The 54747-nt window shown below is 64.6% G+C and carries 55 protein-coding genes, 1 pseudogene and 1 other annotated feature (1 of these 57 cut by a window edge); of the genes and pseudogenes, 16 read left to right on the top strand and 40 right to left on the bottom strand.

Annotation, left to right across the window (positions count from 1 at the left end):
- The 6 genes in view from trbJ to HMPREF3115_RS19340 are tightly spaced (at most 10 nt apart) and all read right to left on the bottom strand, a layout consistent with a single transcriptional unit that may run on beyond the window.
- On the bottom strand, positions 1 to 550 hold the 5' portion of the coding sequence (trbJ, locus tag HMPREF3115_RS19365; protein ID WP_008642622.1) for a P-type conjugative transfer protein TrbJ. The gene continues 188 nt to the left of window position 1, outside the view; 550 of the gene's 738 nt are visible here — the first part of the coding sequence; the start codon lies at positions 548 to 550; its stop codon lies off the left edge, out of view.
- On the bottom strand, positions 547 to 2994 hold the full coding sequence (gene trbE, locus HMPREF3115_RS19360) for a conjugal transfer protein TrbE (protein WP_008642621.1): 2448 nt from the start codon (positions 2992 to 2994) through the stop codon (positions 547 to 549). The genes trbJ and trbE overlap by 4 nt, the downstream gene beginning before the upstream one ends.
- A 10-nt stretch (positions 2995 to 3004) precedes the next feature.
- Complete coding sequence (locus HMPREF3115_RS19355; protein ID WP_008642620.1) at positions 3005 to 3289, bottom strand: VirB3 family type IV secretion system protein; 285 nt, start codon at positions 3287 to 3289, stop codon at positions 3005 to 3007.
- Positions 3286 to 3669, bottom strand: a complete 384-nt coding sequence (locus HMPREF3115_RS19350; RefSeq protein WP_008642619.1) for a TrbC/VirB2 family type IV secretion system protein — start codon at positions 3667 to 3669, stop codon at positions 3286 to 3288. The genes HMPREF3115_RS19355 and HMPREF3115_RS19350 overlap by 4 nt, the downstream gene beginning before the upstream one ends.
- On the bottom strand, positions 3666 to 4703 hold the full coding sequence (gene trbB, locus HMPREF3115_RS19345) for a P-type conjugative transfer ATPase TrbB (protein WP_008642618.1): 1038 nt from the start codon (positions 4701 to 4703) through the stop codon (positions 3666 to 3668). The genes HMPREF3115_RS19350 and trbB overlap by 4 nt, the downstream gene beginning before the upstream one ends.
- Positions 4700 to 5095, bottom strand: coding sequence for a hypothetical protein (locus HMPREF3115_RS19340; protein ID WP_052106087.1), 396 nt, complete (start codon positions 5093 to 5095; stop codon positions 4700 to 4702). The genes trbB and HMPREF3115_RS19340 overlap by 4 nt, the downstream gene beginning before the upstream one ends.
- An 89-nt stretch (positions 5096 to 5184) precedes the next feature.
- On the opposite strand from HMPREF3115_RS19340, the gene HMPREF3115_RS29700 reads away from it, so the two are divergent.
- From HMPREF3115_RS29700 to HMPREF3115_RS19330, 3 genes are read left to right on the top strand one after another with little or no spacing between them, the layout of a single operon-like run.
- A complete protein-coding gene (locus HMPREF3115_RS29700; RefSeq protein ID WP_017514071.1) occupies positions 5185 to 5649 on the top strand; it encodes an IS66-like element accessory protein TnpA in 465 nt (154 codons plus the stop codon).
- Complete coding sequence (gene tnpB, locus HMPREF3115_RS19335) at positions 5649 to 5999, top strand: IS66 family insertion sequence element accessory protein TnpB (protein WP_017514072.1); 351 nt, start codon at positions 5649 to 5651, stop codon at positions 5997 to 5999. The genes HMPREF3115_RS29700 and tnpB overlap by 1 nt, the downstream gene beginning before the upstream one ends.
- Before the next feature lie 31 nt (positions 6000 to 6030).
- Positions 6031 to 7620 carry an IS66 family transposase gene (locus tag HMPREF3115_RS19330; RefSeq protein WP_034021473.1) on the top strand — a complete coding sequence of 530 codons (1590 nt, stop codon included), beginning with the start codon at positions 6031 to 6033 and terminating at the stop codon, positions 7618 to 7620.
- Positions 7621 to 7724: 104 nt separating this feature from the next.
- On the opposite strand, the gene HMPREF3115_RS19325 is transcribed toward HMPREF3115_RS19330, so the two are convergent.
- The 9 genes from HMPREF3115_RS19325 to HMPREF3115_RS19290 form a co-directional block, all read right to left on the bottom strand.
- Entirely contained in the window at positions 7725 to 9755 is a 2031-nt protein-coding gene (locus tag HMPREF3115_RS19325) for a conjugal transfer protein TraG (RefSeq protein ID WP_008642616.1), read from the bottom strand.
- 226 nt (positions 9756 to 9981) lie between these two features.
- Positions 9982 to 10212, bottom strand: coding sequence for an EexN family lipoprotein (locus HMPREF3115_RS19320; protein ID WP_008642615.1), 231 nt, complete (start codon positions 10210 to 10212; stop codon positions 9982 to 9984).
- A 25-nt stretch (positions 10213 to 10237) separates the two neighbouring features.
- Positions 10238 to 11149: a LysR family transcriptional regulator gene (locus HMPREF3115_RS19315; protein WP_008642614.1), complete on the bottom strand. Its 912-nt coding sequence runs from the start codon at positions 11147 to 11149 to the stop codon at positions 10238 to 10240.
- Positions 11150 to 11307: 158 nt separating this feature from the next.
- The gene (locus tag HMPREF3115_RS31030) at positions 11308 to 11508 is read right to left on the bottom strand and encodes a hypothetical protein (RefSeq protein ID WP_124988613.1); all 201 of its coding nucleotides are present in this window, start codon (positions 11506 to 11508) and stop codon (positions 11308 to 11310) included.
- Positions 11509 to 11522: 14 nt separating this feature from the next.
- Positions 11523 to 12455 (bottom strand): electron transfer flavoprotein subunit alpha/FixB family protein, encoded by a 933-nt coding sequence (locus tag HMPREF3115_RS19310; protein ID WP_008642612.1) that lies wholly within the window; start codon positions 12453 to 12455, stop codon positions 11523 to 11525.
- A 34-nt stretch (positions 12456 to 12489) separates the two neighbouring features.
- Complete coding sequence (locus tag HMPREF3115_RS19305; RefSeq protein WP_008642611.1) at positions 12490 to 13239, bottom strand: electron transfer flavoprotein subunit beta/FixA family protein; 750 nt, start codon at positions 13237 to 13239, stop codon at positions 12490 to 12492.
- 21 nt (positions 13240 to 13260) lie between these two features.
- Complete coding sequence (locus HMPREF3115_RS19300) at positions 13261 to 13731, bottom strand: MaoC family dehydratase (protein WP_008642609.1); 471 nt, start codon at positions 13729 to 13731, stop codon at positions 13261 to 13263.
- A 12-nt stretch (positions 13732 to 13743) separates the two neighbouring features.
- Positions 13744 to 15528 carry an acyl-CoA dehydrogenase gene (locus HMPREF3115_RS19295; RefSeq protein WP_034201270.1) on the bottom strand — a complete coding sequence of 595 codons (1785 nt, stop codon included), beginning with the start codon at positions 15526 to 15528 and terminating at the stop codon, positions 13744 to 13746.
- A gap of 24 nt (positions 15529 to 15552) precedes the next feature.
- Complete coding sequence (locus HMPREF3115_RS19290) at positions 15553 to 16920, bottom strand: MFS transporter (RefSeq protein ID WP_017234568.1); 1368 nt, start codon at positions 16918 to 16920, stop codon at positions 15553 to 15555.
- A 300-nt stretch (positions 16921 to 17220) separates the two neighbouring features.
- Between HMPREF3115_RS19290 and HMPREF3115_RS19280 the strand changes: the two genes are divergently transcribed.
- Positions 17221 to 18467 (top strand): IS3 family transposase gene (locus HMPREF3115_RS19280; protein WP_226145690.1). Its coding sequence is split into 2 segments (ribosomal slippage): positions 17221 to 17512 and positions 17512 to 18467, totalling 1248 coding nucleotides; the frame shifts between segments, so codons are not numbered across the junction.
- Positions 17502 to 17618 (top strand) — a sequence feature (AL1L pseudoknot). (Overlaps the previous gene by 117 nt.)
- 176 nt (positions 18468 to 18643) lie before the next feature.
- Here HMPREF3115_RS19280 and HMPREF3115_RS19275 read toward each other — a convergent pair.
- On the bottom strand, positions 18644 to 19693 hold the full coding sequence (locus HMPREF3115_RS19275; protein WP_176748755.1) for an MBL fold metallo-hydrolase: 1050 nt from the start codon (positions 19691 to 19693) through the stop codon (positions 18644 to 18646).
- A gap of 305 nt (positions 19694 to 19998) precedes the next feature.
- On the bottom strand, positions 19999 to 21039 hold the full coding sequence (locus tag HMPREF3115_RS19270) for an AraC family transcriptional regulator (protein WP_034201272.1): 1041 nt from the start codon (positions 21037 to 21039) through the stop codon (positions 19999 to 20001).
- 194 nt (positions 21040 to 21233) lie between these two features.
- Between HMPREF3115_RS19270 and HMPREF3115_RS19265 the strand changes: the two genes are divergently transcribed.
- From HMPREF3115_RS19265 to HMPREF3115_RS19235, 7 genes are read left to right on the top strand one after another with little or no spacing between them, the layout of a single operon-like run.
- Positions 21234 to 22379: an acyl-CoA dehydrogenase family protein gene (locus HMPREF3115_RS19265; RefSeq protein WP_008642589.1), complete on the top strand. Its 1146-nt coding sequence runs from the start codon at positions 21234 to 21236 to the stop codon at positions 22377 to 22379.
- A 2-nt stretch (positions 22380 to 22381) separates the two neighbouring features.
- Positions 22382 to 23440, top strand: a complete 1059-nt coding sequence (locus HMPREF3115_RS19260) for a CaiB/BaiF CoA transferase family protein (protein ID WP_008642587.1) — start codon at positions 22382 to 22384, stop codon at positions 23438 to 23440.
- 11 nt (positions 23441 to 23451) lie between these two features.
- The gene (locus HMPREF3115_RS19255; protein ID WP_070555636.1) at positions 23452 to 25128 is read left to right on the top strand and encodes a long-chain-fatty-acid--CoA ligase; all 1677 of its coding nucleotides are present in this window, start codon (positions 23452 to 23454) and stop codon (positions 25126 to 25128) included.
- 27 nt (positions 25129 to 25155) lie between these two features.
- Positions 25156 to 26337 carry a thiolase family protein gene (locus HMPREF3115_RS19250; RefSeq protein ID WP_008642583.1) on the top strand — a complete coding sequence of 394 codons (1182 nt, stop codon included), beginning with the start codon at positions 25156 to 25158 and terminating at the stop codon, positions 26335 to 26337.
- Positions 26334 to 27134, top strand: coding sequence for an enoyl-CoA hydratase/isomerase family protein (locus HMPREF3115_RS19245; RefSeq protein ID WP_008642581.1), 801 nt, complete (start codon positions 26334 to 26336; stop codon positions 27132 to 27134). Before HMPREF3115_RS19250 ends, HMPREF3115_RS19245 begins: the two co-directional genes overlap by 4 nt.
- A gap of 30 nt (positions 27135 to 27164) precedes the next feature.
- The gene (locus tag HMPREF3115_RS19240) at positions 27165 to 27947 is read left to right on the top strand and encodes an SDR family oxidoreductase (protein ID WP_008642580.1); all 783 of its coding nucleotides are present in this window, start codon (positions 27165 to 27167) and stop codon (positions 27945 to 27947) included.
- Positions 27948 to 27978: 31 nt separating this feature from the next.
- Positions 27979 to 28767, top strand: coding sequence for an enoyl-CoA hydratase/isomerase family protein (locus tag HMPREF3115_RS19235; RefSeq protein ID WP_008642579.1), 789 nt, complete (start codon positions 27979 to 27981; stop codon positions 28765 to 28767).
- 46 nt (positions 28768 to 28813) lie between these two features.
- Here the strand turns inward: HMPREF3115_RS19235 and HMPREF3115_RS19230 are convergent, their stop codons facing one another.
- From HMPREF3115_RS19230 to HMPREF3115_RS19190, 9 genes are all read right to left on the bottom strand, one after another.
- Complete coding sequence (locus HMPREF3115_RS19230) at positions 28814 to 30781, bottom strand: relaxase/mobilization nuclease domain-containing protein (protein ID WP_070555634.1); 1968 nt, start codon at positions 30779 to 30781, stop codon at positions 28814 to 28816.
- A gap of 448 nt (positions 30782 to 31229) precedes the next feature.
- Entirely contained in the window at positions 31230 to 31826 is a 597-nt protein-coding gene (locus HMPREF3115_RS19225; protein ID WP_034201273.1) for a S26 family signal peptidase, read from the bottom strand.
- Complete coding sequence (locus tag HMPREF3115_RS19220) at positions 31823 to 32368, bottom strand: DUF2840 domain-containing protein (protein ID WP_034201274.1); 546 nt, start codon at positions 32366 to 32368, stop codon at positions 31823 to 31825. The genes HMPREF3115_RS19225 and HMPREF3115_RS19220 overlap by 4 nt, the downstream gene beginning before the upstream one ends.
- Positions 32365 to 32649: a hypothetical protein gene (locus HMPREF3115_RS19215; RefSeq protein ID WP_034201275.1), complete on the bottom strand. Its 285-nt coding sequence runs from the start codon at positions 32647 to 32649 to the stop codon at positions 32365 to 32367. Before HMPREF3115_RS19215 ends, HMPREF3115_RS19220 begins: the two co-directional genes overlap by 4 nt.
- On the bottom strand, positions 32646 to 33284 hold the full coding sequence (gene parA, locus HMPREF3115_RS19210) for a ParA family partition ATPase (protein WP_034201276.1): 639 nt from the start codon (positions 33282 to 33284) through the stop codon (positions 32646 to 32648). Before parA ends, HMPREF3115_RS19215 begins: the two co-directional genes overlap by 4 nt.
- Before the next feature lie 253 nt (positions 33285 to 33537).
- Complete coding sequence (locus HMPREF3115_RS19205) at positions 33538 to 34395, bottom strand: replication initiator protein A (protein WP_034201277.1); 858 nt, start codon at positions 34393 to 34395, stop codon at positions 33538 to 33540.
- A 26-nt stretch (positions 34396 to 34421) separates the two neighbouring features.
- Positions 34422 to 34703, bottom strand: coding sequence for a helix-turn-helix transcriptional regulator (locus HMPREF3115_RS19200; RefSeq protein WP_034201895.1), 282 nt, complete (start codon positions 34701 to 34703; stop codon positions 34422 to 34424).
- 83 nt (positions 34704 to 34786) lie between these two features.
- Complete coding sequence (locus HMPREF3115_RS19195; RefSeq protein ID WP_034201278.1) at positions 34787 to 35542, bottom strand: DUF2285 domain-containing protein; 756 nt, start codon at positions 35540 to 35542, stop codon at positions 34787 to 34789.
- Positions 35543 to 35867: 325 nt separating this feature from the next.
- On the bottom strand, positions 35868 to 36218 hold the full coding sequence (locus tag HMPREF3115_RS19190) for a DUF2958 domain-containing protein (RefSeq protein WP_034201279.1): 351 nt from the start codon (positions 36216 to 36218) through the stop codon (positions 35868 to 35870).
- A 233-nt stretch (positions 36219 to 36451) separates the two neighbouring features.
- Between HMPREF3115_RS19190 and HMPREF3115_RS19185 the strand changes: the two genes are divergently transcribed.
- The gene (locus tag HMPREF3115_RS19185; protein ID WP_034201896.1) at positions 36452 to 36745 is read left to right on the top strand and encodes a helix-turn-helix domain-containing protein; all 294 of its coding nucleotides are present in this window, start codon (positions 36452 to 36454) and stop codon (positions 36743 to 36745) included.
- A 366-nt stretch (positions 36746 to 37111) separates the two neighbouring features.
- On the opposite strand, the gene HMPREF3115_RS19180 is transcribed toward HMPREF3115_RS19185, so the two are convergent.
- The 4 genes from HMPREF3115_RS19180 to HMPREF3115_RS19175 form a co-directional block, all read right to left on the bottom strand.
- Positions 37112 to 37417 carry a DUF736 domain-containing protein gene (locus tag HMPREF3115_RS19180; protein WP_034201280.1) on the bottom strand — a complete coding sequence of 102 codons (306 nt, stop codon included), beginning with the start codon at positions 37415 to 37417 and terminating at the stop codon, positions 37112 to 37114.
- Positions 37418 to 38195: 778 nt separating this feature from the next.
- Positions 38196 to 38516 carry a siderophore-interacting protein gene (locus tag HMPREF3115_RS32585; protein ID WP_226145693.1) on the bottom strand — a complete coding sequence of 107 codons (321 nt, stop codon included), beginning with the start codon at positions 38514 to 38516 and terminating at the stop codon, positions 38196 to 38198.
- Complete coding sequence (locus tag HMPREF3115_RS32580) at positions 38405 to 38797, bottom strand: siderophore-interacting protein (RefSeq protein ID WP_230626791.1); 393 nt, start codon at positions 38795 to 38797, stop codon at positions 38405 to 38407. The genes HMPREF3115_RS32585 and HMPREF3115_RS32580 overlap by 112 nt, the downstream gene beginning before the upstream one ends.
- A 70-nt stretch (positions 38798 to 38867) precedes the next feature.
- Entirely contained in the window at positions 38868 to 40091 is a 1224-nt protein-coding gene (locus HMPREF3115_RS19175; protein WP_034201897.1) for an arabinose transporter, read from the bottom strand.
- Positions 40092 to 40268: 177 nt separating this feature from the next.
- Between HMPREF3115_RS19175 and HMPREF3115_RS19170 the strand changes: the two genes are divergently transcribed.
- The gene (locus tag HMPREF3115_RS19170) at positions 40269 to 40808 is read left to right on the top strand and encodes a TetR/AcrR family transcriptional regulator (protein WP_233474124.1); all 540 of its coding nucleotides are present in this window, start codon (positions 40269 to 40271) and stop codon (positions 40806 to 40808) included.
- 50 nt (positions 40809 to 40858) lie between these two features.
- Positions 40859 to 41136: pseudogene (locus tag HMPREF3115_RS32575) on the top strand (GNAT family N-acetyltransferase); the annotation flags it as partial.
- Positions 41137 to 41266: 130 nt separating this feature from the next.
- Here HMPREF3115_RS32575 and HMPREF3115_RS19165 read toward each other — a convergent pair.
- From HMPREF3115_RS19165 to radC, 5 genes are all read right to left on the bottom strand, one after another.
- Positions 41267 to 41476 carry a hypothetical protein gene (locus tag HMPREF3115_RS19165; protein ID WP_034201282.1) on the bottom strand — a complete coding sequence of 70 codons (210 nt, stop codon included), beginning with the start codon at positions 41474 to 41476 and terminating at the stop codon, positions 41267 to 41269.
- A gap of 62 nt (positions 41477 to 41538) precedes the next feature.
- Complete coding sequence (locus HMPREF3115_RS19160) at positions 41539 to 43575, bottom strand: ParB/RepB/Spo0J family partition protein (RefSeq protein WP_034201283.1); 2037 nt, start codon at positions 43573 to 43575, stop codon at positions 41539 to 41541.
- Positions 43576 to 43641: 66 nt separating this feature from the next.
- The gene (locus HMPREF3115_RS19155; RefSeq protein WP_034201284.1) at positions 43642 to 44472 is read right to left on the bottom strand and encodes a DUF932 domain-containing protein; all 831 of its coding nucleotides are present in this window, start codon (positions 44470 to 44472) and stop codon (positions 43642 to 43644) included.
- A gap of 729 nt (positions 44473 to 45201) precedes the next feature.
- On the bottom strand, positions 45202 to 45552 hold the full coding sequence (locus HMPREF3115_RS19150) for a DUF2958 domain-containing protein (RefSeq protein ID WP_034201285.1): 351 nt from the start codon (positions 45550 to 45552) through the stop codon (positions 45202 to 45204).
- Between the two features lie 276 nt (positions 45553 to 45828).
- Positions 45829 to 46335, bottom strand: coding sequence for a RadC family protein (radC, locus tag HMPREF3115_RS19145; protein ID WP_034201286.1), 507 nt, complete (start codon positions 46333 to 46335; stop codon positions 45829 to 45831).
- Positions 46336 to 46693: 358 nt separating this feature from the next.
- Here radC and HMPREF3115_RS29670 point away from each other — a divergent pair, with 358 nt between their 5' ends.
- Positions 46694 to 47620 carry an IS5 family transposase gene (locus tag HMPREF3115_RS29670; RefSeq protein ID WP_080747387.1) on the top strand — a complete coding sequence of 309 codons (927 nt, stop codon included), beginning with the start codon at positions 46694 to 46696 and terminating at the stop codon, positions 47618 to 47620.
- Positions 47621 to 47659: 39 nt separating this feature from the next.
- Here the strand turns inward: HMPREF3115_RS29670 and HMPREF3115_RS19140 are convergent, their stop codons facing one another.
- From HMPREF3115_RS19140 to HMPREF3115_RS19130, 3 genes are all read right to left on the bottom strand, one after another.
- Complete coding sequence (locus HMPREF3115_RS19140) at positions 47660 to 48703, bottom strand: PDDEXK nuclease domain-containing protein (RefSeq protein ID WP_046196821.1); 1044 nt, start codon at positions 48701 to 48703, stop codon at positions 47660 to 47662.
- Entirely contained in the window at positions 48700 to 49905 is a 1206-nt protein-coding gene (locus tag HMPREF3115_RS19135) for a tyrosine-type recombinase/integrase (RefSeq protein ID WP_034201287.1), read from the bottom strand. The genes HMPREF3115_RS19140 and HMPREF3115_RS19135 overlap by 4 nt, the downstream gene beginning before the upstream one ends.
- A 229-nt stretch (positions 49906 to 50134) precedes the next feature.
- Positions 50135 to 50653, bottom strand: coding sequence for a hypothetical protein (locus tag HMPREF3115_RS19130; RefSeq protein WP_070555632.1), 519 nt, complete (start codon positions 50651 to 50653; stop codon positions 50135 to 50137).
- A gap of 340 nt (positions 50654 to 50993) precedes the next feature.
- On the opposite strand from HMPREF3115_RS19130, the gene HMPREF3115_RS19125 reads away from it, so the two are divergent.
- On the top strand, positions 50994 to 52241 hold the full coding sequence (locus tag HMPREF3115_RS19125; protein ID WP_006410346.1) for a multidrug effflux MFS transporter: 1248 nt from the start codon (positions 50994 to 50996) through the stop codon (positions 52239 to 52241).
- Positions 52242 to 52254: 13 nt separating this feature from the next.
- On the opposite strand, the gene HMPREF3115_RS19120 is transcribed toward HMPREF3115_RS19125, so the two are convergent.
- The gene (locus HMPREF3115_RS19120; protein WP_070555630.1) at positions 52255 to 52944 is read right to left on the bottom strand and encodes a hypothetical protein; all 690 of its coding nucleotides are present in this window, start codon (positions 52942 to 52944) and stop codon (positions 52255 to 52257) included.
- Between the two features lie 313 nt (positions 52945 to 53257).
- On the bottom strand, positions 53258 to 54747 hold a 1490-nt coding region (locus HMPREF3115_RS19115), incomplete at its 5' end, for a penicillin-binding transpeptidase domain-containing protein (RefSeq protein WP_256276275.1).

Below are 54747 nucleotides of genomic sequence, written 5' to 3'. Positions count from 1 at the left end.
GGTTCATGGCCTGCATCGCTTGCAGCGCGCCCACGGCCGATTGGCTCTTACCCACGAGGTCAGCCAGCACGGCCTCGTCATCCTTGAGGTTCTGCGAGGCCTGGGCCTGCATCTGCATCGCGGTCTGCAGGCTGGTGAGCGTGTTCTTCCAGCGTTCCTGCGTGTCCCGGTACATCTGGTCGCCGCTCACGGTGGCAGCGTACTGCTCGGGATACAGGCGCTTGAACTCCTTGTCCATGTTCGTCACGTCGTAGGCCAGGCCCTTGGCCTGGTCGATCAGCCGCTGGGTCAACGCCAGGTTGGCGCGCAACTGACCGACCACGCTGGATGGCAAGCTCGCCAGGTTGCGCGCCTGGTTCTCCAACATCTTGGCCTCGTTCTGCAACTGCTTGATCTGGTTGTAGAGCTGCTGCAGCGTCTGGATGGCCGTCAGCATGTTCTGCACGAAGTTGGACGGATCGAACACGATGAGGGCCGCCGCGGGCTGGGCGAACATCAGGGAGCCGGTCAGGACGGCGGCGATTGCGGCGGGAAGGATGCGGGTTTTCATGGTGAGTTCTCCTGCGGGTGGGAAGGAAACGAGGACAGCAGTTCGGCGGCCCAATGCAGGCCGCGATGGCGCAGCCAGGTGGCCGCGAACGGGGTGGAAGCGGAAGATGTGGAGGTGGTGGCGGCAGCGAGCACCGCGTCGATGTCGCGCTGGTCTTGCGGCGTGGACGCACCCGCGAAGGCCAAGGTCGCGGCGCCCAGGTCGAGGTCGAACAGGCGATTGCCGAGACGCGACTGGTAGTAGTAGTCCCGCTTGGGCTGTGCAGTCGCCACGATCTCGATCTGGCGGCTGTTGAGCCCGAAGCCTTCGTAGATCGTGCGAATCTGCGGCTCGGTCGCCTGCGGGTTGGGCAGGAAGATGCGGCTCGCGCAGCTCTCGATGATGGCCGGCGCGATGCTCGAATCCTTGATGTCCGCCAGGCTCTGCGTGGCAAAGATGACGCTGACGTTCTTCTTCCTGAGCGTCTTGAGCCACTGGCGGATGTGCGCCGCAAACACCGGGTCATCGAGAAACAGCCACGCTTCGTCGAGGATCAGCAGCGTCGGCGCACCGTCAAAGCGTTCATCGAAGCGCGCAAAGAGGTAATGCAGCACGGCCATGACAGCGGCCTTGCTGTGCATCAGTTCCTCCATCTCGAAGCACTGCACGGAACCAGCGCCCAGGCGATCCGAATCCGCATCCAGCAACTTGCCGTGTGCGCCACCTAGCACATAGGGCGCCAGCGCTTGCCGCAGTGCGTTCGATTGCAGCAAGACGGAAAGCCCGGTCATCGTGCGCTGCTCCAGCGGAGCACCGGCGAGACTGCCGAGTGCCGACCAGATGGCCACCTTCTCGTCGGGGCCGACCGCGACACCCTCATGCCGCAAGCGGCCTTCGAGCCATTCGGCCGCCCAGGTGCGATAGCCCTCGCGGTCGATGCGGGCGAGCGGCTGGAAGGCAATTTCTCCATCCGTGCCCAGGTCGTAGTGCTCGCCGCCCAGGCCCAGGATGGTGGCGCGCATCGAGCGCCCCATGTCGAAGGCGAAGATGCGCGAGCCGCGATAACGACGGAACTGCATCGCCAAGGTGGCGAGCAAGACCGACTTGCCCATGCCCGTGGGGCCGGCCACCAAGGTATGGCCCACGTCGCCAATGTGCGTCACCAGCCGGAACGGCGTTGCCCCCTCGGTGCGCGTGACGATCAGCGGCGGGCCGTCGAGGTGGTCGTTCTTCTCCGGCCCGGCCCATACGGCGGACACCGGCATCAGATGTGCCAGATTCAGCGTCGAGATGATGGGCTGGCGCACGTTCGCGTAGGCGTGCCCCGGAATCGACGATAGCCAGGCATCCACGGCATTGAGCGTTTCGGGGATCGTCACAAAGCCGCGCCCCTGGATGACGCGTTCCACCATGCGCAGCTTCTCATCGGCCTTCGCCGGGTCGGCATCGAGCACCGTCACCGTGGTGGTGACATAGCCGAAGGCCACTTGGTCGCTGCCCAGCTCCTGCAACGCCGCATCGGCATCCGCCGATTTTTTGCTCGCGTCGGTATCGACCAGCGGGGTTTCCTGCTGGAAGATGGTTTCGCGCAGCAATGCGATGACGTTCTTGCGCTTGGCGAACCATTGGCGGCGCAGGCGGGAAAGCTCCTTTTCCGCATCGGCTTTGTCGAGGCACAGGAACCGGGTTGACCAGCGATACGCAAAGCCGAGGCGGTTGAGGTCATCCAGAATCCCCGGCCAGGTCGAGGTCGGGAAGCCGCGCACCGTCGCCACGCGCAGGTGCTGATCGCCCAGCATGGGCGCCAGCCCGCCAATGAGCGCGGAATCGGCCAGCAGCGCATCGAGATGGAATGGCACTTCCGGCACACCGACGCGATAGCACCGCGTGGAGATGGTCGAGTGCAGGTAGGTCAGCGTCTGGCTGTCATCGAGCCACGCGATCTCCGGCATCACGCCATCGAGCAGGTCAAAGATGCGATCCGTTTCCGCGACGAAGGCCGTCAGGCGCTCGCGCCAGTCCACGCCTTCGGTCGGACGGTTCTCGTAGAGCAGGCCCGCCGCGCGGGCGCGTGCCTCCTCGGGCGGCAGATACATCAGCGTCAGGTGGTAGCCGCTCTCGAAGTGGTTGCCCGAGTCCTGGAAGGCGGCGCGGCGTTCCTCGTCTACCAGCCACGACAGCGGCTCGGGAAACTCCGAGTGCGGGTAGTTGGCGGCGGGCCGGCGCTCGGCTTCGATGAACAAGGCCCAGCCCGAACCCAGCCTGCGCAACGCGTTGTTCAATCGTGCTGACGTAGAGATCAGCTCGCCCTGCGTGGCACTGTCGAGGTCGGGGCCACGAAAGCGCGCCGTGCGCTGGAACGAGCCATCCTTGTTCAGCACGACGCCCGGCGCAACCAGCCCGGCCCAGGGCAGCCAGTCGGCCAGCAATGCGGGCCGCTGGCGGTATTCGGCAAGGTTCAGCATGGCATTCCCCTCACACGTCCAGCAGCGGCCGGTGCTTGATGTGGCGGGCGAAGACCTGCATGAACTGCGGATCGACGCGCGCGCCCCAAACCGCCAGCGCATGACCGACGATCCAGAGCACCACGCCGGGAATCCACATCTGCAAGCCCAGGCCCACGGCAGCGGCCAAGGTGCCGTTGGTGATGGCCACGGTGCGCGGAGCGCCGCCCATCAAAATCGGCTCGGTCAGCGAGCGATGCAGCGGCACCTCAAAGCCGGGAGCGAAGCCCTGCACGCCATCGTGGGCCGCGTTCATACGACGGCCCCGCCCGAGAAGCTGAAGAACGACAGGAAGAACGAGGACGCGGCAAACGCGATCGACAGACCGAAGACGATCTGGATCAGCTTGCGGAACCCGCCCGAGGTATCGCCGAAGGCCAGCGCCAGGCCCGTGGCGATGATGATGATGACCGCGATGATCCGGGCCACCGGCCCCTGGATGGATTCGAGGATGGATTGCAGCGGCCCTTCCCAGGGCATCGAGGAACCCGCGGCCTGGGCGGTGCCCGCAAGCAGCAGCATCAGCGCCGCGAGCATCAAGCCTTGCATGGCCGGGCGAGCCAGGTTATCCAGCCGCGCGGGCCGGCGAAGAGGATTTGCGGAAGTACGGAAAGCAGGAACGATCATCTGCGTCATGGCAGTTCTCCAGAGTGGTCAGGGGACGGGGAGGAAAGGTCGGACTGCGGCAGCAGCTCCGGGAATGGAGCCTCCAGTGCATCCGCCAGTTGGTAGCCCACGCCATCGAAGCCGACGACGCGGGCGATGCTCTCGATGCGGCGCTTGCGCCCGCGCCCGGCGATGTGGATGACCACATTGACCGCTTCCGCGATCAGCGCACGGGGCGGGTTCACCGCCACTTCGAGAATCAGTTGCTCCAGGCGCAGCAATGCGCCCAGCGCGGAGCCGGCGTGGATGGTGGCGACGCCGCCTGGATGGCCGGTGCCCCAGACCTTGATGAGATCCAGCGCCTCGGCGCCGCGCACCTCGCCGACGACGACACGATCCGGGCGCAGGCGCATCGAAGACCGCACCAGCTCGGTCATGGACACCACGCCCTGGCGTGTGCGCAGCGGTACGTGGTCGCGGGCTGCGCATTGCAGCTCCACCGTGTCTTCGAGCACCAGCACGCGGTCGCCGGTGGCGGCGATCTCGGCCAGCAACGCATTGGCCAGGGTGGTCTTGCCGGTACTCGTCCCACCGGCGATCAGGATGTTCTGGCGCTCGCGCACAGCGCGCACCAGCAGGCCCGCCTGTGCGGCGGTCATCATCCCGTCCTCGATGTAGCGCGACAACGGGATCACGCCGAAGGCGCGCTTGCGCAGCGCGAAGGCTGGCCCCGGTGCAGCGGGCGGCAGGATGCCCTCGAAGCGTTCGCCGGTTTCCGGCAGCTCGGCTGTCAGCAGTGGCTGACCCCGATGCACTTCGGCGCCGACGTGGGCAGCCACGAGGCGGATGATGCGTTCGCCATCGGCCTCGGACAGCTCCACGCCCATCGGCGCGCGGCCCGTGGACAGGCGATCCACCCAGAGCGTCCGGTCGGGATTGAGCATGATTTCCACCACGTCCGGGTCTTCGAGCGCGGCAGCGATCAGCGGCCCCATTGCCGTGCGCAGCATCTGGATGCGGCGATCCAGCGATGTGGCCGTGAAGGAGGAAGGAACGGCGCTCATGAGGCTCGCTCCTGTGCTTCGGCCGTGTCCGCCATCCGCATCGGATCGGGATTCAGTTCGTCCACCACGTCGCGCACCAGACTGCGCCCACGCAGCAGGTGGCGGCCAAGCTGTTCGACAAACTGCTCGAAGCGGGCCTTACCCTGGGCGCGGGCGGCGTCCTGATGGGCCTCGGGAACAGGTGTGCTGACGGTCAGGAAGTAGCGGATGAACAGCGCCAGCGTTTCGATGGCAATGTTCTGGTCGCGCTCCAGGCGCTCGGCGTGGCGCGACAGGCGATCCAGTCGCTTGGCGATGGCGGCTTCGCGCTGGTCGCCAGCGTCGGGCGACAGCCACGATGCAAGCGCTGCCGCGACGATGCTGGACTTGGACACGCCCTTGGCGGCGGCCAGTTCGTCGGTAAGCGCTCAATTGACGACGTCTGGTATTGAAGGCTGAACGTTGGCAGGCTTGCGTCCGCAAAGACTTTGCGGACGCAAACATGATCCAAGACGAGATTGACCTATTTCCGCTGCAGGCGGTGCGAGTCCGCTCCAATGGGAAGCGCGACTACGAGCCAGCGGCCAAGCGGCGTCTGATTGAGTTCTGCCTTCAATCGGGAGCATCGGTTTCGGGCACGGCTCTCAAGGCTGGCATCAACGCTAATCAGTTGCGCAAATGGATTCGGGAGTACCGAGATTCAGCGCAGGCGCGAGGTGCATTGCCGGCATTCGTGCCGGTTGTCCAGGAGGTTCTGGATTCGCGGCCGATCGAGACACCTGCAAAGGTCGTGGTGCCTCGCCGCGAAGCGGCCTCAGCGACTGCCGATTCGCCACCGCAGCGAGCGCTACCGCTGGCACTCTTGAGCGCGAAGCTACCCAACGGGGTATCACTCGAGCTCGAATGCGACGAGCGACACGTGGCGCTCGTAAGGGCAATGATCGAAGCCCTGAATGGAGGCCATTGATGTTCCGCCTCGACGCTGGGCTGCGGGTGTACCTGCATCGCGACGCTGTGGACTTCCGTAAGAACATCAACGGCCTGGCACTGCTGGTCGAGCAGGCGCTCGGGCTGGATCCGTTTGCATCTGCTGTATTTGTGTTCCGCAACCAGCGGGCCGATCGCATCAAGATTCTCGGCTGGGATCGCAACGGCTTCTGGCTACTGTTGAAGCGATTGGAGGCGGACCGGTTTGCTTGGCCACGCGAGGCGTCGGTGGCCACGCTGACGGTCGAACAGTTGCACTGGCTGCTCGAGGGAATCGACATCGAGGCGATGCGCCGGCACCCGCACCGAGAATACCATCGCGCTGCGTGAACGCTGCTTGGCGGCAGCGGTCTAACCCGCCATGCCATCCACGCCCGTCACCGTTACCGCCGCCGAGCTGCAACTGTTGCGAGACGCCGAGCGCGAGCTCAAGGCAATACTCGCGGAACGCGAGGCAATCAAGGGCGAGCTGCGTGTGATGACGGTCCAGCGAGACCTGCTCTTGGAACAGCTCAAGGCGTTCCAGCGTAAGCTGTTCGCCGCCAAGAGCGAGGCGCGAGGCTCGGAGCAGAAGGACTTGTTCCTCAATGAGGCCGAAGCCATGGCGGCAGCGGCCGCGCAGCCGGCGCAGGAAGAAGAAGGTACGCCCGAGACCGAAGTGGCCGGGCACACACGCAAGAAGCGTGGCCGTAAGCCGCTCGACCCGGCGCTGCCCCGTGTCGAGGTTCGTCACGAACTACCCGAATCGGAACGCGTCTGCCCCCTCGATGGCCAGACTCTGGTCGAGATTGCCGTTGAGGTCAGCGAACAGCTCGACATCGTGCCGCAACAGGTCCGCGTGATCCAGCACCAGCGGGTCAAGTACGCCTGCCCATGCTGCGACGGCGGCATCAAGACGACGCCGGCACCGGCACGCATTATTCCCAAGGGACTCCTTACCGAATCGGCGCTGGCCTGGTGCATCACCTCGAAGTATCAGGATGGCCTGCCGCTGTACCGCCAGGCAGCGCTGCTGCATCGCTTCGGCGGGGACCTCTCTCGCGGCACCCTGGCCGCAAGCATAGTGCGAGTAGGCCAAGCGGTGCAGCCAATCATCAACCTGCTGCGTGACCATCTGCTGGAAGCAGACGTCGTGTACGGTGATGAGACAACGGTACAGGTGCTCAAGGAGTCCGGCAGGCCTGCCCAGAGAAAGAGCTTCCTATGGGCGCAGATGAATGGCACGGGCCCGCCGGTACGGTTGTTTGCCTATAGCCCCACACGCGAGACAAAGCAGGCTACGGCTCTCTATGCCGGCATCAAGCCTGGGTCGGTGTTGATGACCGACGGCTATGCACCATACGACGACGTCGCAAACACCTATCAGTTGGTGCACCTCGGATGCTGGGCGCACGCGCGGCGCTACCTGGTCGAGGCGGAGCAAGCCTTGCCCAAGGACAAGCGCGCCGACCACACGGTCACCGGATTCCTGCAGCGCATCGGCAAGCTGTTTGCCATCGAACGCCACACGCTCGAGATGAGGCCGGAACAACGGCAGCAAGTTCGCGCCGAACAAAGCCAGCCGCTGCTGGCCGAGATCGAAACGATGCTGCTGCAACACCTGCATACCGTACTGCCGCAAAGCCTGTTCGGCAAGGCGCTGCACTACCTGCATGGGCAGTGGCCAAAGCTCGTGCGCTACATCGAGAACGGAACTTGGCCGATCTCGAACAATCCCTGCGAGAACGCGATTAGGCCATTCGTGATCGGACGGAGAAACTTCCTCTTCTGCGACACCGTGGCCGGTGCCAACGCCAGCGCAAGTCTTTACTCACTGGTGGAAACCTGCAAGGCCAACGACGTCGATCCGTATCAGTATCTCGTTGCCTTGTTCAAGGCGTTGCCACACGCACAGACCGCCGACGACTACGAGGCTCTGCTGCCCTGGACGCTCAAGTCCTCAGACGCCTAGCGGATACCGCCGGCGGCCGCAAGGGACGCCCTCAAAAGACCGCTTACGTTCGTCGAGCCGCCTGGCGTGCTCGGGCTGGATGAAGAGATTCAAGCGGTGCTGACTCATAGCGCGATTCCGTCGTCAGGGTCGAGGGATGCCAGCCGGGCCGTGCGCTGCAGGGCCGGGTCGAGCTGGCGCGGGAGGGAGACCGAAAGAGGCAAAGGCATGTCGTCGTCATCGAGCAGCCCGAGGTCGGCTGCGGGCGCAACCAGGTCGGGGTCGTAGGCGACGGTCTCGGAGAGTTCGGGCTGACGGCGCGGGCCGCCGTCATCGGTCGAACCCAGGTGCTCCAGGCCATCGGCCGATGCCGCGGCCGGTGCGACGGGCACGGCGGGAATCGCCAGCCCACTCCAGTCATCCGCACGGGCCGGCGGCACGTCGGCATAGCGCCCCGCGGCGAGCACCGGCGGCGGCAGCACCCGTCGCTTGAAGTTGGCGTCCGCGTAGTAGCGCAGCTTCCTGGCCTTGATCGGCGCCACGCTGGAGACCATCACCACCGCCTCGTCGGGCGGTAGCTGCATGACTTCGCCGGCCGTCAGCAGCGGGCGGGCTGTCTCCTGCCGTGACACCATGAGGTGCCCCAGCCAGGGCGCGAGCCGATGGCCGGCATAGTTGCGCTGCGCGCGCAGTTCGGTGGCGGTTCCCAGTGTCTCGGATATCCGCTTGGCGGTGCGCTCATCGTTGGTGGCGAAGGTCACGCGCACATGGCAGTTGTCCAGGATCGAATGGTTCTGGCCGTAGGCCTTATCGATCTGGTTCAGGCTCTGCGCGATCAGGAAGCTGCGGATGCCGTAGCCCGCCATGAAGGCCAGCGCCGTCTCGAAGAAATCCAGCCGCCCGAGCGCGGGGAATTCATCGAGCATCAGCAGCAGCTTGTGGCGGCGCTCGATGCCATCGGAGCCGTCAAGCGATTCGGTGAGGCGTCGCCCGATCTGGTTGAGGATCAGGCGGATCAGCGGCTTCGTCCGCGAAATGTCCGAAGGCGGCACCACCAAGTACAGCGACACCGGATGCTCGGCCGCGATCAGGTCAGCGATGCGCCAGTCGCAGCGCGACGTGACTTCGGCCACCGTAGGGTCGCGGTAGAGGCCCAAGAACGACATGGCCGTGGACAGCACGCCCGAGCGCTCGTTGTCGCTCTTGTTGAGCACTTCGCGCGCCGCTGAAGCCACCACCGGATGCGGGCCACCACCCTCCTCATTCACGAGGTGGGGCGTGGTCATCATGCGGTGCAAGGTCAGATCGAATGGGCAGGCAGGATCGGAAAGGAAGTTCGCCACGCCGCGCAGCGTCTTGTCTTCGCCCGCGTAGAGCACATGCAGGATGGCTCCAACCAGCAGCGCATGCGAAGTCTTCTCCCAGTGGTTGCGCCGCTCCAGTGCGCCTTCTGGATCGACCAGGATGTCCGCGATGTTCTGCACGTCGCGCACCTCATGCCCGCCGCGCCGCACTTCGAGCAGCGGGTTGTAGGCCGCCGACTGGCTATCCGTCGGGTTGAACAGCAGGCAGTGCGAGAAGCGCGAACGCCAACCTGCGGTAATGCTCCAGTTCTCGCCCTTGATGTCGTGGATGACGGCGGATGCGGGCCACGACAGCAGGGTCGGCACCACTAGGCCCACACCCTTGCCCGAGCGGGTGGGCGCGAAGGTCAGGACGTGTTCCGGGCCTTCATGGCGCAGGTACTGCTGGCGATGCAGGCCGAGGAACACGCCCGCGGACTGGTCAAGGCCCGCTTTGTGAATGTCCTCCGCGTTGGCCCAGCGCGCAGAGCCATAGGTCGTGACCAGCTTGGACTGGCGCGAGCGCCAGATCGACATGCCGATGGCGACCAGCACCGCGAACAGGCCACTGCCCGCTGCAATGACCCCGCCCACGTCGAAGACATGCGGCGCGTAGGCATCGAAGAAGAACCACCACTCGAACAGGCGCCACGGGTGATAGACCGGCGTGCCGAGGAAATCGAACCACGGCGATCCCAGGCGTAGCTGGTACCCCAGAGCCGCTGCCGTCCATTGCGTGGCGCTCCACACTCCGGCGATCACGATGCCGAATACGACGGCAATCTGACCGAACAGCACGTTCGTCCCTTGCATGATCCTGCCTCCGAGAACGGCACAACAACGTGCCGCCCCTATCAGGATCAATGCCATAGGGAGTACCGGTCAAAGACTGAAATCGCCGGGATTAAGGCTTAAAAAGCCATAGTTCTTGCTGTGGCGAAGACAATAAAAATGCCGCAGGCACAAAGGCGCTGCGGCGTATCGAGGTAACAGTGCGCAAGCTGTCGCAGAAGCGCGACGCCGGTGCGCCTTGCGTGGGCTACGGGGCTTTCTTCTGCTCCGGCCTGTCGCCGAAGAAGCGCCGTTCGGCGGCTGCGGCTGCGCGCATGCAAAGTTCATCGCCGATCTTCGCGCGATCTTCCTTGCATTGGCGCTGGATTTCCTTGATGCGTGCGGGGTTCGCCACCAGCTCATCCACTGTCTCTGTAGGATTGGCAGGACCACAGGCCGTCATCACAACGGCAATCACGGACATCACGATTTTGTTCATGGCGAGCGTCCTTTGGATTTCGGATTCACGAATCGGTCACGTTATCGGCACCAGCCGAATCCATGGTGACGACACGTTGAATGAACCGGGTCAGCATCGGTGACGGTTCAGTATCTCGACGCAGCAGATAAGTTGTCAGCATGGGTGGCGTTCCCGCCAACTGACGGGCCTTGACTCCAGGCTCTTTACTGGATGCGATATGCGCTGCACCTGCCAGACCAACCGCCAGTCCTGCGGATACCAGGGCCATCATCACGTCGAAGGTGGCAACGCGCTGGAGGATCTGCAACTCCTCGTCCCGCTTCTGCAGGATGCGGTCTATCTGGCGAGTATGCCCCTGGCATGCGGCCGGGTCGCCGAGCACCAACCGTTGCTGCAACACCATCTCCAGCGGAATGCGCCGGTGCTCCAGCAAGGGGTGGCGCAAAGACAGCGCCACCATCAATTCGTCATCCCACGCGGGAGTCGTCACGATGCCGTCGCCTACCTCGTCCGCCATAGACAAGCCCGCGTCGTACAGGTCTTCTTGCAAGCCTCTGATCTGCTGATCCAGTGGTACCTCGAACAGGCGGATTTCTACTTCGGGCTCTTCCTCGCGGCTACGGGCCAGCAAGGCAGGCAGCCGCGATGGCGTGATACCGTCGGACAGGGCAATGCGCAACTGGCCATGAAACCCACTGGCGGCCGATTTCGCACCATCGCGCGCTTGTTCCAGTGCCTCAAAGATACGTGGAACCCGCTCCAGAAATACTTTGCCGGCATGAGTCAGTCGAATGTTGCGTGTGGTACGGGTGAATAGCTTTGCTCCTAGTTCGTCTTCCAGATCTTTGATGGCACGGGATAGAGGTGACTGATCCATATGCAGTTTTTCTGCAGCCCGAGCAAAGTGAAGCTCCTCGGCGACCGTGAGAAAGTAGCGTAAATGTCTAAGCTCCATTGGAAAATTTTCCATTCCTGCGACACGCAAGCCCCCCCCGGATTCTTGGGACTTTGAAGGCGGAGAATACCGGTCGTAATGCCGATGTACCAATATATCGAGCCTGTAAGTCGTTGTCGGCGAGTTAGCGACTGAGTGCGATTACTACAAGACCCGCTTCATTGAACTAGTGGTACCTTGTTGACAATCGAAGATGGTCTGAATAGCACATTTGATTCCGCCATGGTTGATGGATCGATAGCAGCAATTTCGGTAAAACAGGGATTCAATATACTCGGCACTTCTTGGCTATCGCAACTTGCCGCGCCTGCCTCAAGGGCCGCTCGCAGTTCGAACAAATACTGGCGCAGCAAGGCCATAGTCATGCTCCTATTTAGATAATTGCTGTCATCTCCGGCACGGCGGCAAACAGGTCCGCCTCCAGCCCGTAGTCGGCCACCGAGAAGATCGGTGCCTCCGGGTCCTTGTTGATCGCCACGATCACCTTGGAGTCCTTCATGCCCGCCAGGTGCTGGATGGCGCCCGAGATGCCGCAGGCGATGTACAGCTGCGGCGCCACGATCTTGCCGGTCTGGCCGACCTGCAGGTCGTTGGGGGCGTAGCCCGCGTCCACCGCGGCGCGGCTGGCACCGATGGCGGCGCCCAGCTTGTCGGCCAGCGGGGTGATGACTTCCTTGAACTTCTCTTCGCTGCCCAGCGCCCGGCCACCCGAGACGATGATCTTGGCGGCCGTCAGCTCGGGACGGTCGCTCTTGACGATCTCGGAACCCACGAAACTGCTCTTGCCGGAGTCGGCGACGGCGGCGACGGTCTCGACCGCTGCTGCGCCACCGGTGGCGGACGCGGCGTCGAAGCCAGTGCCGCGCACGGTGATGACCTTGGTGGCGTCGCCCGATTGCACGGTGGCGATGGCGTTGCCGGCGTAGATGGGGCGCTCGAAGGTGTCGGGGCCGTCGACCTTGGTGATGTCGCTGATCTGCGCCACGTCGAGCTTGGCGGCCACGCGGGGGGCCACGTTCTTGCCGCCGGCGGTGGCTGGGAACAGGATGTGGCTGTAGTTGCCCGCGATGGCCAGCACCTGGGCGGCGATGTTCTCGGCCAGGCCGTGCTTCAGGCTCGCGCCGTCGGCGTGGATGACCTTGGCGACGCCAGCGATCTGGGCGGCGGCGGCAGCGGCGGCGGCGGCGTTCTCGCCGGCGACGAGCACGTGCACGTCACCGACGCAGGCCTTGGCGGCCGTGACGGTGTTGAGGGTGGCGCTCTTGATGCTTGCGTTGTCGTGATCTGCAATAACGAGTGCGGTCATGGCTGGTGTCCTTTCGATGTTGTTGTGATGAGCCTTAGATGACCTTGGCTTCGTTCTTGAGCTTGTCAATGAGGGTGGCCGCGTCGGGCACCTTGACTCCGGCGCCGCGCTTGGGCGGCTCGCTGACCTTCAGCGTCTTGATGCGGGGTGCCACGTCCACGCCCAGTTCCTCGGGCTTGAAGGTGTCCAGCTGTTTCTTCTTGGCCTTCATGATGTTGGGCAGCGTCACGTAGCGCGGCTCGTTCAGGCGCAGGTCGGTGGTGATGACCGCAGGTATGTTCAGCGCCAGGGTTTCGAGGCCGCCGTCCACTTCGCGGGTCACGTTCACCTTGTCGCCAGCGATCTCGACCTTGGAGGCGAAGGTGGCTTGCGGCAGGTCGGCCAGCGCCGCCAGCATCTGACCCGTCTGGTTGCAGTCGTCGTCGATGGCCTGCTTGCCCAGGATCACGAGGCCGGGCTGTTCCTTTTCGATCAGAGCCTTGAGCAGCTTGGCCACGGCCAGCGGCTGCAGTTCTTCATTGGTCTCGACCAGGATGCCGCGGTCGGCGCCGATGGCCATGGCAGTGCGCAGCGTTTCCTGGCACTGGGCCACGCCGCAGGAGACGGCGATCACTTCGGTGACCACGCCTTTTTCTTTCAGGCGCACGGCTTCCTCAACAGCAATCTCGTCGAAGGGGTTCATGCTCATCTTGACGTTGGCGATGTCCACGCCGCTGCCGTCGGACTTCACACGCACCTTGACGTTGTAGTCCACCACGCGTTTTACGGATACGAGAATTTTCATGAGAGGATTTCCTATTGAGGTTCAGGCCACCGAGGGCATGGCCTGGAGCTCGCTTGCTGCGCGCTGCGCACGCGAAGTGATCATCACCGTTGCCTCGCCCTCGATGACTACGGTGTCCTTGACTCGGCAGACCGTGGACAGCACTGCCCGTGCCTTGGCCACCTCCACCGACAGTACGGTGACCGCGGCATGAACGGTGTCGCCCGGTTTGACAGGCACCTTGAAGCGCAATTGCTGCCCCAGATAGACCGTACCTGGCCCCGGCAGCCGGTTTGCGACCGCTGCAGAAATCACGCTGGCCGTCAGAAAGCCGTGCGCGATGCGTGCGCCAAATCGCGTCGTGGCCGCGAACTCTTCGTTGAGATGTACCGCATTGGTATCGCCGGAGACGCCAGCAAACATCACGATGTCCGCTTCGGTAATGGTCTTCGAGAAGCAGGCGTTCATGCCCGGCTGCAGATCCTCGACGTCGTAGCCATTCAGGTCGTTCATCGTCTATATCTCTCAGAGCTGGTCGTCCGACAATGCCAACGTGCTGGCCGCGCCATGGACCACGATGTCGCGCAGCGCGGAGGCCTCCACCAGGATGTGCGTCGCATAGTGGCTGGCCGTGATGCGCTTGGCCCGCAGAAAGCCCGCATCGCTGGAATCCGCCGCCAACTGCGCCGTGGCGGCTTCGGCCATGCGCGCCGACAGCCAGCCACCGATCACGGTGCCCGCCAATCGCAGGAAAGGCACCGCCCCCGCGGCGCAGTCCTGCGGCTGCGCGTCACTGTGGGCCAGCTGCCAGTCAGCCCCGTCCTCCAGAGCCCGAACTGCTCTCATCAACGCGTCGCCGATGGACGAGAGCTCCGGGTCGCGCGCATCCATCAACTGGCGCGCATCGCTGTCGATACGTGTCAACAAGCCCTTCAGCGTGCGTCCCCCCTCGCGTGCCAGCTTGCGGCCGATCAGGTCGTTGGCCTGGATGCCGGTGGTACCTTCATAGATCGTCGTGATGCGGGCATCGCGGAAGTACTGCGCGGCCCCGGTTTCCTCGATATAGCCCATGCCGCCATGAATCTGCAGGCCATCGGAGGTGATGCCCTGTGCGCTGTCGGTGCACCAGCCTTTGACCACAGGCGTCAGCAGGCCAACCAGGGCCTGTGCCTGCGCGCGCTCCTGCGCATCGGGGTGTCCGGCGACGCGGTCCATCTGGCCGGCACAGAAATAGGCCAGCGCGCGCATGGCCTCGGTGCGCGCCTTCATGTCCATCAGCATGCGCCGCACGTCGGGGTGGCCAGCGATGGTGCTGCTGCCGGCCAGCGCCGGCTTGCCCTGCACGCGCTCGAGCGCATAGGCCCGGGCATGCTGGTAGGCACGCTCGGAAACGCCCACGCCCTCCAGCCCGACGTTCAGCCGTGCGTGGTTCATCATGGTGAACATGCACGCCAGCCCCTGGTGCGGCTCGCCGACGAGATAACCGATCGCGCCCCCGTTGTCGCCGAAAGTCATAGAGGCCGTGGGGCTGCCGTGGATGCCCAGCTTGTGCTCGATCGAGGTGCAGGCCAGGTCGTTGCGTTCGCCCAGGGAGCCGTCGTCATTGACCAGGAACTTCGGGCACAGAAACAGCGAGATGCCTTTCACGCCCGGCGGCGCATCGGGCAGCCGGGCAAGCACCAAGTGCACGATGTTCTCGGTCATGTCGTGCTCGCCCCAGGTGATGAAGATCTTGTTGCCGCTGATGCGGTAGTGATCCCCCTCGGGCACGGCGCGGCTGCGCAGCGCGGCCAGATCGGATCCGGCCTGCGGCTCGGTGAGATTCATGGTGCCGGTCCAGCGGCCGGCGACCATGGGCTCCAGAAAGCGCTGCTTGAGCGCCTCGCTGCCGTGGTGGGCAATCGCCTCCACGGCACCGAGCGTGAGCATCTGGCACAGGCTGAAGGCCAGGTTGGACGATTTCCACATCTCCAGCACGGCGGTGGACACCAGCGTGGGCAGTCCTTGACCGCCCCACTCTGTGGAGGCCGGCATTCCAATCCAGCCGTTCTCGCAGAAGCTGGACCAGGCCTCGCGAAAGCCATCGGCGGGCGTGACCTCGCCATCGTGCCAGCGCGCGCCCTGCACATCGCCCGTACGGTTGAGTGAATCCAGCACGCCGGCGGCATAGTGGGCTGCCTCCTGCAGGATGGCCTCGACCAGGTCGGGTGTGGTCTCTTCATGGCCGGGCTGGGCGCAGATCGCTTCCAGGCCTCCGACTTCCTTCATCGTGAACAGCATGTCGCGCAAGGGCGCGGTATAGACAGACATGGCGGACTCCTTTGATGGTAGCGATCAAGCGTTTTGCGGTGTCGGCTGCAACGGGCGCAGTTCTGGCACGGCCTCTTGCGGAGTCGCCGACGTCGGGCCGCCGTACTTGATAAACGCCAGGGCGATTGCGCCGAGGACTCCGAAACCGCCGATCACCAGGAAGTTCTGTTCCAGCGGTAGTTCCAGTGCGACGATCTGGCCGATCAGCAGAGGCGCCGCAATAGCACCCAGGCGCCCTACGCCGGAGGCCATGCCGATACCGGTCGAGCGGATGGACATCGGGTAGAACTGCCCGCAGAAGGCATAGGCCACCAGTTGCGCACCAGTGGTGCAGGCGCCGACCGCGCCAATGATCAGATAGCGCACCTCGGTCAAGGTCTGGAACGTCATCAGGTACAGCAGCACGCCGCCCAGCGCATACATCGCCACCAGCACCCACTTGATGTTGAACTTGTCGGCGAGCCACCCGCCGCACACGGCACCGATGATCGCGCCAACATTCAGCGCGATCACGAAGCTGAGGGCAGACCCCAGGCTGTAGCCAGCCATCGCCATCAGCTTGGTCAGCCAGCTACTGAGCGCATAGACCATGAACAGACCCGAGAAGAAGGCGACCCAGAACAGCGCCGTGCTCAGGCCCCGCCCGTCCTGGAAAAGGCGGGTAACCGGTGCACCTGCCATGCGGTCAGCTGCCGGCACGAAGAACTGGGCGTCCGCCGGGTGCTTGCCGCCCGGCTGGAGATGGCGTGCCACTTCGGCTAGCTCACCATTGCGACGCTGAGCGATCAGGTAGGTCATGGACTCCGGCACCAACTTCAGGATGAACGGAACTAGCAGCACGGGCACCCCCGCCGCGATGAACACGGCCTGCCAGCCATACTCGCCGATCAGTTGCTTGCCCAGCACCGCAGCCAGGATGCCGCCCAGTGCGTAGCCCGAAGTCATCAGTGCCGTCATCAGGCTGCGGATCTTCTTGGGCGAATACTCGACCATCTGTGCCACGATGACCGGGAGCACGCCACCAATCCCCAAGCCAGCAATGAAGCGCACCACGCTGAAGCTGATGGGGTCCTTGGTGAATCCGGCGGCCGCAGTGAACACACTGAACAGCATGACACCAATGGAGAGGGCCCAGCGACGACCAATCCGGTCGGACAGCGTGCCCAGAACCATAGCACCGAACATCATGCCAAACAGCGCCGAACTGGCCATGAAACCGGCAGTCGATGCGTTCACGCCCATCTGCTGCATGATGGACGGCAGGGCGATGCCCACCACGGCGATGTCATAGCCGTCAATGATGAGAATCAACAGGCACCATAGAAGCACCTTGGCATGAAAGCGGTTGAAGCGAGCGTCGTCGGCGAGCTTCTGCATGTCGATTTGGCACACGTGTTTGTCTCCTTTGAACTTGGCTCCGGATCGTGGGGACGGCGGTCATCGCCGCACCGCTACATATCGTCCAGCGCACGCAAGGAATCGTAGGTGCCGGTGCAGCAATCCGCGATGACGAAGCGCCCCGATCGAATGACAAACGGCCCCTTTCTGAGGGCCCCGTCAAGTGCGCCAAGAGGTCAAGCGTCAAGCAAAATTGAGATGAACCCTGTCGAGCATCTGTGAAAGGTGCCACTTCAAGACCAGTTTGAATCACACCGGCTTCCGTGGAGGCTCAACTCCTGAGAGGATTGAGTCATGAACACTAAAGCTGCTCGTTTTAGCCCTGAGGTACGTGAACGTGCCGTACGTTTGGTGCAGGAATGCCAAGCGGATTACGCATCGCTGTGGGGCGCATGTGAATCGATAGCCCCCAAGATTGGCTGCTCTGTCAGCACCTTGCATGGATGGGTGCAGCGCAAAGAAATAGATGCAGGCCAACGCCCAGGATTGACCACGGATGAACGTGAGCGGCTCAAGCAACTGGAGCGAGAGAACAAGGAACTGCGCCGAGCCAATGACATCCTCAAGGCTGCGAGCGCTTTTTTTGCGCAGGCGGAGCTGGACCGTCGCATCAAGAGTTAATTGACTTTGTAGACCAGTATCGTGATGCCTATGGGGTCGAGCCAATTTGCAGGTTGCTGCAAATTGCCCCATCGGGCTACAGGCGCAGAGTTCAACAAAGAAACTGCTATTGGCTGCGCTGCAAGCGCAGCCAATCAGATGAAGAACGTTGCAGTCATATTCAACGGGTGTGGCACGCCAATTGGCAGGTGTATGGTGCCGTCAAAGTTTGGAAGCAGATGCACCGAGAGGGCTTGACCATTGCCCGCTGCACAGTGCAACGCCTGATGCGCAAGCTGGGCCTTGAAGGCGCTAGACGAGGCAAGAAGGTGCGTACGACACGCCCAGATGTGGCACGGCCAAGCCCGCTAGACCTGGTCAACCGCCAGTTCACAGCTCAGCGCCCTGACCAGCTTTGGGTTGCAGACTTCACCTATGTATCTACATGGCAAGGGCAGATGTTTGTGGCCTTTGTGATTGATGTGTATGCACGCCGCATAGTGGGCTGGCGGGTCAGCAGCCATATGCGTACGGACTTTGTGGTGGATGCTTTGGAGCAGGCTCTGTATGCACGGCAGCCGTCCAGCGACACCAAACTGATTCACCACTCCGACAGGGGGAGTCAGTATGTGTCCATTCGCTACACCGAACGCTTGGAAGAAGCTGGACTGATGCCTTCAGTGGGCAGCACTGGCGACTCCTACGACAACGCCTTGGCCGAAACCATCAACGGTTTGTACAAAACGGAAGTTATCTACAAACGAGGGCCGTGGAAAACAAAGGAATCACTGGAGCTGGCAACGCTGCAATGGGTGCACTGGTTCAACCATGACAGGCTGCTGGAATCTATAGGACATATACCGCCAGCGGAAGCTGAGGCAAACTACTGGAGGCAAGTTGCCAATACCGTGCAGGCTAACGCCTGCACTTCAACAAACTAGCCTCCACCAAACCCGGTGCGATTCAGTTCGCAAACAAGGTGTTCAAAGGACCGAAGGCCATACACGGCGCGCTGGTGCAAATACCCATTGCTCTCGAAACACCCCCCCACAAAGAACCCAGTCAATGACTGGGCTTGATTGGGTTGCTTCTACATCCTTGAGGGCAAATTAGCGCATCAGGCGAGCCGATAGCGCATGGCGCCGTCTTCATCCTCTGCAGACACGATTTCCCCACGCTGGTCGAGATAGTTCAGGTGGGCGAGTGTCTCTCCGGTCGCGAGGTTGAGGTGCATTTGCTCCGCAACAGTGGACGAACGGTACAAGACGCGAACTAGGTCGATGACCCTTAAAGGCTGCGCAAGTTGTTGCCTGACACGGTCTGTGCCTTTCACGGCGCTCGCACGTAGTTGCTCCAACCGTAGGTGCAGGCCATAGAAAGGTTCGTTGTGGGCAGGCAGAACCAAGACGCTCCCAGGTACGCGTTGCAGCAATCGGTCGATGGAGTCGAGCCAGCCCTGCAAAGGATTAGCATGCGGCTCGGTGGCGTACACGGAGGTATTGGAACTGATCCTGGGAAGAACCTGATCTCCCGATATCAGCAAATCCAGTTCGCGCGAGTAAAAGCACGCGTGCTCGGGAGAATGTCCTGTGCCAACAATGACCTCCCATTCCTGATTCCCGATCCGCAACATCTGACCATCCGTGAGCCGTACAAAGCTGTCAGGCAAAGGATGAATCATTTTGCCGAAGTCACCAAACCGAGTGCGATACTCATCGACCTCGGTGTCGCTCCATCCGGCTCTCCGGTAGAAGCGAACACCATCGACTGGCGCTTCCCGCCCTGAATCGGCAAGCATCACCCGACAGCTTAAATACTCGTCTCGTGTCATCCACAGCGCGCATTCGAAGCGACGTGCCAACCATCCCGCCATGCCCACGTGATCCGGGTGCATGTGCGTCGCCATTACACGGGAGACAGGACGGCCTGCTAGCGGCCCCTGAGGAGCGAACAAGGCGAACCATGCGTTCATTACGTCCACGCTACGAATTCCGGTGTCCACGACCGCCCAACCAGAACCATCGCTCAATACCCAGAGGTTGATGTGATCCAGGGAAAACGGCAGCGGCATGCGTAGCCACAGCACACCTGGCTTGATTTCAATGGCTTGACCAGGCAGCGGGAGATGAGAGAACGGATACGAGAGTGCCGGGGCTGCGTCGGTCATGATGCTTGGTTTACATTCTGGCAATGCCGCTTCAATGGTGCACAGCCATCACTCTTATGCTGTGCGAGTTCATTTTTAGCTTAAGGTCAGCACTGACAAGTGACAATGACGAATGACCTCGATAGGCTGACGGAAAACGTCTGCGTCCTGGCGCAGCCAGTCACTGCGCTGCCGTCGGTGCAACCCCCAACGGCGGTCAACAGTCTCTTGAGCGCACAAGAGCCTCGCCCGAAGCAGGCCACGGCCCCGGTAGCCATGAAGGCGCCGATCTCCTCGGCGGCCAAGCTGAAATTGGTCGGATACCTCTATGTAAGGTACTGCTTGGTGCGCGAGCGGGCACGGTAGGCTCCCGGCGCGCTGCCGGTCCAGACCTTGAAGGCGCGTTGGAAGGCGGTGCTGTCGGTGAAGCCCAGGTCAGCGGCGATGGCGGCGAGCGAGGCTTCGCTGCTGGTCAGGCGTACGATCGCCATGTCGCGCCGCAGTTGGTCCTTTAGCGCCTGGAAAGAAGTGCCCTCGGAGGCCAAGTGCCTCTGCAACGCACTCACCGACATGTGCAGGCGCTGCGCAGTGATGGCCAGATCAGGCCATTCGGGACTGGCCCGCTGCAGCACCATGCGGACCCGCGCGCTGGCGCTGCGCTCGTTCAGGTACGGCCCCACCACGTTGCCTGGCGTGGCGCGCAGGAAGGACTGCAGCGCGTCCCGATCGCGCCGCACCGGCTGTTTGAAGGCATCGGCGTCGAACCAGGCGGCCGTGCGCGGCTGCCCAAAGCACAACGTGCCGGAAAAGATGCGTTGGTAGTTCTGCGCGTGAGGTGGCGGCGCAAAGTTGAAGTCGAAGCGCTGCGGCACCAGTCGGCCGCCGTGCAGCCATACCAGCAGTCGCCAGAACACGCGCAGCAGATGTGCGTGCAGGAAGTCGGCATGCGCGCCCGGGCCGCCACGCATATCGAGCGCGACACCCGTCAGCCTGCCCTCAGTCACGGGGACTAGCGCCACATCGTCCTGCAGCAAAGCAAAGGATTCACCCAGGCGGCGCAGGGCGAACGACAATGAGTGGGCAGTGAACGCACTGCGCACCATCAGTGCGAAGCTGCCCGGGCGCATCGGCCGCCCATGCAGGTAGCCCAGGCACTCGTCGTTCAGGCTGTCCTTGACGGCGATGAACAGCGCGTTGAACTGCTCCACGGTCACGCGCGACTCCTCCAACTCCAGCAGCGATTCACTGATGCCCGCGCGCCCCAGCACACCTACCAGCCATTCTGGCGTGGCCAGCCCCTTGCCGCGCGCACCGTCCAGCAGGCCATGCACGGCAAAGATGGGAGCGGTTAAGACGGGTTCCAGCATGGCGTGTGATTCTAAGGGGCCAACGCCGGTCGCATAGGCCGAAAGAAGTTAATTGTCAGTTGATTGAGGTAATCCGCCATCGCCCTTGCAGGGGCCAATTACTACGATTGTGTCATCCCCAAAACATTTCGGCAGTGGCACTGCGCGGAACGTCCGATGCGGGGACAGAAGCCAACATATAAGGAGACGCTCTCATGTTGCCACAGCTTTATCGCCACGCCTGGATGGACGGCGAGATCGACGCATTTCGCGAGCAGGTGCGCCGCTACGTTGCCGCCGAATTCACGCCCCGGCTCGATGAATGGCGCCGTCAGGGCTACATCCCGCGCGAGGTCTGGCGTCCATTCGGCGAGATGAGCTTTCTGCTGCCCGAGATGCCCGAGACCTATGGAGGCGCCGGCGCCAGCCTTGCCTACCAGTTGGTGGTGCAGGACGAGCTAGCCAAGGCCGAGATGCCAGTCAATATCGCGGTGCACACCATCGCTTCGCACTACATCCTGGACTTCGGCACGGAAGCGCAAAAGCAGCGCTGGCTGCCCAAGGTGACGAACGGCGAGATGCTGGCCGCCATCGCGATGACCGAGCCGGGTTGCGGCTCGGATCTAAAGGCCATTTCCACCCGGGCCCGCCGTGACGGAGACCACTACGTGATCGACGGCGCCAAAACCTTCATCACCAACGGCTTCACTGGCAACCTGCTGATCGTCGCGGCGCGCACCAGCGGCGCGGGCAGCAAGGGGGTGTCGCTGTTTGTGCTGGAAACCGAGAATCTGCCCGGCTTTCGCGTTGGCCGACTACTGGAGAAGATCGGCATGCAGGCATCGGACACGGCGGAGTTGTTCTTCGACGGCGTGCGCGTGCCAGCCGACCAACTGCTGGGCGAGGTCGAAGGCAAGGGCTTCGGGCAGTTGATGGGCGCGTTGCCCTACGAGCGCATGCTCATTGCCGTGCCGGCGGCCGCCACTATCGAGCAGGCACTGGCCGTCACGGTGGAGTACACGAAGCAGCGCAAGGCCTTCGGTGCGCCCCTCTTCGATATGCAGCTCACGCGCCAGAAACTGGCTGAGGTGGCCACTACCGCGCATGTGGTGCGCAGCTTCGTCAACGACTGCACCCAGCGCCTGTTGGACGGCACGCTGGATAACGAGGCCGCCTATATGGCCAAGTGGTGGTGCACCGAGCAGCAGTGCCGCGTGGTGGACGAATGCCTCCAATTGTTCGGCGGCTACGGCTACATGGCCGAGTACCCGATCGCGCGGATGTATGCCGCTTCGCGAGTGCAGAAGATCTATGGCGGCGCCAACGAGGTCCTGAAAGACCTGGTTTCGAGGAAGCTGTGAACATGTCGCACACGTTGCATACGCTGCAGATGCCGCTGCACGGCGTCCGCGTGGTGGAGTTCGAGGGCATAGGGCCAGGCCCGCTGGCCGCCAGGATGCTAGCTGACATGGGCGCCGAGGTGATTACGCTGACACGCGCCGAGCAGGCCGCTGCGGCGCGGCGGCTGGGCGGGGCGGTGGAGAACCCGCTGCGCCGCGGCAAGACGGTCGAGGTCATCGACCTGAAGTCGCCCGAAGGCAAGGCGCGTGCCCTGGACCTGATCGCTCAGGCAGACGCCTTGATCGAAGGCTTTCGCCCCGGTGTGATGGAACGGTTGGGCTTCGGCCCCGCCGAGTGTGCGGCGCGCAACCCCAGGCTGGTCTACGGCCGCATGACGGGCTGGGGCCAGGACGGCCCGCTCGCCCAGGCCGCCGGACACGACATGAACTACGTCGCGCTGACCGGCCTGCTGTCGCTGTCGGCACACAAAGGGCAAGCGCCCATCGTTCCGCCCACGGTACTCGGGGACGCGGCCGGGGCGCTGGGCATGGCTTTCGGCGTCGCCTGCGCGCTGGTCGATGCGCGCGCCACCGGCCGCGGCCGGGTCGTGGACGCCGCCATCGTTGACATCGTGGCAATGCTGGGCACCCTGGTGCACTGGATTCGCGCCAATGGGCAGATCGATGGCGCGCAGCCGAGTCCGTTTCACGATTCGCCGTTTTATGACGTGTACGCCTGCGCCGACGGCGGCTTCATCAGCCTCGGCGCGATCGAGCCGCCTTTCTACGCCTTGCTGCTGTCGAAGCTGGGCCTGGCGGACGTGGAGCCTGCCGACCAGTACGACACGGCAACGTGGCCGGCGCTGAAAGAGCGCATCGCAGCCCTCATCCGCAGCCAGCCCCGAGCGCACTGGTGCGCGCTGCTCGAAGGCAGCGACGCTTGCTTTGCACCCGTGCTCAGCCTCGCCGAGTCGGTGCAGCATCCGCATAACGCGGCACGGGGCATCTACCAGATCACCCCCTCCGGCGCCATCGAAGCGGCCCCGGCCCCACGGTTCCAGGCACTCGACACAACTACCTAGGAGACAAGCACATGACCGAAACCGTCCAGCCCACCAAGCCTGTCCGCGGCTGCCCGTCCACCACGGGCAACGAGCGCCAACTGAACACCACGACGCTGATCCGCCACGCTGCACGCACCCATGGGGATCAGGAGATCGTGTATCGCACACCCGGCGGCGGCTGGGACCGCTACACCTATGCCGACTGCTACGCACGCGTCTGCCGCAGCGCCAATGCGCTGCGCGCGCTCGGCGTCGAGCCGGGCGACCGGGTCGGCGTCCTGGACTGGAACAGCCGGCGCCACTTCGAGCTGTACTGGTCCATCCCCGGCCTGGGCGCGGTCATGCTGCAGATGAACCTGCGCCTGGGCCCCGAGGACCTGGGCTACGTTGTCGGCCATAGCGACGTGTCCTACGTTTGCGTGGACGAATCATTGCTGCCTATTGCCGAATCCGTCGCAGCGAACTCGCCCCAGATCAAGGGCTGGATCGTTATGACCGAAAAGCCGCTGGACCAGGTCAAGACCACGCTGGCGCCGCTGCTGCACTACGAAGACCTGCTGGCCGCCGCCGACGCCAAGATCGACTGGCCCGAGATCGACGAAACCTCGGCTTACAGCGCCTGCTACACCACCGGCACCACGGGCAAGCCCAAGGGCGTGTACTACTCGCACCGCGGCATCTACCTGCATTCCACGGGCATGGCCACCAACATGGGCATGACGCTGGACGACTGCGTCATGCTCATCACGCCCATGTTCCACGGGCAGTGCTGGGGCCTGCCGCAGGCGGCCACGCTGCTGGGCGACAAGATCGTGCTGCCGGGCCGCTACGCCGCCGAGGACACCAAGCCATTGGTCGACACCATGATCGCCGAGGGCGTGACCATCACCAACGGCGCACCGGCCATCTTCCAGCCTATGCTGCAGTACATCGAGACGTTGCCGGTCAAGCCGGACTTCAGCCGCATGCGCATGCTGTCCGGCGCCACCGAGCCACCTCTGTCGATGATGATCGGCTTTTACGAACTGACGGGTGCCGAGGTGGTGCACGGCTACGGCGCCCCCGAAGCCACGACGCTGGTGGCGGTCAACCGCCTCAAGTCCACGCTCAAGAAGCGCCTGACCCAGGACGAGCAGTGGAACCTCAAGCGCAAGCAGGGCCTGATCCTTACCGGGGTGGACATCCGCATTCTCGATGCAGACGACCAGGACCTCCCGCACGACGGACAGTCGGCTGGCGAGATCTGCCTGCGCGGCCCCTGGATCACGACCAGCTATCACGACATGCCGGATTCAGGCGACCGCTTCCTGGAGGGCGGCTGGTGGCGCTCGGGCGATGTCGGCACGGTGGACGAGAACGGCTACCTCAAGGTTACCGACCGCATCAAGGACGTGATCAAGAGCGGCGGTGAATGGATCTCATCCATTGACATGGAGAACCTGCTCATGGGCCATCCGGCTGTGCGTGACGCCGCAGTGGTCGGCATTCCGCATGCTAAGTGGCAGGAACGGCCGCTGGCCCTGGTGGTGCTGAAGCCCGGTCAGCAGGCGACCCAGGAACAACTGCAGGAACACCTGAGCAGCGCGTTCGCCAAGTGGCAGTTGCCGGACCAGGTTCTGTTCGTCGAAGCCATCCCCAAGACCAGCGTCGGCAAGCTCGACAAGAAGCGCATACGCGTTGAGCATGCGGACCGCTACGCCGAGTGAGCCAACCTTTTGCTACAGGAAAACAACATGAATGACCATGAACCCGTCATCGTCGGTGCGCTGCGCACCCCCGTGGGCAAGCGCGGCGGGCGCTTGCAGAAATGGCACCCCGTTGATCTGCTGGGTGAGACGCTGCGTCAGCTGGTCGAGCGCTCCGGCATCAACCCCGCCGATCTGGACGATGTGATCGTCGGTTGCGTGCTGCAGTGGGACCAGCAGCACGGCAATCTGGGCCGGCATGCCGTGCTGGCGGCGGGGCTGCCAGAATCCGTCCCGGCGGTGACGGTCGACCGGCAATGCGGCTCCGGCCAGCAGGCGGTGAGCTTTGTCGTGCACGGTATTCAAGCGGGCGCCTACCAACTGGCCATCGGCGCCGGGGTAGAGTCGATGTCGCAGGCGCCCATGCCGCCGTCATTCAAGCCCGGCGCGCCGCTCGGCGCGCAATACAGCCCGCGTGAGCTGGCGCGCTACCAGGGCAACCCGCTGATACCGCAAGGCGCTTCGTCGGAGTTGATGAACAAGCGCTTCGGCCTCACGCGCGAGGCGCTGGACGCCTTCGCCGTGCGCAGCCATCGGCGCGCCATTGAGGCTTCGCGGGCTGGTCGTGTCCAAGACCAACTCGTGCGGCTGCATGAGGATCCGACCGACCCAGACAGCCCGCTCGTCACCGCCGACGAGGGCATGCGCGCCGACCCCAACCCCGAGAAGATGGCTACGCTTAAGCCCGTGTTTGCCGCAGACGGCGCTACAACGGCTGCTAACTCCTCGCAGATCAGCGACGGCGCCGCCGCGCTGCTGATCGCCAGCCGCGCCTACGCCCAGCAGCACGGCCTGAAGCCGCGTGCGCGCTTCGTCAGCACCGCAGTGGCGGCAGCCGACCCTGTCATCCAGTTCACTGCTGTGCTCGATGCCACCCGCAAGGCGTTGAAGGAATCGGGGCTGACCCCGGCCGACATCGACCTGTTTGAAGTCAATGAGGCATTCGGCGGCGTGCCGCTGATGTTCCAGCAGGAATTCGGCATTCCGGACGACCGCCTCAACGTCAATGGCGGCTCGGTGGCCATCGGCCATCCGCTGGGCTCCACTGGCGCGCGCATGCTCACCGACCTGCTGTGCGAGCTGGAGCGCCGAGGCGGCCGCTATGGCTTGCAGACCATCTGCGAGGCTTCGGGCACGGCCAACACCACCATCATCGAGCGCCTGGCATGAACGAGGCCACCATGAGCGAAGCCAGCGAAGTGCTCGTCAGCCGCGAAGGCGCCATCGTCACCTTGATCATCAACCGCCCGCGCGCGAAGAACAGCTTGAACCGCGCAGTATTCGATGGCCTGCGTGCACAGCTCGTGCAACTGCGCGACGACGATGCCGTACGCGCGGTCATCATCACCGGCGCCGAGGGCGTGTTTTGTGCAGGGGCCGACATCACGGCCTTCGACTCTCTGCGCGCCGAACCGCTGCTGGGCGACCGTGCGGCGGCAGGTGGCCACTTCTGGGCGGAACTGGAGCGCTTCCCTAAGCCCGTCATCGCAGCCGTGGAAAAGCTCGCGCTGGGCGGCGGCACGGAACTGGCGTTGGCCTGTGACATTGCTATCGCTGGCGAGTCCACCAAGTTCGGCGTGCCTGAAGTCAAGCTGGGCGCCATTCCCGGGGCCGGGGGCACCCAGCGTCTGATCCATGCCATCGGCAAGTCCAAGGCTATGGCCCTGCTGCTGACCGGCGATTTCATCGACGCCCGCAAAGCCTGCGATGCGGGCATGGTCGCCGAGGTGACGGCTGACGGCCAGGCCCTGCCGACGGCGTTGGCGATGGCCAACCGGATTGCATCCAATTCGCCGCTGGCCGTGGCACTGGCGAAAGATGCGGCACTGGCCAGCTTTGAAACTCCGCTCGCGCAAGGCCTGGAGCATGAGAAGCGTAATTTCCTCGTCGCTTTGCATTCGGCCGACAACCTGGAGGGGCAAGCCGCATTCCTCGGCAAGCGCCTCCCCCACTTCACGGGCCAATAGCGCCTGTCTCTCATCCATCGAGCAAAAATCATGCAACTCAATTCCGACATCTCCGCCGTCATCACCGGGGGCGCTTCCGGCCTAGGAGCTGCCACGGCCAGGCGCTTGGCCAGCCATGGTGTCAAAGTCGCCATCTTTGACATGAACGAAGCCATCGGCCAGGCGTTGGCCAGCGAACTTGACGGTGTTTACTGCAACGTGGACGTGACGTCCGAGGAGCAAGTGGACGCCGCCTTCGCCAAGGCCCGCGCGGCCATTGGACAGGAACGCATTCTGGTCAACTGCGCCGGTACTGCCGATGCCGTCAAGACGGTCAGCCGCGACAAGAAAACCGGCGAAATCCGCCCATGCCCAACAGATCGTTTCAATCGCATCATTCAGATCAACCTAGTGGGCACCTTCCGCTGCATCGCCAAGTCAGCCGCGGGCATGTTGACGCTCGCGCCGCTGGCCGATGGCGACCGCGGCGCCATCGTCAACACTGCGTCGGCCGCCGCACAGGATGGCCAGGTTGGCCAGGCCAGCTATGCTGCCAGTAAGGCTGCCATCGTGGGCATGGCCTTGCCGATTGCGCGCGACATGATGGACGAAGGGATCCGGGTCAACACCATCATGCCGGGGATCTTCGGAACACCATTGCTGCTGGGCCTGCCGGACAACGTCAAGCAGGCGCTGGCGGCCAGCGTGCCCTTTCCCAAGCGTTTGGGCGATCCCGATGAATTCGCGCAGGCCGTCGAGTTTCTCGTCACCTGCGGCTACATGAACGCCGAGTCCATTCGGGTGGATGGCGCTATTCGCATGGCGCCGCGCTGACGCCTGAAATCTTGGCCCATCAGGAAGCGTCATGTCCGAAAATTCTGTCATTCTCGAAAAGCATGGTGCTGTTGCGACCATCACACTCAATGCGCCTCAGAAAAAGAATGCGCTGAGCACGTCTGTCGTCAACGTGCTAGCTGGCGTCATTGCAGACGTCGAACGTGACGGCTCGATTCGCGCTTTGCTGCTGCGCGGCGAGGGCCGGATGTTCAGTTGCGGCGGCGACATCGACGAAATGGCGGCAGCAGGCGAAGCGTTGTCTACCTTGGTCGATGACGAATTGAGGGTGGTCGAACGCATGATTCCTCAATTCGCCAGCCTGCCATTCCCGGTGGTCTGCGCCGTACAAGGCGCGGTCGCTGGAGGCGGCCTCGGACTAGCATTGGCCTCTGACTACCTGATTGCCGCAAGTGGGACGAAATTCGTGGCGGCCCACACCGGCCTTGGATACGCGGGGGATTTCGGCATCAGCTGGCTCCTGCCGCGCGCAGTGGGCGGACGACGCGCACGCGACATGATCCTGACCAACCGCGTGGTCGGTTCGGATGAAGCCTTGGCCTGGGGATTGGTCGAGAAAGTAGTTCCGGGCGAGAGCCTGCTGGACGAAGCGCAGCGCATGACGGTGCAATTCTCGACCGGTCCTACGCATGGTTATGCGGGCGCCAAGCGCCTGCAACTTGCTGCCTTCGAGAGCGGTCTGGTGACCTCATTGAGGTTAGAGGCGGCCGAAATGAATCGGGCCTCGAAAACCACGGATTCGCTGGAAGCGGTCCACGCGTTCGTCGCAAAGCGAGTGCCTCAGTTTACCGGACGCTGATCGGTTGTAGACGCATCCAGTTGGTGGAGTTCAATTGCCGTTGGCGTCAGGTAATGGATAAACCCAACTGGCGTCGGATTTGCCAGGATACAGTGCCACCATGTATCTGTGCAGAAATCAGCATGCCGAGTCGTTGTTCGATGACCGGCTTCCACGGCACCAGGCTGAACCCCATACCGTCATCCAGCATCGCGTAGCGCCCGCTGGCCAGCATGAGGCTGCGGCGGTAGATACCCGCCACGCGCTGCCCCTCAGCTACCGGACGATGCTCCAAGCCCGTATCAGCGGCAATGTCCTTCGCGGCCTGCGCCACTTCCCGATTGCGCAACGCGCCCAGCAGATTGCGCGCCAGGATCACGCGCTGGCCGCGCCGCTCGGCCAGTCCCTGTTCGGCCAGGAAATCGGCGCGCTGCTGTAGCGCCTGCTTGGCCTCGCCGCCAAAGCCCAGGTCACCCAGACCGGAGCCGCCGCCGATCAACTGCTGATCCAGCCAGGTGGCACCGATCACGCGGGCCTGCCGCTCGATGGGCAGGTGCGATTTCAGCTCCACGGCCACGCCGCCCAGGCGCTGCGCGTCGTACTGGCGGCCACGCTCAGGCAAGTCACCGGGCACCTTCCATAGTCCCTCAGCGACGCGCTCCACGATGCCCGCTCGGCGCAGGGCTTCAAGGCGGCGGACATGGGCCGCAACCACTTCATGCGGGTCGCGGCCATCCTTGGCCTGGCCTTGTGCAATGGCCAAGTGATGGTCGGTGCGGTACAGCCCATTGGTCGCCAGCGCGGTGATGGTCTTGTCCGCTGCGCGCACCTCGGCGGAGCCTTTCACCTCGACCACTGCGCTCATGGGGTACTGCTCCAGTTCCGTCCTGGGCGGCAGCGCCACATAGTGGGCCTTGCCGTCGATGCCATCGACCACCAGATAGCCCCGGTCGTACAGTTCGTCGGCCAGTCCTTTGCCCGCCACGCGGCCGATGATGGAGTGTCCATCCTCGCCCGGTTGGAACACGGCCAGGTCACGCTGCTTGCCGCCCATCGCGCGCTGCATGGTGCGGATGATGTCGCCACGTTCTCCCATGGCCCGCAAGGTTTTCTCGGCATCGGCATGCACGGCCCAAGTGCCGGGCTGGGTCTGCGTGGCAAGCCCCATGCGTTGAAGCCGCTGCAAGCGCCCGACCAGCAGCAGACGCTGGCGTTGCAGTTTGGGTTCGTTGAAGCGCTCGACCTTCACCAGGCCGTCCACCGCCTCGCGCTGGAGGGTGCGATCCAGGCTCGTCCACCGCTCCTGTTCCACTTCGCGGGCTAGGGTGCGCTGGATCTCCAGCTCGGTGCGCGGCCCCAGCCATTCGGTGGCCAGTTCCATCGCCCGCTCGCGCATGCCGCGGGTGATGTACTCCTGCGAAATGATGAGATCCTTGCCAGTGTCGTCCTTGCCGCACAGCACGACATGGGTGTGCGGGTTGTCGGTATTCCAGTGATCGACCGCCACCCAATCCAGGCGGGTGCCCAGGTCGGCCTCCATGCGCTGCATCAGGGGCCGGGTGTAGGTGCGCAGGTCTTCGAGCTGCTCCGCATCCTCGGGCGAGACGATGAAGCGGAACTGGTGGCGGTCGCCCTTGCCACGCTCCTCGAAGGCGGCCGTGTCCGCCTCGTCGGTGATGGCGCCATAGGCACGGCCCTGTCCACCCTGGCGGTCCACGCCTTCGCGCTCGATGTAGCGCAGGTGCTGCACGGTGGAGCGGCCGCTGGCCTGCTGCAAATACACCAGCCGCACCTTGACCGTGGCCCGGCGAGAAAGCGCCGTCAACGACTGGCCCGTGAAGCGGGCTGCGACATGACCGCGCCCCAGGCGCGAACCGGGGGGCTTGCCGGTGGTCTTGCGCCCCCGGCCAGAGACGCCAGCGGCCTTGCTCGTCTGGCGCAGCACCTGGGCAATGAAGGTGTCGCCGCGCTGCCTGGGCTTGCTGGGCCGCACGCGAAAACGGTCATCGTCACCGGGATTTCCGCGCTGGCTCATGATGCAGTCCCCACCAAGCCCATCGCGCCCGAGCGCATGCGGCACACGGTATTCCCAATGCCCGCAAGGCCTTGGGGCTGCTGGCGGCACGAAGCCACCTTGTGGCGAGTGCCGCCCCCAACCCACGTGCAGACTGGCTTTGCGCGCGCCGTGGTGCCGCGCCCTTCAATCTTGCCTTCCGCCTTTGCCCCTCGCTGGCGCTCCGGGCAGCGGCGGCCCGGTGGCGCTGCTGCACGAGCAGCCAGCGCGCCGGCGAACGCGAACACGGCCACAGGCCGGGCGCGTTCGAGGCAAGACGCCTGCACGTTGGATTGCTGCGCCGAAGGCAGCGCGAAGTGCGGCGCGGATGCGCTCGCACTGCACGCGCGACGACACGGCGACGGACAGCAGCACGACATGCTCGATGGCACGACGAGATGCAAGGCAACGTGCAGCGAGTCGGCGGCCATCATGGGCGCGACTCCAGCCAGACCGGATGCGCAACGCCGATCACGGCCGCTGCACTGACCGGTCCGAAGTAGCGGCTGTCGAACGACGCCGGATTGGTGACACTGAGCAGAAACAGCTCGCCGGGCCGAAGGCGGCGGCACTGCTGCCAGGATGGCAGCGGCCGGCCCCAGCGGTCGGCAGATAGCACGGCGGCCGAAGGCACGCCGTCGATGCGGACGCTGCCCCCAATGATGCAAACCTCCTGCGGTGCGACCGCGCCCACGCGCTTGAGCAGCGGGATGCGCGTCGGCAGGTAGCCGCGCTGCGCAGCGAGGGCGGCAGCCTCGGCGGGCAGCGGCACCAGCACGATGCTGCCCACGGACAGCGGACGTGGCGGTGAGCTGGCGCGATGGTCGAGCGGATCGACGCGATACCAGCCGACAGCCACGCTATCGGACGGGTTGTAGGTCAGGCGCGGCAGCGGATGCACGAAGGACGCCCAGGCCAGCGCAGCGAGGCCGCAGGCGGAAAGGCCCGCCAGTACGAGGCGAGCGCGCAAATGTGCGCGGGGCGAGCGAGGACGCGGCCCGGTGCCGGAAGTGAAAACGGCGGTCATGGCAGCGCCCTCCCGGCCAGCCAGGCGGCGTGCCGCTCGGCGCTGTATTCGGGCAGCGGCAGGCGCGCAGCGAGCCGGTTGGCAAGCGTGCGCCAGTACGCGGGCGAAGCGGCAGCGGGCGCGATACCCAGCGCGTCGATGCTGTCGATGCGTTCCAGCACGGCACGCACCGCGTTCTCACCTTCGGCGTGCAGCAGCAGGCGTGCGCCGGGCCGCACGCCGGGGATGCGCTGCACGTCGTCCAGCGGCGTGGCGGCCTGCATCACCATGAGCTGCCAGCGCACGGTGCCGTAGTCATTGGCGTGCCAGCGGATGCGGCAGAACATCGTGCCCGGTAGGAACACGGCGCTACGCCGCCAGCGGTCGAGTTGGAGTGTGCGCGCGGGTTCGCCGAAGCGCAGGTAGAGCTTGAAGCGCGATTCGATGTAGGCCAGCGCCACGCGCGTCAGCGGCGTGCTGGCGGACTGGCTGGAAGGCGCTGCGAGCGCAGCCGTAGCCGCGATGGCGGCAGGCGCGGAGGCAGGCGAAGCAAATGCAGTCATGGTGCGTTCTCCCTGCGGTGCTCGGGAAATTCCCGCTCCAGCAGACCGCGCAACAGCTCGGCCACGGTCACGCCCTGCGTGAAGGCCGACACCTTGATGCGCGCCCGCATTGCGGGCGTGATGTCGAGGGTCAGGCGGGCCGTGTAGAGGTCGCCCTTACCCAGCGCATCGGCATCGCCCTGGCGAATCCACGCCTCGGCGTGCGGATTCGCCGGCGGACGCGCGCCGATGCCGACGCGCTTTGCCGTGCGCTTGCTGTTCGGTGGCGGCTTCGCGGTCATGGCGTCCACCGCAGCAGTTCATCCACCAGCGCAGTGATTTCGCGCGCGGCGGCGCTATCGGGCGCCGTCTCGCGGGCGAGCCGGCCAGCGGCCACGCTGTCGGCGAACACGATGCGTTGATGCACTTCCGAGCGCAGCGCAGGAAGCGGCTGGTCGGCGAGCGCCTGGCGCGCTTCGCGTCCGATCACAGTGGTGCTCACGCGCCGGTTGATGACGAAGGCCGCGCGCAGCGCAGGCCGGAATACCTGCGCCTCGCGGATCAGTGCCACCATCTCGGCGCTGGCCCACAGGTCATAGGGGCTGGGTTGCACGGGGATCAGCACGCGCTCGGCCGCCAGCAGCGCGGAGCGTGCCAAGGCGGCGATGCGCGGCGGGCCGTCGATGACAACGTGATCGGCCCGCCTGGCGAGTTCTGGCGCTTCTTGGTGCAGCGTTTCGCGTGCAAGGCCCACGGCGCTGAACAGTCGTGGCAAGCCTTGCTGGCTTCTGCGCTGTGTCCAGTCCAGCGATGAACCCTGCGGGTCGGCGTCCAGCAGCACGACGTGCTGGCCGCGCATCGCCAGCTCACCGGCGATGTGGGTGGCGAGCGTGGTCTTGCCCACGCCGCCTTTCTGGTTGAGCAGCGCGACGATCATGGCCTGGCCCTCCACGTTGGAAAGCCCGGCTGTTGCTGCTGTGCGTGGTGCCGCTCGGCGGTTTTCCACCGGCGTGCGGCGCTTCTACTATCAGTTAGATGATTTAAGTTAGGGAAGTTAGAGGGGCCGTAGACCCGCGCCGTTATTGGGTTTTCTGGCGATTCGTACTCCTGATAGCACGATAGCCGTACTCCCGATAGCACGATACTCCGTACTCCTGATAGCACGAGCCCGTCCACAAGCTGCGCACCGTTTATCCCCGTGCCGTGAACGGCACGGGCCGAAAGGTCAGCAGCTCGGCGCCGTTGTCCGGCATTCGCTCGATGCCCAGGACGTAGCCGGGCATCGACTGCCGCGCGACCAGCGTGCGCAGGTCGTAGGCGAAGTCCGAGAAGCGCGTGGCGCTGCCCGATTTCCGATACAGGTGCCGGAAATCGAATTGCCAGCCGCCCGGTTGGCGCCCGCCGTGCTTGCGCACCAGCCGGTACAGCCATCGCTCGATCCCGCCCGTGAGCCGGAAATACGCCGGGTCGATGGTCAGTACCAGGGCGGCATCCATGACGCCCGCGTAAAACCAGTCCGGCAGGATCAGCTCCAGCCCCAAGGGCGTGCCCTTGGCATCGGCCAGTTCCTTCCATTCGTTGATCCACGAGAAGCGGTGCAGCCGTCTTCCCGTGGTTTCCCGGATGGACGTGGCCACCGTGGTGGATTGCAGGCGATCCAAGGCCGCTTTGAGGCGCTGGTAGTCGCGCAGCGACGTACCGCGCCCGATGAAGCGCAGGATCTCGTAAGGCGTGGCCTGCATCAGCCGCGACGGGCGCAAGCCCGCATCGCGCGCTTCCACGATCTGACTGGCCGCCCAGATCAGGATGTCCGCATCCCAAATCGTGGCGATGCCGTGCTCCTGCGTGCCCTCCACGCGGATCGTGATGCCGCTGGCCCGGAAGTCGATCGGCGCGACGCGCCGCGACTTCGCCAGCGAGAAGAACGGAAAGGCCATCAAGTCCTGACTGTCGCGCGGCGCCATGTCGCCCGGCAGGGCGCGGAACAGGTCGAGCTGTTCGCGCTCTGGCACGAGCCGCTGCCGGGACGGCAGCGCAGGGCTGGACATGGCGAAGGCCACCCGCGCGCAAGCGATCAGCGCGCACGGCTGTCCGCCGAGTGCTGCTCGGCATACTCGGGATCGGACGTGCTCTCGAAGCTGCGATCCGCAGCCCAGGCATCGAGGTCGGCCACGGCGTACATGACGCGTCGGCCGAACTTGCGGAACTTGGGGCCGCCACCCAGCACGCGCTGCTTCTCCAGCGTGCGCGGCGACAGACGCAGGTAGTCGGCGGCTTCGTCGTTGGTGAGGTAACGCTGCGGCTGCGCAGCGGTAGTGGCAGGAGCGGCGGCAGGCCGCAAGGGAGCGGGACGCATGATGAGAGCCTCCATAGCTTTCAAAGCTCCGGCCGCACAGCGCAACCGGATGGAGGCAGTCTCAGAAAACGAAGCCCTCTTGCTCAGGGTCGTTTTGCGCTCTCTTCAAAACGACCCTTCTCAAGCAGCGGTAGTTGTGCTAGGCGGCGATAGCCGCCGCGCATCAACGCATCGCCGCGCCGTACCAGGCGGCGCACCTTGGAGCGCAGGCCGCCGTCGCTGTACCAACCGGCCGCGGCGTCCACTCCGAACAAGCCTTCGGCCACGTCGCGCAAGGACGCGCCCGCCAGGGTCGCGTCGAGCGCCTGCAGGGTGTGCAGTTCCAGCAGCGCAGCAGGCGTCGGCCTGGGCCTGGTTCGCGCGGTGCTGGGCGCGTGACCGAGCGCAGGCGCGGCGGCGCCACCGCGATGGGCGTAGGCGACAGCCATGCCGTCTTCCAGTCCGGGCGCCAGCGCATAGCGCTGGCAATGGCCGGCACTGCGCGCGATCAGCGCCAGTCGCTGGCCATCGTGGAGCAGGTGCTTGTGGCCGGGGATGTTCCAGAAGTCGAAGGCCACAGCGTCAGGTGGCGGATCGGTATCAGGGTGGAGCTGCACCACGGCAGCATGGCCGGGGAGCCAGGCCGCATGCGCATCACGCGCATCCAAGGCTGGGTCTTCCAGCAGGCGCAATCCCCAGCGATGCGCAGCATTGGGGCGGCGCGCACGGCGCATCCAGTCAAGCCGGTAGTCAGGATGGCGGCGCAGGTACTCCCAAGCCAGTGCCAGCACGTCCAACCACAGGATGTAGAGGTAGGCCGCAGTGGGATACCAGTGCGCGACATGATGAGGATTGACCATGACCGAAGCTCCCGTCGAATAGCAGGAACGTCGCCACGGCGTCAGACATGCAGGAGCCTTAAATCAAGGTAGAAATCCGGTTAAGCTGTATCTGTTGGTGTCAAGGCTAATTGGCTCCGGCGTGTTGCGAAATCCGTCCGAATGCGACGGCCGCCCGACTTAGAAATGTCATGCGGCACGGAATACCGTGCCGCAACTCCCGCGAAGGATCGTGGCTATTTTTCGCATGAGGGCACTATTTCGGTGCAAGAGTGCGGATTCAGACTTTGCGGGTCTGGAGCAAGACCGAAATAGCCTTAATGCGCCCGGCTTGAGCGCGAATAGCTCAATCGACGATAGAGCCGTTTTCCTGCGCCAGCCGCAGGTATTCCGACAGCGGGCGCGCCGCCTGGAAGTACAAATCCCGCGCTACGGGCTGCTTGCTCGGGCCGACGATGGAGGCCAGGTCGGACAGCTTGATGTGACCCAGCTCGGGCATACCGATGCCCACGTCCATGACGCCCCAAGCTGTATCGCCGTCGGCAGGATCGAGCGATGCCAGCAGCCAGATCGCGTGGGCGTCGGGAGTGAATAGCCGCACGACCGGCAACGGGTCGTGAGGTTCACCGGCGGCGACCCGCTGCCCGTTCTCCAGCAGCGTGGCGCGCTGCTCCTCGGTTACGAGGGGAGCCTTCATCGGGGTGCTCCTGTTCCAACATGGCATGTCGGTTTTGCGTTTCCACGAAAGCCGTGGAAACACGAAAGCGCAAAAGCTCAATTGTAGAAATCTGCAAAGGCACGTTGGCGGTTTTCCGGTTCCACCGGAATCCGCAGAAGCGGATTTCCGTAAAAGCACGAAAAAGGGCCAAAAGCATGAATGAGTTAAAGATAACGTGGTTTTAATTGTGCTGCGAATTGACGCTTCTGTCTATGCAGAAGCGATCCATCCAGCGCGGCCGACCGGCCGGCACCACCACCTACGATGCCGAGTTGGCGCAAGCCTTCGGCGCGGCGGTGCGTGCGCTGCGGACGGAGCGTGGCATCGCGCAGGAATCGCTGGCGAACCTCGCCGGCATTGAGCGTTCGCACATGGGTAAGGTTGAGCGCGGCGAACACATGCCCACGCTGGCGATCATCTTCAAGATCGCCAGTGCGCTCGAATGCAGCACGGCAGTGCTGATGAGCGAGGCTGAGAGCCAGCTCGCAGCAGCGGCCCAGCCGTAGGCGCTGGGCCACCGATCCGGCGCAGCCGGTTCGGGGACTTCAGGGGCGCCGAGCATCGCGCGGCGGGGATAGGCCGCAGGGCTTTCCCCTGGAGGCAAGCGCAGCGCGCAGCGCCACCGGCGCGAAGCTGCGATAGGGATTGAAGCCGAATGGCCATGACGGCGAAGTCGGCATGGGGCGCAGCCCGCAAAGCCCGGTCGGCGCAGTGCGCCGAATCGCCCTATATCCGCCTTGGCAACCCGAGGTCATTGTGATGCTGCCCGGCCACCACCATCACGAAGCTGGGAAAGCCAAGCCTTCCTGTATGCCGATCCAAGCAGCACTGCGCCCCGCCACGTGGGCGGGGCGCTGCGGCGGTCACGCCGCCTAGGGCTTGCTGCGCGACCAGATCAGGTCGTGCGTGCCGTTCTCGCCTTCGATCAGGCGGGCGTAGACCGTGGCCGGGAACGAAGGATCGTCGAGGGTCACGGAGATGTACTCCCGCCCGGCCTCGCTGGTCTTCTTCCACGCCGCGCCGATGTCGTGACTGGCGGCCTGCAGGCGGAAGTCCGGGGCCTTCTCGTTGTCCCCCTTGTCGTTGGGAACCAACTTGACCTTGACGTTGAGCGTCAGGGTGCGAAGCGTGCCGGCGAAGCCGTCTTTGTCTGCGGTGAAGGTGCCGATGTTGGCCATGATGTTTTCTCCGTTCGGTTGAACAAGGTTCGCGCCCATCGCGTCCTTGTTGTGATCCGGCCGGCGGGGGACGGGCTGGCTGCACCGCTTGCGGTCGCAACGCAGTGGAGAGCCGGGAGGCGAAAAGAATTTGTCCCGCGAGGAATGCGCGCAGCGCAGGGGAAATTGTTTTCGCTGGACGGTTGCAGCAATGAAGCCCGAGGCGCAGCCGCGCCCCCGCCAGGATTCACAACGAGACAAGGACGCATTGGGCCGAACCGCTCCGAAAGGAGACAGGGCTGGCTCGGCATCCCCGCACGAAGGCTGCACCGGCTCGCCCACTGACGCGGGCCAGGTCAACCATCCGACGACAAGCGAGAACGCCCCGGCCGCACCTTGCGGCGCCGGTCTTGAGGCGTGGCGTGGAAGCTCCATAGCGATGCCGGGCGGGATGTCCGTGAACCGTCCTTCGTGACGTGATGGGCGAGAACCGCCAGCGTTGAGGACGGCACGCATTCGCACAACCTGCCGCAGCAAGCACCAGCGTGTTTGCCAGCCCTGTCCATTGCAGCGGAGCGCTGGCCTGGCCGATCCGGCGGTATCGAGGGGTGCCAAGCTCGCGCGGCAGGGATGGGCCTTGTGCCGATCCCCTAGAGGTAAGCGCAGCGCCGCTGGCGCGCAGGCGTGAGGGATTGAAGCTGGATGTGCAACCTTTCGGTCGCACGGGCGAAGTACAACTCTTCTGCGACGACAGGGAAACAGGGAAAGTGGCGAAATTTTATCGGTATCACCTTATTCTTCACGAATCACGATGATCGGACTCTCCAGCCTTCCAATATCCCTTGGCGCTAACACTGTGTCTCGGGAGCTCCCTGTCTTGAAGGTAGTGAAGTTTCAGCTTTTTTATGGCTGCGGATTCACCTGCCATCCAGATGTAGCCTGGACCGGTCGGTAAAGGACGGTGCAACAGCGACTGACATAGCGTCAGTCCGGGTTCCGATTGGGCGTTCATCCACTGAACCCGCAATCGGGCAGGGCTGTCGATCGGCTGCCGGTCATCCCCTGACGGCACCTCGACATACGCCTTGGCGTTGATACCAGAAGGCAAACGGCGTGCAATGCTCTGGATGCCAGGCAACGCCGTGGCATCCCCCGCGAACATGACCCAGCGCGCATCACTGGGAAGCAGAAAGCCGCCACTGCGGGGCCAGAGTCGCCGCCTGCACCGTGCAGGACGAAATCCAGATCCAGTGTTCCTGCATTGAAATCAATGTTTTGTATGGTGTAGGCCCGGCCGTCACCCGAGGGAAGAAAAACTTTCACCCACGCTGCCGGTTCGTTGGCTCCCGCGACTTTGAGAAATTCGGCAACCTCAGAGCCTCCAAGTGTGATCCGTTGCATATGGGGCGTCACCGAACGAACCGCCTGCACGGTTCCGACTGCTCTTTCGGTACGAGGCCTTGGCATGACTTCAGGCATGGTGGCCTCCCTTGGGTGCGGAAATCAGCAGTTGCAAAGCAACGAGAGCCGACAGGGCGACCGCAACGGCGCCCGCAAGGTAGACGGCCTCAATGTGCCATGCGCCTGCCACGGCCCCCAGCACCGGGCCGGTGATGCCCAGGGCAATGTCGAGAAACGCCACATAAGCCCCCATGGCCAAGCCCCGACTTTGTGGAGGCGCCCGGCGCACGGCTTCCACGCCAAATCCCGGAAAGGCCAGCGAGTAACCGAATCCCGTCAGCGCAGCGCCGGCGTAGGCAACGGTAGGGCTCTGGGCGCCCCAGATCAGCAACTGCCCAACGGCTTCGATCAGCACACAAACCAGCGCCACGCTGGCGCCGCCGAGCTTGTCGGACAAGTGGCCGAAAAAGATGCGCGCGGCAATGAACGCCAGGCCGAAGGCGGTGAATGCCAGTGAGGCGTTGCCCCAGTCTCGGGAAGCGAACAACAGGGCAATGAACGCCGTGATGACCCCAAAGCCCACGCTGCACAAGGCCAGCCCCAAGCCCGGGTGCCACACCATCCCCAGCACCTTGTAGAAAGGCGTGCGGCGGACAGCCGTCGGGGCAGTCGCCCGAACGTTGGCAATCAGTGCCAATGCCAACAGGGGAAGAACGACGGCAGCCACTGAAATGCCGGCGAAGCCATATCCACCTTGAATGGCGATACCCATGGGCGCACCCACCGCGTAGGCGCCGTACATCGCCATGCCATTCCATGCCATGACCTTGCCTGCGTTTTGCGGGCCCACGAGTCCGATCCCCCAACTCAAGGAGCCGGTGACGATCAGGCTTTCGCCGCAGCCGAGCAGCACCCGCCCCAACAGCAGAACCCCAACCGAGGCGGCAGGTGACGAGACGAAGGCCAGCGACGCAAGGTAGGCCACACCTGACGCCGACGCCACCAGAAAGCCCGTGACCACGGACCGTTTGGCCCCACGCGTGTCGGAGAGGTTGCCTGCCCAGGCGCGAGAGAGCAGGGCCGCGGCGAACTGCGCGCCAATGACCACACCCACCACCAGCGTGCTCATGCCCAATGTGCTGGACACATGCAGGGGAAGCACCGGCAGCGGCAAGCCGATGGTGAGAAAGCTGACGAACACCGCCAGTGTGATCGGCAGCAACTTGAGAAAGACGTTGGCGACAGGTGGCGGATTTGCCACCTTGGTCGCCCCCGTGTGAGAACGAGAAGACATCAACAACTCCAAACATGAGCATTTGCTCGACATATGGAATAATATGAGTCATTGCTCACGTTGAAAACTCGCGTTCGGATGATCCCCATGCCACCCTTGCCTCAGCCACGCCGCGTCCCCCGCCAGAGCCGTTCTCGGGCCTTGGTGGACGCCATACTTGAAGCAACGGCTCGCGTTTTGACCGAGCGCGGCTATGCCGGAGCCAACACCAATCTGGTGGCCGAGCGCGCTGGCGTGAGCGTGGGTTCGGTCTATCAGTATTTCCCGAACAAGGATTCGCTCATCACGGCGCTCCATGAGCGGCATGCGGTGGAAATGCACGCAGCCATGGAGACCGTGCTGGCAAGCGCGCATCCACTGGACCTGAGAGGGAAACTGGCGGCCATCGTGCGTGCGTGGCTGGCGGCACACCAGGTCGCCCCTGAGTTGCATCGCGTACTGGAAAAGGAATTTCCTTTCTTCGATGCTCCGCCGGAGCAAAGCACGGCTGACCAAAGCATTCAGCACCGCATTCGCCAGTTGCTGGAAGACCACCAAAGCGAGGTCGTGCTGCAGGACCTGGAACTGGCGACATGGGTTGTACTGCGAACCATGGAATCACTGATCCATGCGGCGGTCATTCCGCCTGGCGCCCCTTGCCCCGCCCAGCAAGTCGAGCAGGCCATCGTCGAAATGCTGGCCGGCTATCTGTGTGGTCCGCAAAGACGTATGGTCTAAGCCTGCTGCCCTCTGCAATAGGCCACCAGATCCGCGATAGACAGTAGGGATCCTCCGTCATCATCACCGACAGTCACTGCCACAAGGTCAAAGATTGGTACGGTCTGGGGCTGATCTCCGTCATACCTGCAAGGCAAGGACAAGGCATCGGCTCGCGTCTGATGCAACAGGCGCTGGCCGAACCCGCGTACTACGCGCGCTTTGGCTTCCAAGCGCATCCGGGCCTGCAACTGCCGGGCCGCCCGGCTATTTCGTGGCACTGGCCTTCCACGGGCCAGTGCCCGAAGGCGTCGCGCAATACAGCGATGCCTTCAACGCCGCCGCCTGAGCCAGCGCGAAGGCGGCGACGTTCTGATGGGCTGTTGGCCTTGAACACCGGGCGCGGCCCCCGCCGCGCCCGGATTTTTGAAGTTCACCGCGCCCAGGACGGAACGGCCTGGGCGCGGTGCTGACGACGGTTATTCCTTCGTCTCGATGATCCACCACACGGCGCGCGCCAAGGCGCGGCCCGTGATGGGATGAATGTCGGTGAGGTCGGCGCGGGCCGACCAGCCCGAGGGCGGGAGGTGGCCGCGCACGTCGCCATCGCCGTGCCAGCGGCGAGCGCGCACCGTGCCGGGGGCGTAGCTTGCCGCCATGCGCGGGCGGCTGCTGGTGATGCGGGTCATGGGGGCTTCTCCTTCCGGCGAAGCGCCCCGGTCGAGGCCGGGGCGCTTGCCTTCGGCGCGGGTCAAGCGGCCAGCGCCTCGGCGGTTTCATCCGCCATTGCTTCGGCATCTTCCGGGGCGTCCTGCTCCGGGCCTTCGGCCTTGAAGATGGCAGGCATCCAGCCCGTGCCATCGGCCAGCCGCTCGGCCTCGCTGGCAATGTCGGCCTTCTTCAACTTCGCCAGCCGGGAAACCTGATTGGGCGCGTATTCGCCCACGGCTTGCAGAACTGCCGCTTTCGGAACGTGCTTGAAATACCCCTCGGCGGTCGGCTGCCACCATGCGGCCATGTCGAGGCCCACGGCCTGCGCCAGTTCCTCGCCGGGTTGCTGCGCCGTGGCGCGGGGCATCACCACGTCCACCGTGGAAGCCACGCACACGGCCAGCAACCGCACCAGTTCGTCTTGCGGCTTCGTCAGCAGCACGGCGAACAGTTCGGCGCTGTCTTCCGGCAAGGCTTCCCCGGCCACCTGTTGCAGTTTGCGCAGCGCCACGGCGGCAGGCGATTCCGGCCAATCCGGGGCCATGCCTTCCAGCCGGTCTTGCAGTTTGAGGCCCACGCCCAGCGGCAGAGAATCACGGTTGAGGCCGTAGCGCCTTTCCTGCAAGACGGTCTGCACCATGCCATGCACCACGGCAGCCAGCGCAGCTTGCGGATGACGTGCGACTTCGATTTGCAGCGCGGCGGTGCGGTGAGCGCTCAAGCGTTGCGCCAGCCGGTCGGACATGGCGACGCTCTTGGGTTGCTCGTCGTCCTCGCCTTCGTCGTCGTTCTCGGCGTCCGGGTCGCTGAAACCTTGGCGCAGCTTTTCAAGCGTGCGCAGCGCCTTGGCCTCGGCCTCACGCATCAGGCCGCGATGAATGACGGCCTCGCCGTTGCGGTCGATGGTGACGATGGCACCGGCTGCGGCCTTCACATTCGCGCCGTAGTCCTGCAAGCCATCTTCCAGCGCCTGCAACTGCTCGCCCACGGCTTCACCTTCCTCCTGCAAGGCGTCGGCCTTTTCCTCGTCGTCGGCATCCATCGCGGCGTCCACGGCTTCACCGATGGCCCGCATTTTCTCTTGCAGCTTTTCGATGCGTTGCGCTTCGCGCTTGTTTGGCTCGCGCCGTTCCCTCGGCGCACGCTGGAAGGCGTGCAGGTCGGCATAAGTTACGCCCGGCGTGGCGTCCACCCACGCCCAACCCTCGGCGCGGACAGTGGCGGCAATGCCTGCCAGCTTGTCTTGCGCCAGCCGTTCCAGCAGCGCGGCGTCGTTGAGGTACACGCCCGCATCGCCTTCCGCGAACAGGTCACGGCGGATGCCGCCGCCTGCGGCTTCGTAGCTGTCCAGTCCGACGAAGCGCACCAGCGGATGCCGGTAGGCGTCGATTTCCCTTTCGGTGAGGCGTTCGCGCAAGTGCGAGGGATGGCGCTGCCACTGCGGCGCATCGTAGAACGCGCTTTCCTGCGCGGCGTGGTCGTCGGTGATGGCAAGTGCCATCAACTGGTCAAGGCTCACGGCATCGGCTCGGTAGTCGGCCATCAAGCGCGGCGACACGTTGGCGAGCTTCAAACGGCGCTGCACCACCAGCGGCGTGACGCTGAAATCCGCTGCAATGTCCTCGATGGGACGGCCTTCGGCCACCAGCGCGGCGAAAGCCTCGAACTGGTCTGCCGGGTGCATGGCTTCGCGCTGCACGTTCTCGGTCAGACTGGCGGTGCGGGCCGTGCCATCGGCCACCTGCAAGCAAGGCACCTCCCAATCCTTGGCGATGCGGTGTTTCTTCGCCAGCAGCTTCAACGCGGCGAGGCGACGGCCACCGGCCACGACTTCGTAATGCTCGCCATCGGCAGATGCAATCACGATGAGGTTTTGCAGCAGGCCCACGCGCTGGATGCTTGCGGCCAGTTCAGGGATGGACATGCGCGGGGTCTTGCGCACGTTGCGGCCCGTGGGGCGCAGCACCAGCCGCGACAGTGGAACCAAAATCAGGTTCTTGGTCGGGTCGGCAGCTTCCAGCGGGATAGCTGCGGCGGTATTGACGGCGCGGGCTTCGGTTTGGGTAACGGCGTTCATGGTGTATCTCCAATCGAGTGAAACAAGGGAATGGAGGGGAAACCGCCCCTCCGACGGGGGGACGGTTCAGGCTTTCAACTGGCGCAGGCCATCGGCCAGCATCCAGAGGGCGCGATTGAGGCGCACATCGGAATCAATGCCCTGCACCGGGCGGGTCTGCTGGCGGCGTCCGTTGGCGCTGCGGCCATGCAATCCGCCCTTGGTCAAGTTCTCCTGCGTGCGGTTGAACACGCTCCACAGGTCGGGGCGGCGGTCATCGAACCGGCGCGGCATCAGGATTTGCGATTCGGTGATGGGCGCGGGCTTGTTGTCGGTGGGGTCGTACTTGAGGGCCAGCGCGGAACGGGCGAACACTTCGGCTTCGCCTTCGTCCAGCTTGATCGCGCGCATGGCATCGCGGGATTCCTTCACCCGCTCGAAGCCGCTCAATACCTCGAAAGCGCCTTCGATGACGGAACCGGCCACGTCGCCTTTGTGGGGTACGCGCACGTCCGCCACGGTGTCGCCGCAGACAAGGCCATTGCTGCAAACGAAGCGGAACATCCCCGCCAACATTTGATAGCTGCTCGTGCCGTCATGCGAGTTCAGCAGCACGATTTCGTTAGCCTCCGCGCCGTTGATCTGGTTGGCATGGCGCAGGCGCAGCATGTGTTTGGTGTGCTCGCGCTTGCCTTCATCGCGCACGCGGGTTTGCGTCACCATGAAAGGCTGGAAGCCTTCTTTGCGAAGCTCGGTCAGGACGGCAGCGGTCGGGATGTAGCTGTACCGTTCGGAACGGCTCTCATGCGGGGCGTCCGCGAAGATGGACGGGGCCACGCTGCGAATCTGGTCATCGGACAGCGGGTAGTCGCTGCGCAGCGAAGGGGAACGGGAAGCGAAACGGGATGCGAGTTGCATGGTCTTTCTCCTGACAAAAAGAGGTTTGCTGTTCACACCGCAAACCGGATTCCTAGATTCGGAGCCCAGCCTTTCGGCTGTTCGGTGCGGTCGGCACGAGGAACCCGGTTGGCCCTGTTGCCACCGTCTTTCCTGAGTTCATCGCCCGCGACGGTCAGGAGCGCGCGAACGGGCGCCGTCAAGGAAACAAGCGCAGGGTTGGTGCGGCCCGCAGGCGTAGCCGAGGACACGGCCCTGCGCGCCTTGACGGCGCACGGGCGCGGGCTACAGTCGCGGACAAGGTGATGAAGTCAGGGGAGACGGCTGGACAAGGCAACGGCCATCCCTGTGTGCTGAACCGCACGCAAGCGAAGCGCGCAGGCCCGAAGCTGGAAGCCGGGCCGAGGCGTCAGCCGAGCGGAGCGAGGGAACGATGGAAGCCCGACAGGGGCGAAACCCCGCAGGGGGTTCGATGCGCAGCACGACAGCGCGACCGGCCATCCCCCAGGTGGCCGGGGACGCCCAGCCTTCAACGCAAGATCAGGACGAGTCCACGCAAGGCATCGTGAATCTGCTGCGAATGCGGTCTGGCCGATCCGGCGCAGCCGGGTCGGCGGTGTTCAGGGGCGCCACGCCTGCGCGGCGGGGATAGCCCGCAGGGCTTTCCCCTGGAGGGCAAGCCGAAGGTGCGCAGGCATCGCGCCGCATGGGCGCGATGCGAAGGGCGTCCCTCGACGCCCCAGGCCCGGATCAGACAACGATCCGCCCAGCCATCCGCGCATCGCGCGCATAGGCGCTCAACCGCTTCTCGGCCCGAAACGACAGGTCGCGCTCAATCGGCAGGCCCAACCCGCCGCGCACCGTCGCCAGCTCACCCAGGCTGACCCAGCCGATTTCCGGCTCACCCAGCCCCAGGTCGCAAAGACCGAAGGCGTGGTCGTGGTCATCAGGATCAATCTCGGTCAGCAGCCAGGTCGCGCCGGCGTCCGGCGTGAACAGCTTGACCACGGGTGCCGGATCGAAGTCCGGGTTCTCCAAGGATTCGCGGCCGTTGGCCAGCAGCACAATGCGCTGCTCGTCAGTGATGAGTGCGTTGTTCATGGTGAACTCCTGAAAGGTTGCCGGGCGGAATTGCCCAGCCCTTCCAGGGCACGGCGCAGCGCAAGCAGTCAAAGATCGAAGACGGCCGCCAGGCCGCAAGCGCCTCCGGCGCGCAGTCATTGACGGCGAGCACGCCGTGGCACGATGAAGGGAACAGCAAGACCGCCTCCCTCACACCTCCATGCTCCTCGGTTTTCCGCAAGCGAAGCGCGCAGGCCCGCATGGGCCGGAGTTGCGCCACCAGACGCAGCAAAAAGGGGGCCGAAGCCCCCTCGGTCAAATCAGGCCACGTTCGGCAAATGACGCGGCGCTGTTGCCCGCGACGACATGATCCAGCGTGACAACATCCACCAGCGCCAGCGCCTCCTTGAGCCGCTGAGTCAGTGACCTGTCGGCGCCGCTCGGTTCGGGATTTCCGCTCGGGTGATTGTGCGAAACAATGACCGCCGCCGCATTGAGCCGCAGCGCCTCCTTGACCACCTCGCGCGGATGCACCGATGCACTGTCGATGGTGCCGTGGAACATCTCGACGTATTCGATCAGGCGATGCTTCGTATCCAGAAACAGCACCGCGAAGACTTCGTGCTCGTAGCCCGCCAACTTGGCACACAGGTACTCCTTGACGGCCGCCGGTGAAGTGAACGAGGCACCGCGCTGCATCTTGTGCTCGATGACCTGGCGCGCGGCCTCCAGCACCTGCTCGGCCGTCGCCAAGAGGTAGTGGCCCTGCGCGTCGCGCACCATCAACGAGGCGTCGAACGAGGAAAAGGTCAGTTGCGACATGATCGTGCTCCGGTTGCTCGGGCGGAATTGCCCGGAACCGTCGCCAGCACGGCGCAGCGCAAGCAGTCAGGGGTCGCAGACGGCCACCAGGACGCAAGCGCGCACCCGCGCGCGCCGCCCTTGACGGCGAGAACGTCGTGATACGGTGAAGGGAACAGCCAGGCCCGTCCAATGCACACATTCGATGCTGGCAAGCGCAGCGCGCAGGCCCAGAAGGGCCGGAGGCGTCAGCGATTTGGAAGGCTGGCGATAGACAGTCCCGCAGGGATGAGCGGGCAGCGAACCTGGAGCAGCGCGGCCCGGCTTTGCCGGGGCGTTGTTGCACAAATCGTTGCTCAGCAAGCTGTAGGCTTGCTGCATGAGCCAGCCCCGTAAGCCCCGCTACCGAACCACCAACTGGAAACAGTACAGCGCAACCCTTAAAGCTCGGGGCTCTTTGACGGTGTGGCTGGACAAGCGCATGTGCTGGTTTGCCGCTGCAAGCGGCAAACGCGGACGCAGTCCGAAGTTCTCTGATGCCGCTATTCAATTTTGTTTAACGCTCAAGAACTTGTTTTGCCTGGCACTCAGGCAAACCACCGGGCTAGTCGAGTCGGTACTGCACTTGTATGGGCTTGCTTGGCCAGTACCGGACTTCAGTACGCTGTGCAGGCGGCAACTCGATTTGAATGTCCAGATTCCGTATACCCGCAGTAAAGTTGGCTTACACCTACTAGTCGATTCAACAGGAATCAAATTCCTGGGTGAAGGCGAATGGAAATGCAAAAAGCATGGCCCTGAGCGCCGCCGTCAGTGGCGCAAGCTGCACATCGGCATTGACGCCAAGACACTGCAGATTCGAGCCATCTGTGTGACCTCGAACAACGTCAGTGACGCTGCAGTGATTCCTGATTTGCTACAGCAGTTGCCTGCGGATGAAACGCTAGAGAGTCTGACGGGGGATGGTGCATACGACACACAGCCAGCCTACGAAGCTGTCATCAGGCGTGGTGCTATCCCAATCATTCCTCCACGCAAGAATGCTCGAATTCGTAGGGGAAGTGTCTTTGAGTACCGCAATGCAGCCATTACTGCATGCAGGCGGCTAGGGCGTAGTATCTGGAAGCGCTGGATTGGCTATCACCGGCGAAGTTTGGTGGAAACCAAGATGCACTGCATCAAGCGACTGGGCGAGCGTGTGATGTCTCGAACCTTTGAGCGACAAGTGAACGAGCTGCATATTCGAGCAGCCATACTGAACCGATTCACTGAGCTGGGCCGTCCTCAGACGGCAGCCGTGGCATAGCCACGGCTGGGGTTGGGGGTAACTCGCCTCAAACTGGATTTATGCAACAACGCCCAAACCTTCCAAGGCATACCGCGCCAGTGCATGGCCCTTGTCGGCGCACAGGATCAGGCCCACGGGCGGGTTCTCATCGGGATAGGCCCAATGCTCCTTGGCATAGTTGCAATACATGTGCATCTGGCCTACGTCCGCATGGGTCAGGCTGCCCAGTTTCAAGTCGATGATGACCAGGCAGCGTAAGCGCCGATGGAACAGCAGCAAATCGACCCGATACCAGGTCTGGTTGATGCGCAACCGGCGCTGCCGACCGATGAAGGTGAAGCCTTCACCCAGCTCCAGCAGGAAGTCCTCCAGCCGCCGGATCAGGGCGGTTTCAAGATCGGATTCCGAATACTCGTCCTTGAGGTCGAGGAACTCCAGCACATACGGGTCTTTGATGGTGTCGTTGGGGGTGACGACATCCTCGGGCATGGGCACCGCGCCCTTGACCAGCATCGCCGCCTTGTTCTTCGACAGCGCCGTGCGCTCGTAGAACTGGCTGCCAATCTGCCGGTCAAGCTGGCGCACGCTCCAGCCGCCGCGCAGCGCCTCGGCCTCGTAGAAGCGGCGGGCGTGTTCATCCTTCACCGACAGCAGCCGCACGTAGGCCGACCACGGCAGCGTGAACACCTGCGCCAGCTCGCCCAAGGCCAATTTCCGAGACGCTGTCTCGGATTTCTCGGCGGGCAGCCCGTCCCCCGATTTCCGAGACAATGCCTCGGAAATCACCGGCCGGGGATAGGCGGCGAAGAACCGCCGCATGTTCTCCAGGTTGTCCGGGCTGAACCCGCGCCCGAAGCGCGCGGTGAGGTCGGCGGACAGTCGGGCAATCAACTGTTCGCCGTACCCTGCGCGCCGCTTGCCCTGTTGCTCGGCCTCCACGATGCGGCGGCCAATCTCCCAATAGCTTGCCGTCATCAGCGCATTGACGCTGCGTGCCGCCGCCTGGCGCGCAGCGCCAAGCAGCTCCACAATGCCGCTGTGGATGCCGGCGTAGCCGGCAGGCAGGGCCGCGCCTTTTTCCTTGGGTGTCCGGGCGCTCATGCCGTGGCCTCCTGGGGCTGCTGTTGCCGCGCACCGGTAATGGCCTGGCGGCGGCTGGCCACCAACTCGGCCGCGTCGCGCACCGGCTTGTCCTCGGTGTGGACGTAGTGCATGAACATCGCCACGGTCTTGTGGCCCGTCAGCTTCATGCCTACCTTGGTCGGCACGCCCGAATTGGCAATGTCGGTGGTCGAGCGGTGGCGAATGCCATGCGTGCCGACGTGCGGCACGCCGGCGGCCTTGAGCGCCCGGCACCAGCCGCCGTAGTGCTCGCCAAAGGTCAGGTGCTTGTCCGGGTCGTTGGGCGACGGCAGGACATACGGGCAGCCTTCCCGGCGCGGCGCCGTCGAAAGCAGCCGATAGGCTTCCGCGCTCATGGGTTTGGACATGCCGCCGGTCTTGCTGTCGGGCCAGACCACACGGCGGTTCTCGAAGTCCAGCCAAGCCCATTCGAGTGGGCAGATTTCGGAGCGCCGGGCGGCAAACTCGAATTGCAGCCGGATCGCCAGCGGGATGACGTAGTTCTCCAGCCCTTCGGCCTCCAGCTTGTCCAGATGGCGGTAGATCAGCGTCAGTTCGCCGTCCACAATGAGCCGGGTTTCCTTGCCCGGCGGAAACATCGGGACATGGCGGCACGGGTTGGTGCCGTCCGGGCGGTAGCCCCACACTTCGGCCAGATTGAACATCTTGCGCAGCACGCCGAATGCCTTGTTTGCCTCAGTGGGCTTGTACGAGAGCTTTTCCATCAACCCGGCAATGTCGGGGCGCTTCACGTCCTGTACCTTCTTGCGGCCTAGCAGCGGGATGATGCAGCGGTCGATGACGCCCTGATAGCCTTCCTGCGTGCTGGGCTTGTTGCGCTTCTTGGAATAGTCCTCCATGAACTTCGTGCACAACTCAGCCATCGTGGGCGCTTTGCGCGCCTCGGCCTTGGCGCCGCCGGGGTCGCCGCCCCGGCGAACCTCGGCCAGCCAGTCCTGCGCCATGACGCGGGCCTGTTCAACCGTCAGTTCCCCGAACAAGCCCAAGGCGGGCTTGCGGCGTTCCCCAGCGTTTGTGCGGTACTGAAGCATGAACACCCGACGGCCCGCCGGGGTGATCTTACAGAGGAAGCCGGGCACCACGGTATCCCGCAGTTCGATAGCCGTGGCCTGGGGTTGTGCCGCCTCTACGGCGGTCTTGGTGAGCTTGATCTTTGCCATGATGACTCCTTGGAACGACCCGATTCCAAGAGCCACATAGGAGCGGCGCGGGGGGAAGCCGGGTCAGGTTTCAGAAAGCACCGGCATATGATGGACGCGCGTAAGTTATTGATAAACCTGCTGTATCGGGCTACAGCGCAGTCCAGCGAAATGTCGGGTTGGAGTCATCGTGAAATAAAAAAACCGCCGGCACGCGCCGGCGGTTCTGGCATGCGATGCGTACGCAGTGTCAGATGCTGACCTGCGGGCCGCGCGCGGCCGGCACGGCGGGTGCAGCCGGGCGTTTCGCGGGCGGCTGCGCCGGCACGAGCACGACGACGGGCTCGGGCATCGCCCACATCGGCATCGCGAAGGCGACCGGCTGCGGCATCGCGAACGCATTCGCGAGCGCGACATGCTGAAGCGCCATCATCTGCTGCTGCATCGCGATCATCTGCGCCTGGGCGGCACGCATCTGCAGCTCGGCGGCCTGGATTTGCCGCAGCGCGGCGGCCGGCGGCATGCCGCCGGTCGAGGTCTGCATCTCGAAGCTCGCACTGCCGTTCGGGCTATGCCAGCTCCAGGTGCTGACCTTCATCGGACCGGCGGCCGTTTGCACGACGCGCGTCTCGGCCTTCACGGGCACGGCCTGCCCGTTCACATTGACGAACATCGGTTGCGCGGCGGGGGCCGTTGCTGCCTGACCGGCCAGAGCGAGGACCGGCATCAGTGCCAGCGCGCCCGCCGCCATGTACGAACGGAATCGCATAGTTGTTTCTCCATCGAGCGAAACTGATCGAATGACATTCCACTTCATCGTGCGGCTCGCGCAGCGAGCCACCGTGACTATGCGTCGGCAAGCTTAAGTCAGAATTAAAAATCGGGACAGGCGCCGAGCCGCGGCGGCATGGCGGGGCGCAAGGGCTGCGGGCGGGGCGATGCACGCACGGCCGGCCGCCGCAATCCGGGTTCAACCGCACCGGTGCCAGGGAGAATCGCATCGTGCCGCGCAACAACAGGCACAATACGCACCCACGCGCCGCGCACACGTGTTCGCATTTCGAACGACGTGGCGATGCGTCGCCGCCGTTCGAATCGTTCCCGTCCTCATGAATCCCACACTCGCTTCCGCGCGCGAGTCGAACTCGCCGCGCTTCCTGCTGTTCCTGATCTGCCTGTTCGCTTCCGCCGGCCAGCTCGCGATCGACATCTACGTGCCCGCGCTGCCCGACATGGCACGCTCGTTCGCGACGACGCCGCAGGCGATCCAGTCGAGCGTGTCGGGCTACATGGCCGCGTATGCGCTGGGTCAGCTGATCTTCGGCCCGATCGCCGACGCGTACGGCCGCAAGCGCGTGCTCGCGTTCGGTCTCGTCATCTATACGATCGGCTGCCTGCTGTCGCTCGGCGCGCCGAACCTCGAGACCTTCGTGCTCGCGCGCTGTCTGCAGGGCTTCGGGATCGCGACGACGAACCTGCTCGCGAAGGCGATCATCACCGATTCGTTCTCGGGGCAGGCGCTGATGCACGCGTTCACCTACATGTCGATCGCGTGGGGGCTCGCGCCGATCGTCGCGCCGGTGATCGGCGCGCATCTGCAGACCTGGTTCGGCTGGCGCGCGTGCCTCGTGTTCCTGCTCGTGTATTCGCTCGTGATGTGGGCGCTGCTGTGGCGCTACCGGGAGACCTTGCCGAAGCCCGTTCATCTCGAGCCGCGCACGCTGATCGCGAATGCGGGCAAGGTGCTGGCGAGCCCGGTATTCCAGAGCTGCTTCCTCGCGCAAGGCCTGTGCTACAGCATCCTGCTCGTGTTCAACATCGTCGGACCGTTCATGGTGCAGAACACGCTGCACCAGCCGCCGACGTTCTTCGGCTATCTCGCGCTCGGCATCGGGCTGATGTATTTCCTCGGCGGCCTGTCGAACCGGATTCACGGACGCGGCCTGCCGAGCGCCGAGCAGCGGTTGCGCATCGGCGCACGCGCGATGGCGTGCGCGGCCGTCGCGATGCTCGTGCTCGCGCTGACCGTCGGCCTGCGCGTCTGGACGCTCGCGACGCCGGTGCTCGTGATGGGCTTCTGCGCAGGCGCGATGTATCCGACGCTGATGGCCAAGGGCAATTCGCTGTTCCCGCATATCGCGGGGCTCACCAGCGCGATTCTCGGCTGCGCGCTGCTGCTCGTGTCGTCCGCGATGATGGGGCTCGCCGGCTTCGTCTCGGTGCAGGTGCTGACGCCGCTCGCGCTGTTCTTCGTCGCGCTGTCGTTCGTCGTCGTCTGGATGGTGACGAAGCTGCTGCGCTATCTGACGCAGCAGCAGGCCGCGACCGTCGCATGCGGGAGCGGCGAGACCGCGTAAGCGCGCGCGGCGTTCACAGGGGATGCGCCGCGCCGGACTGCGTCAGCAGCGCAACGGCCGCCGCAGCCGGCATCCCGTTCGAGTCGATCGCGCCGGCCTTTGCGAGCGCGTCGAGATCGCCGTCGACGCCCGGTTGACCGACCGTGAACGGCGTCGTCAGGAACGTCGGTGTCGAGAGCGTGACGGTGTATTGCTGCTGCAGATTCGCGACCACTGCCGATTGCGCGGCCTGCACCGCGTCCGCGCTGCCCATTGCCTGCCGATAGCGTGCGGTGCCCTGGAAATTGCCGATCAGGCTGGCCGTATTCGTGCCGAGCTGCGCGGCCAGGTAGACGAGCAGCAATTCCGTTTCGGGCGTCGTGTTGAAGGTGCCGCCCGCATAGGCGAGGGAATGCAGCGTCGTGCCGCCCGACGTCACGGCGATCACGCAGGGCAGCGTCGCGTCGACGGTGACGCGGTAGTGGCCGCCGCCGTCGGTCAGCGTCGTCGCCGAGCCTTGCGCGCAACTGACGGTGACCGGTGCGCTGGCGAGCGCATGGCCGGTCGCGGCCGTGCCCGACACCGCGACGGGCTGCGTGCCGTCGTTGAAGCAGACGTCGAGGCCGAAGCACGCGTCGCCGTTGCAGGCCGCGAGCGTCGTCAGCGCGGCAGCGCAGCCGGTGCTCAGCGCGGAGCGGATGAAGCGCAGGGCGAGAGGGTTCATGGTCGCGGACGCTCGGGGAAAGGGGCAGCCGGAGTGGGGCGCGCGTGGCGCCGCTCCTATTCTATGTCCGGGATGTGCGCGACGCTTGTCTGTCTTGGCGGCGACGCGCGATGTGGCGTCAGGTAACCGAAGCAAGCGGCACTGCCGCCCACGCCGGCACCCGGCTTCGGCGCGCGGCGCGCGAACGAAGGATGACCAAAAAACTCGGCGGCGGCGCGCAATGCAGCGTCGGGCAACGGCAGCAAGCCGCAATGTCGCCCAGGCGGGCCACCCGGCTTCCGCGCACGGCCCGCGAACCGACGCGCGCCGGCCGTTACGGCTTGGGCGCGTCGGGTTTGGCGAACGCGCCGCGCACCTCGAAGCCGATCGCATCGGCGACGTTGCCGCGCGCATCGACGAGTTCGAGCCGGTGCCGCCCCGGCCACGGCATCCATGCGATGCGATCGCCGTGCCCGATGATCTTGTCGTCGAGCCGCCACGCGAACCGCGCCGCGCGGCCGGCCGTGCGCTCGAGCCAGATCCGCTGGTGCTTCGGCGGAATGTCGGGATCGATCGCGAAGATCGTGCCGTCGGTCGGCGCGCCGATCGTCAACGGCGCGCGCGTGCCGTTCTTGTCGGGCGTGACCGGCGCCGCGAGGCGGATCGTGTCGAGCGCGGTGCCCGCGACGAACCATTCGTTGCGCGGCGGCTCGACGTCGCGCTCGAACGCGATGCGGCGCGCTTCGACATCGGACGGTGCGCGCGGCGCGCGGCTCGGCACGTCGCGGTGCAGATAGCCGACGATCGCCGACCAGACCGGCGAGGCGCCCGTCACGCCCGATACGTCCCACATCGGCGAGCCGTCCGCATTGCCGACCCACACGCCGACCGTATAGCGCGACGTGTAGCCGATCGTCCAGTTGTCGCGCATGTCCTTGCTCGTGCCGGTTTTCACCGCCGAGAAAAAGCGCGTCGCAAGCGGGTTGTCGAAGCCGAACGTGCGCACGCGTGCGTTGTTGTCGGCGAGGATGTCGGTGACGATGAAGCTGGCGGCTTCGCTGAATACGCGCGTGCCGTCCGCTGCGCGCGCGGGCGACGCGGCGCCGGACGCCGGCGCCGGCAGGTCGACGACCTTGCGCGCGACGCCGCCGTTCGCGAGCGCGCGGTAGGCGTTCGTCAGCGACAGCAGCGTGACGTCCGCGCTGCCGAGCGCGAGGCTAAAGCCGTAGTAGTCGCCTTCCTGCGCGAGCGGCAGGCCGAGCGCGGTCAGCGTGCGCGCGAAGCGGTGCGGCGTGACGAGCACGAGCGTGCGCACGGCCGGCACGTTCAGCGAGCCGCCGAGCGCGCTGCGTACGCTGACCCAGCCCTTGAAGTCCTTGTCGTAGTTTTGCGGGATGTACAGTCCGCCGCCGGCCGCGAGGTTGATCGGTGCGTCGTCGAGCAGCGACGCCGCGGTCAGCCGCTTCTCGTCGATCGCCTGCGCGTACAGGAACGGCTTCAGCGTCGACCCGGCCTGACGCGGCGCGAGCACGGCGTCGACGTCGCGTGCGCTCGACAGCGCGCCGGACGAGCCGACCCACGCACGGATTTCGCCCGTCGCGTTGTCGAGCACGACGACCGCGCCGTCCTGCACGTTGCGCCGGTGCGCGGGCGCGTTCAGCTCGGTGAGCGCACGCGTCAGCGTATCGCGCGCGAAGCGCTGGAGCGACGCATCGAGCGTCGAGCGCACGCGCGCGCCCGCGGCCGGCCGTACTTCGGCGGCGATGCGCCGCGCGAAATGCGGCGCGAGCGCCGCGCCGTCGTCGCGGATGGCGGCGGCGGGGG

The organism is Burkholderia sp. HMSC10F09, assembly GCF_001806955.1.
In the GTDB taxonomy this organism is placed as follows: Bacteria; Pseudomonadota; Gammaproteobacteria; order Burkholderiales; family Burkholderiaceae; genus Burkholderia; species Burkholderia multivorans.
The sequence above is the reverse complement of the archived record's forward strand: the minus strand, read 5'-3'. Positions and strand labels throughout refer to the sequence as shown.

What these genes read in the sequence shown, in the direction of transcription:
- HMPREF3115_RS19205 (WP_034201277.1), bottom strand. Translation starts at nt 34,395, where the DNA reads ATGTCCAGCCCTGCGCTGCCGTCCCGGCAGCGGCTCGTGCCAGAGCGC.
- HMPREF3115_RS19215 (WP_034201275.1), bottom strand. Translation starts at nt 32,649, where the DNA reads ATGACCGCGAAGCCGCCACCGAACAGCAAGCGCACGGCAAAGCGCGTC.
- HMPREF3115_RS19125 (WP_006410346.1), top strand. Translation starts at nt 50,994, where the DNA reads ATGAATCCCACACTCGCTTCCGCGCGCGAGTCGAACTCGCCGCGCTTC.
- HMPREF3115_RS19250 (WP_008642583.1), top strand. Translation starts at nt 25,156, where the DNA reads ATGAATGACCATGAACCCGTCATCGTCGGTGCGCTGCGCACCCCCGTG.
- HMPREF3115_RS19305 (WP_008642611.1), bottom strand. Translation starts at nt 13,239, where the DNA reads ATGAAAATTCTCGTATCCGTAAAACGCGTGGTGGACTACAACGTCAAG.
- HMPREF3115_RS19325 (WP_008642616.1), bottom strand. Translation starts at nt 9,755, where the DNA reads ATGCAAGGGACGAACGTGCTGTTCGGTCAGATTGCCGTCGTATTCGGC.
- HMPREF3115_RS19185 (WP_034201896.1), top strand. Translation starts at nt 36,452, where the DNA reads ATGCAGAAGCGATCCATCCAGCGCGGCCGACCGGCCGGCACCACCACC.
- HMPREF3115_RS19240 (WP_008642580.1), top strand. Translation starts at nt 27,165, where the DNA reads ATGCAACTCAATTCCGACATCTCCGCCGTCATCACCGGGGGCGCTTCC.
- HMPREF3115_RS19140 (WP_046196821.1), bottom strand. Translation starts at nt 48,703, where the DNA reads ATGAGCGCCCGGACACCCAAGGAAAAAGGCGCGGCCCTGCCTGCCGGC.
- HMPREF3115_RS29700 (WP_017514071.1), top strand. Translation starts at nt 5,185, where the DNA reads ATGATCCAAGACGAGATTGACCTATTTCCGCTGCAGGCGGTGCGAGTC.
- HMPREF3115_RS19195 (WP_034201278.1), bottom strand. Translation starts at nt 35,542, where the DNA reads ATGGTCAATCCTCATCATGTCGCGCACTGGTATCCCACTGCGGCCTAC.
- parA (WP_034201276.1), bottom strand. Translation starts at nt 33,284, where the DNA reads ATGATCGTCGCGCTGCTCAACCAGAAAGGCGGCGTGGGCAAGACCACG.
- HMPREF3115_RS19320 (WP_008642615.1), bottom strand. Translation starts at nt 10,212, where the DNA reads ATGAACAAAATCGTGATGTCCGTGATTGCCGTTGTGATGACGGCCTGT.
- HMPREF3115_RS19165 (WP_034201282.1), bottom strand. Translation starts at nt 41,476, where the DNA reads ATGACCCGCATCACCAGCAGCCGCCCGCGCATGGCGGCAAGCTACGCC.
- HMPREF3115_RS19270 (WP_034201272.1), bottom strand. Translation starts at nt 21,039, where the DNA reads ATGCTGGAACCCGTCTTAACCGCTCCCATCTTTGCCGTGCATGGCCTG.
- HMPREF3115_RS19350 (WP_008642619.1), bottom strand. Translation starts at nt 3,669, where the DNA reads ATGACGCAGATGATCGTTCCTGCTTTCCGTACTTCCGCAAATCCTCTT.
- HMPREF3115_RS19160 (WP_034201283.1), bottom strand. Translation starts at nt 43,575, where the DNA reads ATGAACGCCGTTACCCAAACCGAAGCCCGCGCCGTCAATACCGCCGCA.
- HMPREF3115_RS19130 (WP_070555632.1), bottom strand. Translation starts at nt 50,653, where the DNA reads ATGCGATTCCGTTCGTACATGGCGGCGGGCGCGCTGGCACTGATGCCG.
- HMPREF3115_RS19265 (WP_008642589.1), top strand. Translation starts at nt 21,234, where the DNA reads ATGTTGCCACAGCTTTATCGCCACGCCTGGATGGACGGCGAGATCGAC.
- HMPREF3115_RS19275 (WP_176748755.1), bottom strand. Translation starts at nt 19,693, where the DNA reads ATGACCGACGCAGCCCCGGCACTCTCGTATCCGTTCTCTCATCTCCCG.
- HMPREF3115_RS32580 (WP_230626791.1), bottom strand. Translation starts at nt 38,797, where the DNA reads ATGCAACGGATCACACTTGGAGGCTCTGAGGTTGCCGAATTTCTCAAA.
- HMPREF3115_RS31030 (WP_124988613.1), bottom strand. Translation starts at nt 11,508, where the DNA reads ATGGCCTTGCTGCGCCAGTATTTGTTCGAACTGCGAGCGGCCCTTGAG.
- HMPREF3115_RS19355 (WP_008642620.1), bottom strand. Translation starts at nt 3,289, where the DNA reads ATGAACGCGGCCCACGATGGCGTGCAGGGCTTCGCTCCCGGCTTTGAG.
- HMPREF3115_RS19315 (WP_008642614.1), bottom strand. Translation starts at nt 11,149, where the DNA reads ATGGAGCTTAGACATTTACGCTACTTTCTCACGGTCGCCGAGGAGCTT.
- trbB (WP_008642618.1), bottom strand. Translation starts at nt 4,703, where the DNA reads ATGAGCGCCGTTCCTTCCTCCTTCACGGCCACATCGCTGGATCGCCGC.
- HMPREF3115_RS19135 (WP_034201287.1), bottom strand. Translation starts at nt 49,905, where the DNA reads ATGGCAAAGATCAAGCTCACCAAGACCGCCGTAGAGGCGGCACAACCC.
- HMPREF3115_RS19200 (WP_034201895.1), bottom strand. Translation starts at nt 34,703, where the DNA reads ATGCGTCCCGCTCCCTTGCGGCCTGCCGCCGCTCCTGCCACTACCGCT.
- HMPREF3115_RS29670 (WP_080747387.1), top strand. Translation starts at nt 46,694, where the DNA reads ATGAGCCAGCCCCGTAAGCCCCGCTACCGAACCACCAACTGGAAACAG.
- HMPREF3115_RS19230 (WP_070555634.1), bottom strand. Translation starts at nt 30,781, where the DNA reads ATGAGCCAGCGCGGAAATCCCGGTGACGATGACCGTTTTCGCGTGCGG.
- HMPREF3115_RS19190 (WP_034201279.1), bottom strand. Translation starts at nt 36,218, where the DNA reads ATGAAGGCTCCCCTCGTAACCGAGGAGCAGCGCGCCACGCTGCTGGAG.
- trbE (WP_008642621.1), bottom strand. Translation starts at nt 2,994, where the DNA reads ATGCTGAACCTTGCCGAATACCGCCAGCGGCCCGCATTGCTGGCCGAC.
- HMPREF3115_RS19235 (WP_008642579.1), top strand. Translation starts at nt 27,979, where the DNA reads ATGTCCGAAAATTCTGTCATTCTCGAAAAGCATGGTGCTGTTGCGACC.
- radC (WP_034201286.1), bottom strand. Translation starts at nt 46,335, where the DNA reads ATGTCGCAACTGACCTTTTCCTCGTTCGACGCCTCGTTGATGGTGCGC.
- HMPREF3115_RS19220 (WP_034201274.1), bottom strand. Translation starts at nt 32,368, where the DNA reads ATGACTGCATTTGCTTCGCCTGCCTCCGCGCCTGCCGCCATCGCGGCT.
- HMPREF3115_RS19225 (WP_034201273.1), bottom strand. Translation starts at nt 31,826, where the DNA reads ATGACCGCCGTTTTCACTTCCGGCACCGGGCCGCGTCCTCGCTCGCCC.
- HMPREF3115_RS19260 (WP_008642587.1), top strand. Translation starts at nt 22,382, where the DNA reads ATGTCGCACACGTTGCATACGCTGCAGATGCCGCTGCACGGCGTCCGC.
- HMPREF3115_RS19180 (WP_034201280.1), bottom strand. Translation starts at nt 37,417, where the DNA reads ATGGCCAACATCGGCACCTTCACCGCAGACAAAGACGGCTTCGCCGGC.
- HMPREF3115_RS19245 (WP_008642581.1), top strand. Translation starts at nt 26,334, where the DNA reads ATGAACGAGGCCACCATGAGCGAAGCCAGCGAAGTGCTCGTCAGCCGC.
- HMPREF3115_RS19255 (WP_070555636.1), top strand. Translation starts at nt 23,452, where the DNA reads ATGACCGAAACCGTCCAGCCCACCAAGCCTGTCCGCGGCTGCCCGTCC.
- HMPREF3115_RS19120 (WP_070555630.1), bottom strand. Translation starts at nt 52,944, where the DNA reads ATGAACCCTCTCGCCCTGCGCTTCATCCGCTCCGCGCTGAGCACCGGC.
- HMPREF3115_RS19150 (WP_034201285.1), bottom strand. Translation starts at nt 45,552, where the DNA reads ATGAACAACGCACTCATCACTGACGAGCAGCGCATTGTGCTGCTGGCC.
- tnpB (WP_017514072.1), top strand. Translation starts at nt 5,649, where the DNA reads ATGTTCCGCCTCGACGCTGGGCTGCGGGTGTACCTGCATCGCGACGCT.
- HMPREF3115_RS19330 (WP_034021473.1), top strand. Translation starts at nt 6,031, where the DNA reads ATGCCATCCACGCCCGTCACCGTTACCGCCGCCGAGCTGCAACTGTTG.
- HMPREF3115_RS19155 (WP_034201284.1), bottom strand. Translation starts at nt 44,472, where the DNA reads ATGCAACTCGCATCCCGTTTCGCTTCCCGTTCCCCTTCGCTGCGCAGC.
- HMPREF3115_RS19300 (WP_008642609.1), bottom strand. Translation starts at nt 13,731, where the DNA reads ATGAACGACCTGAATGGCTACGACGTCGAGGATCTGCAGCCGGGCATG.
- HMPREF3115_RS19295 (WP_034201270.1), bottom strand. Translation starts at nt 15,528, where the DNA reads ATGTCTGTCTATACCGCGCCCTTGCGCGACATGCTGTTCACGATGAAG.
- HMPREF3115_RS19175 (WP_034201897.1), bottom strand. Translation starts at nt 40,091, where the DNA reads ATGTCTTCTCGTTCTCACACGGGGGCGACCAAGGTGGCAAATCCGCCA.
- HMPREF3115_RS19310 (WP_008642612.1), bottom strand. Translation starts at nt 12,455, where the DNA reads ATGACCGCACTCGTTATTGCAGATCACGACAACGCAAGCATCAAGAGC.